Annotated in this window: 48 protein-coding genes, 1 pseudogene and 1 riboswitch (1 of these 50 running past the window's edge); of the genes and pseudogenes, 28 read left to right on the forward strand and 21 right to left on the reverse strand. The window is 72.9% G+C overall.

Features of this window, described 5'->3' with window-relative positions; genetic code table 11:
* Positions 1-420: 420 nt before the first annotated feature.
* Positions 421-915, reverse strand: coding sequence for a beta-class carbonic anhydrase (locus QSK26_RS13785; RefSeq protein WP_285775494.1), 495 nt, complete (start codon positions 913-915; stop codon positions 421-423).
* Between the two features lie 181 nt (positions 916-1,096).
* Here QSK26_RS13785 and QSK26_RS13790 point away from each other — a divergent pair, with 181 nt between their 5' ends.
* The 5 genes from QSK26_RS13790 to cydB all read left to right on the forward strand — a co-directional run bounded on the left by QSK26_RS13790 (position 1,097) and on the right by cydB (position 6,152).
* Positions 1,097-1,789 (forward strand): endonuclease, encoded by a 693-nt coding sequence (locus QSK26_RS13790; RefSeq protein WP_285775495.1) that lies wholly within the window; start codon positions 1,097-1,099, stop codon positions 1,787-1,789.
* Between the two features lie 68 nt (positions 1,790-1,857).
* A complete protein-coding gene (locus QSK26_RS13795; RefSeq protein ID WP_285775496.1) occupies positions 1,858-2,775 on the forward strand; it encodes a TIGR03619 family F420-dependent LLM class oxidoreductase in 918 nt (305 codons plus the stop codon).
* A 187-nt stretch (positions 2,776-2,962) separates the two neighbouring features.
* Entirely contained in the window at positions 2,963-3,658 is a 696-nt protein-coding gene (locus QSK26_RS13800; protein ID WP_285775497.1) for an HNH endonuclease family protein, read from the forward strand.
* A 171-nt stretch (positions 3,659-3,829) separates the two neighbouring features.
* Positions 3,830-5,218, forward strand: coding sequence for a cytochrome ubiquinol oxidase subunit I (locus tag QSK26_RS13805; protein ID WP_285775498.1), 1,389 nt, complete (start codon positions 3,830-3,832; stop codon positions 5,216-5,218).
* A gap of 13 nt (positions 5,219-5,231) precedes the next feature.
* A complete protein-coding gene (cydB, locus tag QSK26_RS13810) occupies positions 5,232-6,152 on the forward strand; it encodes a cytochrome d ubiquinol oxidase subunit II (protein ID WP_285775499.1) in 921 nt (306 codons plus the stop codon).
* On the opposite strand, the gene cutA is transcribed toward cydB, so the two are convergent.
* The 6 genes from cutA to QSK26_RS13840 all read right to left on the reverse strand — a co-directional run bounded on the left by cutA (position 6,127) and on the right by QSK26_RS13840 (position 13,519).
* Positions 6,127-8,517 carry an aerobic carbon-monoxide dehydrogenase large subunit gene (gene cutA / locus QSK26_RS13815; protein WP_285775500.1) on the reverse strand — a complete coding sequence of 797 codons (2,391 nt, stop codon included), beginning with the start codon at positions 8,515-8,517 and terminating at the stop codon, positions 6,127-6,129. The two genes, cydB and cutA, sit on opposite strands and share 26 nt — an antisense overlap.
* A complete protein-coding gene (locus tag QSK26_RS13820) occupies positions 8,514-8,993 on the reverse strand; it encodes a (2Fe-2S)-binding protein (protein WP_285775501.1) in 480 nt (159 codons plus the stop codon). The genes cutA and QSK26_RS13820 overlap by 4 nt, the downstream gene beginning before the upstream one ends.
* Complete coding sequence (locus tag QSK26_RS13825) at positions 8,974-9,831, reverse strand: FAD binding domain-containing protein (protein WP_285775502.1); 858 nt, start codon at positions 9,829-9,831, stop codon at positions 8,974-8,976. Before QSK26_RS13825 ends, QSK26_RS13820 begins: the two co-directional genes overlap by 20 nt.
* Positions 9,832-9,858: 27 nt before the next feature.
* Complete coding sequence (locus QSK26_RS13830) at positions 9,859-11,235, reverse strand: uracil-xanthine permease family protein (RefSeq protein ID WP_285775503.1); 1,377 nt, start codon at positions 11,233-11,235, stop codon at positions 9,859-9,861.
* 368 nt (positions 11,236-11,603) lie between these two features.
* Complete coding sequence (locus QSK26_RS13835) at positions 11,604-11,822, reverse strand: RNA-binding S4 domain-containing protein (protein ID WP_285775504.1); 219 nt, start codon at positions 11,820-11,822, stop codon at positions 11,604-11,606.
* 17 nt (positions 11,823-11,839) lie between these two features.
* Positions 11,840-13,519, reverse strand: coding sequence for a PucR family transcriptional regulator (locus QSK26_RS13840; RefSeq protein ID WP_285775505.1), 1,680 nt, complete (start codon positions 13,517-13,519; stop codon positions 11,840-11,842).
* 184 nt (positions 13,520-13,703) lie between these two features.
* Here QSK26_RS13840 and QSK26_RS13845 point away from each other — a divergent pair, with 184 nt between their 5' ends.
* The gene (locus QSK26_RS13845; protein WP_285775506.1) at positions 13,704-14,600 is read left to right on the forward strand and encodes an oxamate carbamoyltransferase subunit AllH family protein; all 897 of its coding nucleotides are present in this window, start codon (positions 13,704-13,706) and stop codon (positions 14,598-14,600) included.
* Between the two features lie 43 nt (positions 14,601-14,643).
* Here the strand turns inward: QSK26_RS13845 and QSK26_RS13850 are convergent, their stop codons facing one another.
* Complete coding sequence (locus QSK26_RS13850; protein ID WP_285775507.1) at positions 14,644-14,829, reverse strand: hypothetical protein; 186 nt, start codon at positions 14,827-14,829, stop codon at positions 14,644-14,646.
* A 273-nt stretch (positions 14,830-15,102) separates the two neighbouring features.
* Here QSK26_RS13850 and QSK26_RS13855 point away from each other — a divergent pair, with 273 nt between their 5' ends.
* The 3 genes from QSK26_RS13855 (at position 15,103) to QSK26_RS13865 (ending at position 20,772) form a co-directional block, all read left to right on the forward strand.
* Positions 15,103-16,623: an AllF/FdrA family protein gene (locus tag QSK26_RS13855; RefSeq protein WP_502888704.1), complete on the forward strand. Its 1,521-nt coding sequence runs from the start codon at positions 15,103-15,105 to the stop codon at positions 16,621-16,623.
* Positions 16,620-18,011: a YlbE family protein gene (locus tag QSK26_RS13860; RefSeq protein WP_285775509.1), complete on the forward strand. Its 1,392-nt coding sequence runs from the start codon at positions 16,620-16,622 to the stop codon at positions 18,009-18,011. Before QSK26_RS13855 ends, QSK26_RS13860 begins: the two co-directional genes overlap by 4 nt.
* A 253-nt stretch (positions 18,012-18,264) precedes the next feature.
* Positions 18,265-20,772: a serine/threonine-protein kinase gene (locus QSK26_RS13865; RefSeq protein WP_285775510.1), complete on the forward strand. Its 2,508-nt coding sequence runs from the start codon at positions 18,265-18,267 to the stop codon at positions 20,770-20,772.
* Between the two features lie 211 nt (positions 20,773-20,983).
* Here the strand turns inward: QSK26_RS13865 and QSK26_RS13870 are convergent, their stop codons facing one another.
* The 3 genes from QSK26_RS13870 to QSK26_RS13880 are packed head-to-tail and all read right to left on the reverse strand — an operon-like array spanning position 20,984 to position 25,711.
* The gene (locus tag QSK26_RS13870; protein ID WP_285775511.1) at positions 20,984-22,576 is read right to left on the reverse strand and encodes a bifunctional 3'-5' exonuclease/DNA polymerase; all 1,593 of its coding nucleotides are present in this window, start codon (positions 22,574-22,576) and stop codon (positions 20,984-20,986) included.
* A gap of 13 nt (positions 22,577-22,589) precedes the next feature.
* Positions 22,590-24,113, reverse strand: a complete 1,524-nt coding sequence (locus QSK26_RS13875) for a metallophosphoesterase family protein (RefSeq protein WP_285775512.1) — start codon at positions 24,111-24,113, stop codon at positions 22,590-22,592.
* Between the two features lie 44 nt (positions 24,114-24,157).
* The gene (locus QSK26_RS13880; RefSeq protein WP_285775820.1) at positions 24,158-25,711 is read right to left on the reverse strand and encodes an FAD-binding oxidoreductase; all 1,554 of its coding nucleotides are present in this window, start codon (positions 25,709-25,711) and stop codon (positions 24,158-24,160) included.
* A 46-nt stretch (positions 25,712-25,757) separates the two neighbouring features.
* On the opposite strand from QSK26_RS13880, the gene QSK26_RS13885 reads away from it, so the two are divergent.
* The 4 genes from QSK26_RS13885 (at position 25,758) to QSK26_RS13900 (ending at position 29,325) form a co-directional block, all read left to right on the forward strand.
* On the forward strand, positions 25,758-26,339 hold the full coding sequence (locus tag QSK26_RS13885) for a TetR/AcrR family transcriptional regulator (RefSeq protein WP_285775513.1): 582 nt from the start codon (positions 25,758-25,760) through the stop codon (positions 26,337-26,339).
* The gene (locus QSK26_RS13890; protein ID WP_285775514.1) at positions 26,336-27,883 is read left to right on the forward strand and encodes a glycerol-3-phosphate dehydrogenase/oxidase; all 1,548 of its coding nucleotides are present in this window, start codon (positions 26,336-26,338) and stop codon (positions 27,881-27,883) included. Before QSK26_RS13885 ends, QSK26_RS13890 begins: the two co-directional genes overlap by 4 nt.
* Positions 27,884-27,969: 86 nt before the next feature.
* Positions 27,970-28,908: a sucrase ferredoxin gene (locus QSK26_RS13895; RefSeq protein WP_285775515.1), complete on the forward strand. Its 939-nt coding sequence runs from the start codon at positions 27,970-27,972 to the stop codon at positions 28,906-28,908.
* Positions 28,909-29,010: 102 nt separating this feature from the next.
* A complete protein-coding gene (locus QSK26_RS13900) occupies positions 29,011-29,325 on the forward strand; it encodes a WhiB family transcriptional regulator (RefSeq protein ID WP_084780399.1) in 315 nt (104 codons plus the stop codon).
* 116 nt (positions 29,326-29,441) lie between these two features.
* Here QSK26_RS13900 and QSK26_RS13905 read toward each other — a convergent pair whose 3' ends face one another.
* The 4 genes from QSK26_RS13905 to QSK26_RS13920 form a co-directional block, all read right to left on the reverse strand.
* Entirely contained in the window at positions 29,442-30,095 is a 654-nt protein-coding gene (locus QSK26_RS13905) for a phosphoribosyltransferase (RefSeq protein ID WP_285775516.1), read from the reverse strand.
* 82 nt (positions 30,096-30,177) lie between these two features.
* Positions 30,178-31,308: a ribosome small subunit-dependent GTPase A gene (rsgA, locus tag QSK26_RS13910; protein ID WP_285775517.1), complete on the reverse strand. Its 1,131-nt coding sequence runs from the start codon at positions 31,306-31,308 to the stop codon at positions 30,178-30,180.
* A gap of 314 nt (positions 31,309-31,622) precedes the next feature.
* A complete protein-coding gene (gene glyA, locus QSK26_RS13915; RefSeq protein ID WP_285775518.1) occupies positions 31,623-32,873 on the reverse strand; it encodes a serine hydroxymethyltransferase in 1,251 nt (416 codons plus the stop codon).
* 24 nt (positions 32,874-32,897) lie between these two features.
* Positions 32,898-32,974: riboswitch (ZMP/ZTP riboswitch) on the reverse strand.
* Position 32,975: 1 nt separating this feature from the next.
* Positions 32,976-33,980, reverse strand: a complete 1,005-nt coding sequence (locus QSK26_RS13920) for a YihY/virulence factor BrkB family protein (protein WP_285775519.1) — start codon at positions 33,978-33,980, stop codon at positions 32,976-32,978.
* A 734-nt stretch (positions 33,981-34,714) separates the two neighbouring features.
* On the opposite strand from QSK26_RS13920, the gene QSK26_RS13925 reads away from it, so the two are divergent.
* From QSK26_RS13925 to QSK26_RS13940, 3 genes are all read left to right on the forward strand, one after another.
* Complete coding sequence (locus QSK26_RS13925) at positions 34,715-36,397, forward strand: nitrite/sulfite reductase (RefSeq protein ID WP_285775520.1); 1,683 nt, start codon at positions 34,715-34,717, stop codon at positions 36,395-36,397.
* A 147-nt stretch (positions 36,398-36,544) separates the two neighbouring features.
* Positions 36,545-37,273 (forward strand): phosphoadenylyl-sulfate reductase, encoded by a 729-nt coding sequence (locus QSK26_RS13935; RefSeq protein WP_285775522.1) that lies wholly within the window; start codon positions 36,545-36,547, stop codon positions 37,271-37,273.
* Between the two features lie 7 nt (positions 37,274-37,280).
* On the forward strand, positions 37,281-38,024 hold the full coding sequence (locus QSK26_RS13940; protein ID WP_285775523.1) for a sirohydrochlorin chelatase: 744 nt from the start codon (positions 37,281-37,283) through the stop codon (positions 38,022-38,024).
* Between the two features lie 4 nt (positions 38,025-38,028).
* Here the strand turns inward: QSK26_RS13940 and QSK26_RS13945 are convergent, their stop codons facing one another.
* Positions 38,029-38,862 (reverse strand): DUF1707 SHOCT-like domain-containing protein, encoded by an 834-nt coding sequence (locus QSK26_RS13945; protein ID WP_285775524.1) that lies wholly within the window; start codon positions 38,860-38,862, stop codon positions 38,029-38,031.
* A 118-nt stretch (positions 38,863-38,980) separates the two neighbouring features.
* On the opposite strand from QSK26_RS13945, the gene QSK26_RS13950 reads away from it, so the two are divergent.
* The 7 genes from QSK26_RS13950 to QSK26_RS13980 all read left to right on the forward strand — a co-directional run bounded on the left by QSK26_RS13950 (position 38,981) and on the right by QSK26_RS13980 (position 48,081).
* Complete coding sequence (locus QSK26_RS13950) at positions 38,981-40,474, forward strand: ankyrin repeat domain-containing protein (protein WP_285775525.1); 1,494 nt, start codon at positions 38,981-38,983, stop codon at positions 40,472-40,474.
* A gap of 61 nt (positions 40,475-40,535) precedes the next feature.
* The gene (locus QSK26_RS13955; protein WP_285775526.1) at positions 40,536-42,158 is read left to right on the forward strand and encodes an isovaleryl-CoA dehydrogenase; all 1,623 of its coding nucleotides are present in this window, start codon (positions 40,536-40,538) and stop codon (positions 42,156-42,158) included.
* A 58-nt stretch (positions 42,159-42,216) separates the two neighbouring features.
* A complete protein-coding gene (locus QSK26_RS13960) occupies positions 42,217-42,645 on the forward strand; it encodes an OsmC family protein (protein WP_285775527.1) in 429 nt (142 codons plus the stop codon).
* A 107-nt stretch (positions 42,646-42,752) separates the two neighbouring features.
* Positions 42,753-44,948, forward strand: coding sequence for a glycogen debranching protein GlgX (glgX, locus tag QSK26_RS13965; RefSeq protein WP_285775528.1), 2,196 nt, complete (start codon positions 42,753-42,755; stop codon positions 44,946-44,948).
* Between the two features lie 113 nt (positions 44,949-45,061).
* Entirely contained in the window at positions 45,062-45,784 is a 723-nt protein-coding gene (locus QSK26_RS13970; RefSeq protein WP_285775529.1) for a pyrimidine reductase family protein, read from the forward strand.
* On the forward strand, positions 45,781-46,851 hold the full coding sequence (locus QSK26_RS13975) for an ATP-dependent DNA ligase (protein ID WP_285775530.1): 1,071 nt from the start codon (positions 45,781-45,783) through the stop codon (positions 46,849-46,851). Before QSK26_RS13970 ends, QSK26_RS13975 begins: the two co-directional genes overlap by 4 nt.
* 102 nt (positions 46,852-46,953) lie before the next feature.
* Positions 46,954-48,081: an ADP-ribosylglycohydrolase family protein gene (locus QSK26_RS13980; protein WP_285775531.1), complete on the forward strand. Its 1,128-nt coding sequence runs from the start codon at positions 46,954-46,956 to the stop codon at positions 48,079-48,081.
* 55 nt (positions 48,082-48,136) lie between these two features.
* Here the strand turns inward: QSK26_RS13980 and QSK26_RS13985 are convergent, their stop codons facing one another.
* Entirely contained in the window at positions 48,137-48,682 is a 546-nt protein-coding gene (locus QSK26_RS13985; protein WP_285775532.1) for a CGNR zinc finger domain-containing protein, read from the reverse strand.
* 101 nt (positions 48,683-48,783) lie between these two features.
* On the opposite strand from QSK26_RS13985, the gene QSK26_RS13990 reads away from it, so the two are divergent.
* Positions 48,784-49,563, forward strand: a complete 780-nt coding sequence (locus tag QSK26_RS13990) for a class I SAM-dependent methyltransferase (protein ID WP_285775533.1) — start codon at positions 48,784-48,786, stop codon at positions 49,561-49,563.
* Positions 49,564-49,582: 19 nt separating this feature from the next.
* Here QSK26_RS13990 and ligD read toward each other — a convergent pair whose 3' ends face one another.
* A complete protein-coding gene (ligD, locus tag QSK26_RS13995; RefSeq protein ID WP_285775534.1) occupies positions 49,583-50,587 on the reverse strand; it encodes a non-homologous end-joining DNA ligase in 1,005 nt (334 codons plus the stop codon).
* Between the two features lie 507 nt (positions 50,588-51,094).
* On the opposite strand from ligD, the gene msrB reads away from it, so the two are divergent.
* Entirely contained in the window at positions 51,095-51,496 is a 402-nt protein-coding gene (msrB, locus tag QSK26_RS14000) for a peptide-methionine (R)-S-oxide reductase MsrB (protein WP_285775535.1), read from the forward strand.
* Positions 51,497-51,997: 501 nt separating this feature from the next.
* On the opposite strand, the gene QSK26_RS14005 is transcribed toward msrB, so the two are convergent.
* Complete coding sequence (locus tag QSK26_RS14005) at positions 51,998-53,113, reverse strand: hypothetical protein (RefSeq protein ID WP_285775536.1); 1,116 nt, start codon at positions 53,111-53,113, stop codon at positions 51,998-52,000.
* 221 nt (positions 53,114-53,334) lie between these two features.
* Between QSK26_RS14005 and QSK26_RS42105 the strand changes: the two are divergent.
* Both QSK26_RS42105 and vph read left to right on the forward strand, forming a co-directional pair.
* Positions 53,335-53,538 (forward strand): annotated as a pseudogene (locus tag QSK26_RS42105) (transposase); the annotation flags it as partial.
* A 48-nt stretch (positions 53,539-53,586) separates the two neighbouring features.
* A complete protein-coding gene (vph, locus tag QSK26_RS14010) occupies positions 53,587-54,450 on the forward strand; it encodes a viomycin phosphotransferase (protein ID WP_502888705.1) in 864 nt (287 codons plus the stop codon).
* A 276-nt stretch (positions 54,451-54,726) separates the two neighbouring features.
* On the opposite strand, the gene hemQ is transcribed toward vph, so the two are convergent.
* Entirely contained in the window at positions 54,727-55,428 is a 702-nt protein-coding gene (hemQ, locus tag QSK26_RS14015; protein WP_285775538.1) for a hydrogen peroxide-dependent heme synthase, read from the reverse strand.
* Between the two features lie 6 nt (positions 55,429-55,434).
* On the reverse strand, positions 55,435-56,886 hold the full coding sequence (gene hemG / locus QSK26_RS14020) for a protoporphyrinogen oxidase (RefSeq protein WP_285775539.1): 1,452 nt from the start codon (positions 56,884-56,886) through the stop codon (positions 55,435-55,437).
* Between the two features lie 269 nt (positions 56,887-57,155).
* Between hemG and QSK26_RS14025 the strand changes: the two genes are divergently transcribed.
* Positions 57,156-57,671, forward strand: partial view of a DUF4349 domain-containing protein gene (locus QSK26_RS14025; protein ID WP_285775540.1) — the start only. It continues 573 nt past the right edge of the window; only the first 516 of its 1,089 coding nucleotides appear in the window; its start codon is at positions 57,156-57,158; its stop codon lies beyond the right edge, outside the window.

Below are 57,671 nucleotides of genomic sequence, written 5' to 3' on the forward strand. Positions count from 1 at the left end.
CTCTGCACCTCCTCCACCCACCCCCCACCACCACGCCCCCACCCCCACCCCCGCCCCACGCCCCCCGCCTCCCGCCCTCCGCCCTCCGCCCTCCGCCACACCCTCCCCTCCCCCAAGGCGCCGCGTCGGCGAGAAGCTGAACGGCGGAACCCGGCGCCAATGACGGCGCCCAGCCAGCAGAACACCCCCCCCGCGAAGGCAGAAGCCCTACAAAAGAAAACCGGACGACAGACAGAAAAGCCCCGTAAAACACACACCCCACCCAGCGCGTCACCCGTGAACAGACCAAGCACCACGAATGCCCCCATACCCGCCCCGCGAACCACCACCCAAAAGCCCCCAGAAAGCCCCCAGAAAGCCACCTGAACCACACCCCGCCCCCTCGGGAAAACCACAAAAGCAGCCCCCCTCGAAAAAGCGTCAACCACCGACCTCGCGAAGGCAGGCGTTCTCTACTTCGTAGATGAAGGCGCGGATTCTGTCCTTGTGCGGAATGAAGGGATCGACCTCGATGCGCCCGACCGACTGGACGAGGTTCTCCTCCAGGTCGGTGAAGGCTTCGGTGGACCAGTCGGGCTTGAGTTTGGTGTCGTTCTGGATCTGGCGTTTGAGGCTGTCGTCGGTGAACGTGGTCATGCCGCAGTCGGTGTGCTGGATGACGATGATCTCCCTGGTGCCCAGCAGTCGCTGGCTGATGGCGATGCTGCGGCGGACGTCGGCGGTGACGACGCCGCCCGCGTTGCGCAGGATGTGGGCGTCGCCGGCCGCGAGGCCGAGCAGCCGGTACGGGTTCAGCCTGGCGTCCATGCAGGCCAGGACGACCAGGCGCCTGGCCGGGATCCCCGGGACCTGCCGGTGCTCACGGGGGGCCGCGAACCGCTCGGCGTTGACGAGAAGTCCATCGGTGACGCGCACTCATGCCTCCACGAAAACGATCGCCCGTTGTACTGTTTTCGCTACATACGGTTACCCAGTTTCCCTCACGAGTCAACAAGAAGAGTGAAGAGTCAGCAAAGATGCCGGTTAACCCCGTATTGCCACGCCGATGGGGCCGGTCGTGGTGCGTGAACCATCCGGGGCGGGGTAACCGGGTCCCATGGCTCGAACCGAGAAGGCCGTGGTGGACGCGCTGCTGGATCGCCACGGCCAGACGTACGCGGAGGAGGCCGGCATCCGGCTGGCGGACCGGCCGGGCCCTCTCTACCAGCTTCTGGTGCTCGCCACGCTGCTCAGCGCGCGCATCTCGGCGGACATCGCGGTGGCCGCGGCGCGCGAGCTGTTCGCCGCCGGGTACCGGACGCCGAAGGCGATGCGCGAGGCCGGCTGGCAGGACCGGGTGGACGCGCTCGGGCGCGGTCACTACCGGCGTTACGACGAGCGCACGGCGACGATGCTCGGCGACGGAGCGGGGCTGCTGGCCGACAGATGGCACGGCGACCTGCGCCGGCTGCGCGAGGAGGCGGGCGGCGACCCGAAGCGGCTGGCGGAACTGCTCGCCGAGTTCCCCGGGATCGGACCGGCCGGCGCGGACATCTTCCTGCGCGAGGTGCAGGCGGTGTGGCCGCAGGTGGCGCCGTACTTCGACAAGCGGGCGCTGGACGGCGCGGCCAAGGTCGGCCTGCCCCGCCGGCCCGCCGACCTGGGCCGGCTCGCGGGACGGTCGGGCGGCCGCGCGGCGGACCCGGCCCGGCTCTCCGCCGCGCTGATCCGGGTCGCCCGGGGCACGAAGGCCGCGGCGGAGGTCAAGGCCGCCGCGAGCTCCGGAAAGCCGCCCCATAACCACAAATAATGATCGGCCCCCTGAAACAGCCATAAACCCAATAAGAGCCGGAGGAGCATCCCGGAAGGACTTCGATCATGCGTATCGGGCTGGCCGTACCCCAGTACGGCGCGTTCGCCGATCCCGGCGACATCACCGAGGTGTGCCGGGCCGCCGAGGCGCTGGGCCTCGACAGCCTGTGGGCGGGCGATCGCACGCTCTCCCCGCTCGCGCCGAGCGACCCCTATCCCCGCGGCGACGGGAAGCTGCCGCCCGAGTACGCCACCGTCCTCGACCCGCTCGCCGTGCTCACCGTCGCGGCGGCGACCACGCGGCGGCCCCGGCTGGGGACCAGCACGCTCAACGCCCTGTGGTACCCGCCGGTGCTGCTGGCCAGGACGCTCACCACGGTGGACGTGCTCAGCGGCGGGCGACTGGAGGCCGGGTTCGGCCTGGGCTGGTCGCGGGACGAGTACGCGGCCGTGAACGTGCCGTGGCGGAACCGGGCCGCCCGGCTGGAGGAGACGCTCGACCTGCTGGAGACGATCTGGACCGCGGACGTGGTGGAACACGACGGCCCGCTGTTCCGGGTCCCCGCGACGACGATCCGGCCCAAGCCGGTGCAGCGCCCGCGCCCGCCGATCCTGCTCGGCGGCGTCAGCCCGGCGAGCCTGGCCAGGATCGGCCGCCGGGCCGACGGCTGGCTGCCCACCGGCATGCCGCTGCCGCGGCTCACCGCGCTGTGGGACGTCGCCGTGCGCGCCGCGGAGGCCGCCGGCCGCGACCCCGCCGCCCTGCGCCGGGTGCTGCGCGTCAACCCGCACCTGACCGGGGAGCAGGCCGCCGCCGACCGGGTGCCGGACACGGGCACGCTGGACCAGGTCGTCGGGTACGCGCTGGACGCCGCCGCCGCGGGCATCGACGAGATCTTCCTCGACCTCCAGCAGACCACCACGACCACGACCGAGATGCTGGACATCGCCGCCGCCTTCACCGAAGCCGTCCGCTCCGCATAAATCCGGAAAAATCCCCCATCGCCGTTTCGTAGAAATACACCCCAATAAACATCCATAAATGCTGCAATACGCCTGCGAAACCCGCCGCACACCCGATACCCGCACCCTGTGTTAATAGCGTTGATCAAGGGAATTTGCCTACCAAGAGCTACGGGGGCGGAAATATCAGGGGTGAACAATGCGAAGGATGGTAGCCGTGCTGGCGGGGGCCGCCGTGATCGTGACACTGACCGCGGCGGCGCCGCAGTCGGGCACGAGGACCCGGCCCATGCAGAACCCGGACGGCACGCGGCCGGGCCTGGCGCCGACGGTCGACCACGAGGACCGGAGCGCGGCCTTCGGGCTGATCTGGAACGTGCGCCTCGGCGAGCGCGCGACCAAGGAGGGTTACCTGCGCGGGCGGTACGGGCCGGAGTGGTCCGACCACGCCCCCGGCGTCCCGCTGTCGGGCAACGGGTGCAACACCCGGGACGACGTGCTGGCCAGGGACGGCGAGTCGGTCGAGTACGAGGACGAGTCGCGGTGCGCGGTCGCCTCGATGCGGCTGGTGGACGCCTACACCGGCGAGCTGATCGACTGGAGCAGGCAGCACGACGTGCTCCAGGTGGACCACGTCTTCCCGCTGTCGCTGGCCTGGCGGATGGGGGCGTCCCGGTGGCCGGACGAGGAGCGGCTGCGCTTCGCCAACGACCCGCTGAACCTCCTCCCGGTGCGCGGCGAGGTCAATGAGGCCAAGGGCGGCTCGGGGCCGGGCGGCTGGCTGCCCCCGTGGCAGCGGGTCCGCTGCTCCTACTCGGTCCGCTTCGCGCAGGTGGCCCTCAAGTACGACCTGCCGGTGACGAGGACCGCGAAGATCGCCATGCTCCGCCAGTGCTGGGGCTGACGCCCGGCCGCGCGCCGGGGCGGGGCCGGGTACGGCGCCGCCCCGGGGGCGCGGGCGCACGGATGTGACGAAGATCGCAGGCACCGGCGGCCCCCTCCGCACTCATTGCTCTACGGCTTGTAGTACTACTGAATGTAGGACTACATCCGGTAGAGAGTCCGCGAGGGGAAGATGGACGCACTTGACCTGGCGAGGTGGCAGTTCGGCGTCACCACCGTCTACCACTTTCTGTTCGTACCGCTGACCATCGGTCTGGGGATCTTCGTCGCGGGCCTGCAGACCGCGTGGCACCGCACCGGCAAGGAGCACTACCTGCGGCTGACGAAGTTCTTCGGCAAGCTCTTCCTGATCAACTTCGCCGTGGGCGTGGTGACCGGGCTGGTGCAGGAGTTCCAGTTCGGGATGAACTGGAGTGAGTACTCGACCTTCGTCGGGGACGTGTTCGGGGCGCCGCTGGCCATGGAGGCGCTGCTCGCGTTCTTCCTGGAGTCGACGTTCCTCGGACTGTGGATCTTCGGCTGGGACCGGCTGCCCAAGCGCCTCCACCTGGCGACCATCTGGGCGGCGGCCATCGGGTCCAACCTGTCGGCCTACTTCATCCTGGCCGCCAACGCCTGGATGAAGCACCCCGTCGGCTACGAGGTGGTGGACGGCCGGGCCCGGATGACCGACCTGTGGGCGGTGCTGACCAACTCGACCGCGCTCGCGCAGGTGCCGCACGTGCTGGGCGCGTCGTTCGTGGTGGCGGGCGGGTTCGTGATCGCGGTCAGCGGCTACCGGATCCTGCTTGAGCGCCGGAGGTCCGGGACGGACCCGGCCATGTGGCGGACGAGCCTGCGCGCGGCGCTGGTGATGACCGCGATCGCCGGGGCGGTCGTCGCGGGCAGCGGGGACATGTCGGCCAAGCTCACCTACGAGCAGCAGCCCATGAAGCTGGCCGCCGCCGAAGGACTGCGGCACGACCAGAACGGCGCGCCGTTCTCCATCGTCCCCGGCGTCGAGGTGCCCAACCTGCTCAGCTTCCTCTCCACCGGCGACCCGAACGCCACCGTGCACGGCATCGAGAACCTCCAGCGGCGTTTCACCGAGCAGTTCGGCCCCGGCGACTACCGGCCGAACCTGCCCGTCGTCTTCTGGTCCTTCCGGGTGATGATCGTGTTCGGCATGGCCACGGTGGGACTGTCCCTGCTCGGCCTGTGGCTGACCAGGAAGCGCAGGAGCGGCCGGCCGCTGCCCGCCTGGTTCGCCCGGATCTGCCTGCTCGCCCTGCCGCTGCCGACGATCGCGATGATCTCGGGCTGGCTGCTGAGCGAGATCGGCCGCCAGCCGTGGACCGTCACCGGCGAGCTGCTCACGGCCGCGAGCGTCTCACCGGGGGTGAGCCTCACGGAGGTGGCCGTCTCCCTGGCGATCTTCACGGCGTTGTACGGCGCGCTGGCCGTGGCCGAGGCCGTACTGCTCGTCCGCTACGTCAAGGCGGGCCCCGAGGCCGTGGAGCCTGCTCGCCCGGACGAGGACGAGCCGGCCACCCCCGCACTCCAGCCGACCCTCATGTACTGAGCGGAGCGATCCCATGGAACTCACCACGGTCTGGTTCGTCGTCATCGCCTTCCTGTGGACCGGCTATTTCGTGCTGGAGGGCTTCGACTTCGGCGTCGGCATGCTGGCGCCCGTGCTCGGCAGGGACGAGGAGGAGCACGGGCAGGTGCTGGAGACCATCGGCCCGGTCTGGGACGGCAACGAAGTGTGGCTGATCACCGCCGTCGGCTCGATGTTCGCCGCGTTCCCCGCGTGGTACGCGGGCATGTTCAGCGAGTTCTACCTGCCGGTCGTGCTGGTCCTGGTCGGCCTGATCATCCGCGGGGTCGGGCTGGAGTGGCGGAGCAAGGTGAGCCCCGCCCGCCGGGCGTGGTGCGACCTCGGCGTGATGGCGGGCAGCGGCCTGCCCGCGTTCCTGTGGGGCGCGATCTTCGCCGACCTGCTGCTCGGCAGCGGCCTCGCCGCCCTGCTCGGCGGCCTGTTCTCGTTCTCGCTCTGCCTGCTGCACGGCGCGGTCTTCGTCACCCTCAAGACCGAGGGCCCGGTACGGCGGCGCGCCAGGACCGCCGCGCTGGCCGCCTCCGTCGCGGTGGTCGCCACGGCGGCGCCCGCGCTGGCCGGCGTCGCCCAGGGCGCGGCGACGCCGGTCTGGGCGTGCGGGCTGGCGGCGATGGCCGCGCTGGCCGCCGGGGTCGCCCTGGTCTGGCGGCGCCGGGACGGCTGGGCGTTCACCGCCACCGCCTCGGCGATCGTGCTCACCACGGCCGCCCTCTTCGGCGCGCTGTGGCCCGAGCCGATGCCCGGCCTGACCGTCGCGCAGGCCGCCTCCGGGCCGTACACGCTGGGCGTGCTCACCTGGATCGGCGCGCTCGCCCTGCCGTTCGTGCTCGCCTACCAGGGGTGGACGTACTGGGTGTTCCGCAAGCGTGTCACCCGGGAGCCGGTGCACGCCTGAGGTCGAACAGCTCCGAGGGGGAGATGGGCATCCGGTCGATCACGATGCCCTCGGCGTCCTCGATCGCGGAGGCGATCACCGCCGAGACCGGGATCACCCCAGCCTCCCCCGCCCCCTTGATGCCGAGCGGGTTCAGCGGCGACGGGGTCTCCAGGTGGGCCGTCTCGATCAGCGGGATCTCGGTGGCGTAGGGCATGAGGAAGTCCATGAAGGACGCGTTGAGCAACTGGCCGTGGCCGTCGTAGACCATCCGCTCGTACAGCGCTCCGCCGACGCCCTGGGCGACGCCGCCGTGGATCTGCCCCTCGACGATCATCGGGTTGATCAGCTTGCCGCAGTCGTGCACCACGGCGTAGCGCAGGATCCGGATCTCGGCGGTGTCCGGGTCGGTCTCCACGATCGCGGCGTGCATGCCGGAGGCGTAGGTGGAGCGGATCGGCGAGTAGTAGTCGCGGCCTTCGAGCCCCGGCTCCTCGCCCTCGTCCACCGGCGGCCGGTCCATCCCGGCGCCGGCGGCGAACTGCGTGGCCCGGCCCGTCTCCTCGTCGAAGGCGTAGCGCAGCGGGTTGGCGAGCACGGCGACCGTGGCCAGCGGGATGGACGCGCCGGGGGAGCCCGCCACCCGGACCACGCCGTCGGCGACCTCCAGGTCGCCGGGGTCGGCCTCCAGCGCGTCCGCCGCGATGCGCAGCGCCTTCTCCCGCACCTTGCGGCAGGCCAGCGCGATCGCGTTGCCGCTCATCACGGCCGCGCGGGAGGCGAAGGTGCCCACCGCGTAGCCGAACCTGCGGGTGTCCCCGGTCACCACGGAGACCCGCTCCAGCGGCACGCCCAGTTCGGTGGCCGCGATCTGGGCGAACACCGTCTCGTGCCCCTGCCCCTGGGAGGTCAGCCCGGTCGAGACGTGCACCCGCCCGTCGGAGGTCACCTGCACGTGCCCGCCCTCGTACGGCCCGACGCCGGTGCCCTCGACGTAGCAGCCGATGCCGATGCCCAGCCGGCGGCCCTCCCGGGCGGCCTCGGCCCGCCGGGCGGGGAAGTCGTCCCAGCCGATGAGCTCCTTGAGCAGCCGCAGCGATTCGGGGTAGTTGCCGCTGTCGTAGATGAGCGGGCGGCCGTCCTGGAAGATCAGGCCCTGGTCGTAGGGGAACTCGCCGGGCTGGATGAAGTTGGCCGCGCGCACCGTCGTACGGTCCAGGCCGAGGTGGGCGGCGATGCGGTCCATGGTCCGCTCCATGCAGAACACGCCCTGCGGGCGGCCCGCGCCCCGGTAGGGCGTGACCTGCACGGTGTTGGTGTAGAGGGAGGAGAACTCCACCCGGTAGGCGCCGATCCTGTACGGGCCGAGGAGCTGGGTGGAGGTGATGATCGGGACGATGATGCCGTACGGGGTGTAGGCGCCGTGGTCGTGCAGGATCGTCACGTCCAGGCCGAGCACCCGGCCCTCGTCGTCGAAGCCGACCCGCACGGTCTGCTCCTGGGCGCGCTCGTGCGCCGAGGAGACGAAGTGCTCGCGCCGGTCCTCGGCCCACTTGACCTCGCGGCCCAGCAGCATGGCCGCCCACGGCACCAGGACCTCCTCCGGCCACGGGTGCACGATCTTGACGCCGAAGCCGCCGCCCACGTCCGGGGCGATCACCTCGACCGACGGCAGCGGCAGGCCGAACCGCGCGGCGAGCGCCATCCGCACGCTGGTCGAGGTCTGCGTGCTGGAGTACACCCGCAGCGAACGGTCGTCGGCGTCCCATCGGGCGTAGACGCCGCGGCCCTCCAGCGGCATCGACGCGCTGCGCTCGATGCCGAGGCGGAACGTCAGCCGGTGCGGGGCGTCCTCGACGGCCTGCGCCGCGGACCTGCCGTCCGCGGCCGGCACCTCCTGGACGAGGTGCGCGCCCACGTTGCCCGGCACGTCCTCGTGCACCAGGTGCGCCCCGGCCGCCGCCTCCGGCACGCCGACGACGGGCTTGCGCACCTCGTAGTCGACCCGGATCAGGGAGCAGACGTCCTCCGCCACGTAACGGTCCCGCGCCACCACCATCACCACCGGCTCGCCCACGTGCCGCACCACGTCGCGGGCGAGCGGGTAGGCGGTCCGGCCGTGGGTGAGCGCCGGGTGCGGGATCAGCAGCGGCAACGGCGCGCCGACCCGTTCGGGCAGGTCCTCCCACGTGTAGACGGCGACCAGGCCCTCCACGTCGATCGCGGCCGACAGGTCGATGTCCACGATCCCGGCGTGCGCGTGCGGGGAGCGCACGAAGGCCGCGGCCAGCGCTCCTTGGCCGAGGTCGTCGAGGTAGCGCCCCTGCCCGGTGAGCAGCCGCGGGTCCTCCCTGCGTGGGACCGGCTCGCCGAACAGCCTCGTCATCGGGACTCCTCCGCGATCAGCTCGGCCGCGCGGTGGACCGCCTTGACGATGTTCTGGTAGCCGGTGCACCGGCACAGGTTGCCGGACAGGCCCTCCAGCACGTCCTCCTCGCTGGGCGAGGGGTTGTCCCGCAGCAGCGCCGTCGCCGTGCACAGGAAGCCGGGGGTGCAGAAGCCGCACTGCAGGCCGTGGCACTCGGCGAAGGCCCGCTGCACCGGCGACAGCTCGCCGCCGGGCCCGGCGAGCCCTTCCACCGTGGTGATCTCCCTGCCGTCCACGGTCACCGCGAACGTCAGGCAGGACCGGACCGGCTCCCCGTCGAGCAGCACCGTGCAGCAGCCGCACACCCCGTGCTCGCAGCCCACGTGCGTGCCGGTCAGCCCGAGGTCGTGCCGCAGGCAGTCGGACAGCAGCCGCCGCCCCGGCACACTCGCCTGCCGCAGGACGCCGTTGACCCTAAGCGTGATGTCGAACACCGGTCGTCTCCGCCTCCCTCGCCGCGTCGCGCAGCGCCTGCCCGGCGAGGACCCCGGCCAGGTGCCGCCGGTAGTCCGCGCTCGCGTGGATGTCCTCCTCCGGTTCCACCCGCTCCCGTACGGCCTGCGCCGCCGCCGCCCAGTCGCCCGCGGCGGCCTGCTCGGTCACGTCCACCACGATCGGCACCGGGCCGACGCCGATGCACGCCACCCGCGCGGCGGCCGGCGTCACCAGGACGGCGACCCCGGCGAGCGCGTAGTCGCCGTGCCGTCTGGCCAGTTCCCTGAAGGACACGCCCGAACCCGGAGGGAGGGCCGGGAAGAACGCCGAGACGGCCAGCTCGCCCGGCCGTACCGCCGACTCCATCGGCCCGGTGAAGAACTCGGCGGCCGGCACGTCGCGCTCGGCGCCGCCGGCCGCGGCCAGCCGTACCGAGCCGCCGAGCAGGGCGAGCACGGCGGGCAGCTCGGCGGCGGGGTCGGCGTGCACGAGGCTGCCGACGACGGTGCCCCGGTTGCGGATCACGGGGTGGGCGACCAGGCGCAGCGCCCGGCGCAGCAGCGGCTGGACGGCCGCCGCCTCGGCGGAGCGCTCGACCCGCGCGTGCCGGGCCAGCGCACCGGCCCTGACTCCCTCGGGACCGGCCGACAGGGTGTCCAGTCCGGCGACCCGGTTGATGTCGATCAGCCGGGCGGGCGCGGCCAGCCGCATGTTCAGCAGCGGGATCAGGCTCTGCCCGCCCGCCAGCACCTTGCCGTCCGGCCCGGCCTCGGCGAGCGCCGCGAGCGCCTCGCCGAGGTCGCGCGGCGCGTGGTAGTCGAAGGGGGGTGGCTTCACCGCCGACTCACCGCCTTCCTGGCCGCCTCACCCGGATCCCTGCCGTTCCCGGCCCAGCTCTCCGCCCGGGACCTCGGCCACCGGGACGCCCCGGCCGCGGGAGAGAAGCCTGAGCAGGTGGTAGCCGAGGAGCACCACGATCGTGCCGAGCGCGATGCCCTCCAGGGCGAACTCTCCGGTGATCATATGCCGGACGGGGCCGATGGCCAGGATGATTCCGGCGCCGATCGGCAGCATGTTCACCGGGTCGGAGAAGTCGACCCGGTTCTCGATCCAGATCTTCGCGCCGAGCAGGCCGATCATGCCGTACAGGATGACGGTGACGCCGCCGAGCACGCCGCCGGGCGTGGCGGCGACCAGCGCGCCGAACTTCGGGCACAGGCCGAACAGGATCGCGATGACCGCGGCGATGTAGTAGGCGGCGGTCGAGTAGACCCGGGTGGCCGCCATGACGCCGATGTTCTCCGCGTAGGTGGTGGTGGGCGAGCCGCCGACGGCACTGGTGATCACCGTGCCGACGCCGTCGCCGATGATCGCGCGGCCGACGTAGGGGTCCACGTCGGTGCCGGTCATCTCGCCGACCGCCTTGACGTGGCCGACGTTCTCGGCGATCAGCGCGATCACCGCGGGCAGCACGAGCACGATCGCGGACACCTGGAAGCTCGGTGCGTGGAACTCGGGCAGCCCGATCCACGGCGCGTCGGCGACCCCCTGGAGGCTGACCCTGGGATGGGTGTCCACCTGGCCGGTGGCGGCGTTGAACGCCGTGATGTCACCGAAGATCCGGTCGGCCAGCCAGGACAGCGCGAACCCGGCGACCAGGCCGAGCAGGATGCCGATCCGCCCGACGAAGCCGCGGAACAGCCCGATCAGCACGAACGTCACCGACATCGTGATGAGCGCCATCCACGGGTCCTGCGGCCAGTAGGTGTCCGCCACCACGTAGGCCAGCCCGAAGCCGATCAGCATCACCACGGCGCCGGTGACGACCGGCGGGAAGACCCGGTGGATGATCCCCACGCCGAGGAAGTGGATCGCCACCCCGGCCAGCGCCAGCACCGCGCCGGCCACCAGGATCGCGCCGGTCACGGTCGCGTCGTCCCCCTGCGCCGCCCGGATGGCGATCACGCCGCCCACGAACGACGCGCTGGTGCCCAGATAGCTGGGAATCTTGCCCTGGACGATCAGCAGGAACAGGATCGTCGCGACGCCCGACATCATCACCGCGACGTTCGCGTCCAGCCCCATCAGGATGGGGAACACGAACGTCGCCCCGAACATCGCGATCACATGCTGGGCGCCGAAGCCCACCATCCGCGGCCACGACAGCCGCTCATCCGGCCTGACCACCTCGCCGGGGGCCAGATGGCGCCCGTCTCCGTGCTTGGTCCAACCCGCAACCATGCGAGCCCCTCTTCACCTTGGGCCGTCGGCTGGTGGCCACCCCCGCAGGCATCCCTCCGCGGCGGATATCTCCCTGTTCCCGGGGCACATTAGGCCCGCCGTAACCACTCTCTCACGGGCATGATCTGCCAAAGCTACCGCCATCACCAGCGTTCGCCTCGCGCACCGCTCCCCGGCGGGGACGGTGAGCGTCCCGCCGGCACCGGCGGTTCGGCTTCGACGATAAATATCGTAGGGAAAAAGCGTCCTGGCCCGACAAGGGGCGAAGACGAAAAGGTACGGCGGCGCCGCCGAAACCCCCGCGGCACCGCCGGAACTCCGTCCCCGGCGGCCGAATCGTCAGCGACCGGTCCTCGGCTGCCGGGTCCTCAGCGGCCGGCGACGACCCGGATCTCGAAGCCCTCGCCGGTGACGAGGGAGCCTGGGCGGATCTTGGCGCGCTTGCGGAGCTCCACCTCGCCGTCCACCAGGACCTCGCCGTCGGCGACGAGCAGCTTGGCGACGCCCCCGGTCTCGGTGACGCCGCAGACCTTCAGCAGGTCGCAGAGGGGGATGTACTCGGTGGTCAGTTCGAAGGTCTCCTTCACCCGCCCAGGATAGGGAGTCAGATGCCGCGCATGCGCAGCACGTGCAGCGCGAGGGTGAGATTGAGGCGCAGGTGGGCGTCCTCGGTGAAGTCGCCGAGCATCCGCTCCAGCTTGCCGATGCGGTAGCGCAGGGTGTTGTAGTGGAAGTGCAGCCGGCGTGCCGTCTCCGCCACGTTGAGGTTCGTCTCCAGCAGGACCTGGAGGGTGCGGCGCAGGTCGGCGTTCTCGGCCTCGTCGTCGGCGGCGAGCGGGCCGAGCGTCTCCCGGACGAAGGCGTGCAGCTCCGCCGTGTCGTTGACCAGCGAGAGCAGGCGGTAGACGCCGAGCTGGTCGAAGTGGGCGACCGCGCCGGGGCCGTGCAGCTGGCGGCCCACCCTGGCCGCCTTGAGCGCCTGGCCGTACGCCTCGGGCAGCGCGTCGGGGCCCGCGGCCGTGCGGCTGGTGCCGGTGGAGAAGGTGGCGGGCAGCGCCTCGGTGAAGGCCGCCGCGGCGTCCTTGGCGAGGCGGGCGGCGTCGGCCGAGGCGTCCACGACGGCGACGACCTCGTGCGAGAAGCCGGCCACCGCGCCGCGCCCGTCGTGCCGGCGGATCGCGGCGGTCCAGGAGGCGACCAGCCGGTCCTGCGCGGTCCGCTCGTCCCCTTCGGGGTCCAGCTCGGCGACCATGACGACGACGGACCGCTCCAGGTTCCAGCCGAACGCCCGCGCGCGGGCCGCGACCCGCTCCGCCGAGCCCGCCCGCCCGGTGAGCACGTCGCGCAGGAAGTCGGCGCGGTACTTGCTCTCCACCGCGTTGACCGCCTCCTGCCGGGTCACCACCAGCGCGGCGACCGTGGCGGCACGTTCCAGAATGCCGACGTCGCTGTCCCGGATGGCCCCTGCGGGGCTGTAGGCGACGATCCGGCCGTGGTGGTGGCCGCCCGCGATGACCGGTACGGCGGCGCACACCCGGCCGGCGCCCTGGGCCGCGTCGGCCGCCCGGCGCCGCACCGGGTCGCCCGTGACACGCCCGCCTCCCGCGCCCGGTCCCGCCGCGATGACCGGCTGGCCGCCGAGGTCGCCGCCGGCGGCCACCAGCTCGCGCAGCGCGGCGACGTGCTCGCCGGGCCCGGCGGCGGCCAGAAGCTGCCCGGCCCCGTCGAACGTGGCCACCGCCACGTCGAGCAGCCCGGCCACCTCGGCGCTCACCTCGCGCAACCCGCCCCCGGCCAGCACGACCTGCACCAGCGCCCGGTGCGCCTCCTCCGCGCGGGCCAGCGCGGCCGCCTGCCGGTTGAGGATGTCGGTGAGCACCTGGTTGAGGATGTCGTCGAAACCGACGTCGTTGGGCAGCTGAATCAGCGGGAAGCCCAGCCGGTCGGCCTGCTCCACCATGTCCCTGGGCAGCTCGTCGAGGTAGCGGCCGAGCTTGATGGCCAGCGCCGCGAGGCCGCGCTCGTCGAGGTCGGCCACCAGCCGGTCCAGCGACTGCGGGGTGTTGCGCAGCGGGTAGCCGGTGGTCAGCAGCAGCTCGTGCGGCTTCACCCAGGCGAGGACGTCGGGCACCTCCATGACGTTGAGGCGCTGGACGATCCTGCCGAGGCCGCTCTCCCCCGCGATCAGCTTCGCGCCTGCGAGGGTGGACACGCCGAGCACCTCGCCGACGGCCACACCGTGAATGATCGTGCCGGTGCTCGCCAGGCGTACGGGGGGTTCCATGAAGGAATTGTGACCGATCACCTCTCTGGCAGGAAGAGCCAACCTTTGGGCTGACTGTTGTCACCTTTCTCCGTACGGACGCCGGAGAACCCCGTTCTACCGTCGGTTCATGGTGCGCGGCGCCGGGGCAGAGAACCCCATGCGTGCTCGACGTGCGCGAACACGCGGAACGGCTGGAGGATCGGTGACCGTTGGAACGCGCCCGGGAGCGCGGCGCGGCCCCGCGCGGGCGGGCGCCCGCGCGGAGGCGTCCGGTGCCGCGAGCACCGCGCTGCGCGCGATGCTCGGCGCGCAGCGGCGGCCCGCCAGAGTGCTCGCCGCCTTCCCCGCCGGGCTGTACCTGGAGGTCAGGACCGAGCTGGAGCCGCACGTGGTCGCCGTGGTGAGCGCCGAGGCCACCCGGCTGCCGAACGCGATGGTGCTGACCGAGCCGCTGCCGCCGGTCGCCGTCGGGGACGAGGCCGCGGTCGGCGACGGCTCCATCGAGGTGGGCGGGCTCAGCCTGCGGGTGCGCCGCTGGTGGAACCCGGCGCCCCCGCTCGGCCCCGCCTACCCGCCCCGGCTGGAGAGCGCCGCCTCCGTGATGACCCGCCTGTGCCTGTCCGCCGCCCGGCGCCCCGGCCTGGAACGCGACGGCGCCGTGGCCCTGCTCGCCGAGGGCTGCGCGACGGGGTCCCTCGCCGACACGATCGTCGCCGCCGAGCGCCTAGTCGGGCTCGGCCCCGGGCTCACCCCCAGCGGGGACGACGTGCTGGCCGGGCTGCTGCTCGCGCTGCGCCATCTCGGGCAGGCCAGCGACACCGGGCGCGCGATCTGGCTGGCCGGCTGGCTCTCCGCCGCCGTCACCTTCGAGGCCCGCAGCCGTACGACGCCCATCTCCGCCACGTTGCTGCACTGCGCGTCCAGGGGCCAGGCCAGTTCGGAGGTCCTCGCCGTGCTCCGCGGGATCGCCGGCCACCAGGCGCTCGAACCGGCCCTGCTGCGCCTGCTGCAACTCGGCCACACCTCGGGCGCCGACCTCGCCTGGGGCCTGCGCATCGGCCTGGACGCCGTCCTCGGCCTCCGGGACCGCGCCGCGTGACCCCCACCGGCACGGGCACCACACCCGAAGCGCCACCCGGCCCCTACAGCGTGGCGCCCGACCTGTACAGCGCGGCACCCGGTCCGTACGGCGCGGCGACCGGCCCGTACGGCGTGGCGCGCCCGGCGAGGACGTCGCCCGGCTCGCATGTTCTCGCGGACGGCGGGCGCCGGGCGACCGGCTCGTACGGCGGCGTGGCCTGGCCGGACAGGGCGGCCTCGATCAGCACGTGCCCCGCCGGAGCCGTGCAGGAGGGGGCCGGTGGGGCGAGGCTCCGGAGCGGGATGCCGCGGACGTGCAGAAGGGGGCGGGTGACGTGAGTACTGCGGGCGGGGGCGCCGTGGGCATGGAGGAGGCGGGTGACTTGAACGCTGCGGGCGGGGGCGCCGTGGGCGTGGAGAAGGGGGCGGGTGACGTGAGCGCTGCGGGCGGGGGCGCCGTGGGGAAGGGCGCGGACCTGGTGTTCGTGCGGTCGGGGGTTTATCACGACTCGGTGGGGCTGATGCGGGTCAGCCGGGCGCTGGGAGCGCTGCCGGGGGTGGAGACGGCGATCGTGGCGATGGCGACCGAGCTGAACGCTGGCCTGGCCCGGGAGGCGGGCTTCACCCTGCCCGCCGCCGGCCCGGCCGACCTGCTGGTCGCGGTACGCGCCGCCGACGACACGGCCGCGCGGGCCGCCGCGGCCGAGCTCGACCGGCTGCTGGCCGACCTGGCGAGCCGTACGGCGGGGCCGGGGCGGGAGCAGGCGCCGCCGCGGACCGTCGGGAAGGGCGCGGCCGGTTCCGCGGCGACGCTGGCGCTGGTGTCGGTGCCGGGCGAGCACGCCTTCCCCGAGGCGCTGGACGCGATCGAGGCCGGGCTGTCGGTCATGGTCTTCAGCGACAACGTGCCGGTGGACCAGGAGGTGCTGCTCAAGGAGCGGGCCGAGGAGCGCGGCGTACTGGTCATGGGGCCCGACTGCGGCACGGCGGTGATCGGCGGGGTCGGTCTCGGCTTCGCCAACGTGCTGCGGCCCGGCCCGGTGGGCGTCGTGGCCGCCTCGGGGACCGGGGCCCAGCAGGTGACGTGCCTGCTCGACCTCGCCGGGGTGGGCGTGAGCCACGTGCTCGGCGTCGGCGGCCGTGACCTGTCCGAGCGGGTCGCCGGTCGTTCGACGCTGCGCGCCCTGGCCGCCCTGGACGCCGATCCGGCGACCGAGCTCATCGTGCTGATCTCCAAGCCGCCCGCCCCCGAGGTCGCGCGGGCGGTACTCAAGACGGCCGCGGGACTGGCCACCCCGGTGGTCACCGCCTTCCTCGGCCCGTCCGGCGACCTCACGACCGCCACCCTCCAGGTCCTCACCGCCCTCGGCGTCCCCACACCCCCCTGGCCCGCCTTCCCCGCAGCCCCCCTTACCGCCCCGACTCCCCCCTCCCCCACCGCGGAAGCCGCCCCGGGTCCTCCTCCACCCCCCACGGAGACCACGCCCGCCCAGCCCTCCCCCGGCACGGAAGCCCCGCCCACCCACCTCTCCCACAGCACGGAGAGCGCGCCCACCCAGCCCTCCTCCGGCGTGGAAGCCGCGCCCGCCCAGCCCACCCAGAGCGGGGAGGGGGCGGGTGGTTTGTGGGGGATTTACGCCGGGGGCACGTTGTGTGCTGAGGCGGCGGGGATCGCGGGGCGGGGGACGTTCGTGGACTACGGGGACGACGAGTACACGCGGGGCAGGCCGCATCCGATGATCGATCCGGTGTTGCGGATCGAGGCGCTGGCCGCCGTGCCGCCGGGCGGGGTGGCGTTGCTGGACGTGGTGCTCGGGCACGGCGCGGATCCCGATCCGGTGCGGCGGCTCGGGCCCGAGGTGGCGGCGGCGGTGGCCAGGGGGGTCGCCGTGGTGGTCGCGGTGGTCGGCAGTGAGGGCGACCCGCAGGGCCTGGACCGCCAGATCGCGGGGTTCCGGGCGGCGGGCGCCGGTGTCTTCGTCTCCAACGCGCAGGCCGCGCGGCACGCCGCCGCTCTGGCCGGATCGGATGTGACCCCGTGACGCTGCACCTCGACGGCGAGCCGGTGGTGGTCACCGCGGGCGCCGGGCTGTTCGGCGAGGCGCTCGACGCGCAGGCCGTGGCCCGGGTGCCGGTCGACTGGCGCCCGCCGCTGCCCGGCACGGCCGCCGCGCTGGCCAGGATCCTGGCCGACCCGCGCCGCGCCGCCGCGAACGCGACCGCCGTCGCCCGGCTGGTCTCGGCCCGGCCCCGGCTCGTCGGGGTGCGCCCGGCCGGCGAGGCGCTCGGCCTGGCCCCGGGCACCTTCCTGCACGCGGGCCCGCCGATCACCTGGGAGCGGGCCTCGGGGCCGCTGCGGGGCGCGCTCACCGGTGCGATGCTGCTCGAAGGGCTGGCCGCGGACGCGGGGGACGCGGAACGCCGCCTGGCCGCCGGCGAGGCCCGGCTGGAGCCGTGTCACCACCATCGCACGGTCGGCCCGATGGCCGGGGTGGTCTCGACGTCGATGTGGATGTTCGAGGTGCGCGACGCCGAGCACGGCGGGACGTCCTTCTGCTCGCTGAACGAGGGCCTGGGCAAGGTGCTGCGCTACGGCGCCTACGGCGAGGAGGTGCTGACCCGGCTGCGCTGGATGGGCGACGTGCTCGGCCCGGTGCTGGCGGCGGCGCTGCGCCTGGGCGGGCCGGTGGACCTGCGCGCGATCATGGCGCAGGCGCTCCAGATGGGCGACGAGCTGCACAACCGCAACCGGGCGGCCACCTCCCTGTTCATCCGGGAGCTCGCCCCGGCGATCGTGGAGGCAGCCCCGGAGCGGGCGGCCGAGGTGCTGCGTTTCATGCACGGCAACGACCACTTCTTCCTCAACCCGGTGATGGCCGCGTGCAAGGCGGGCGCGGACGCCGCCCGTGACGTACCCGGCTCTACGATGGTCGTGGCGATGGCGCGCAACGGCACCGACTTCGGCATCCAGGTGTCCGGGCTCGGCGACCGCTGGTTCACCGGCCCGGCGGGCGTGCCCGACGGCCTCTACCTCGGCGCGTACGGCCCGCAGGACGCCAATCCGGACATCGGCGACTCGACGATCACCGAGACGGCCGGGCTGGGCGGTTTCGCGATGGCCGCCGCCCCGGCGATCGTCCGCTTCGTCGGCGGCGACGTGTCCGACGCGACGGCCGCCACCCGGTCGATGTACGAGATCACGCTGGCCGAGCATCCCGCCTACCAGATCCCCGGTCTGGGCTTCCGGGGCACCCCGGTCGGTATCGATGTCACGCTGGTGGCGCGGACCGGCCTGCTGCCCGTGGTGAACACCGGGATCGCGGGCCGCGTGGCGGGCACCGGGCAGGTGGGCGCCGGTCTGGTGAGCCCGCCCGCCGCCGCCTTCACCGCCGCGCTCGACGCCCTCGCCGAAGCCGCCGCCCCCTGCTGAGGCACCCTTGCCACATTGGTAAATGGGGTAAGTGACCGGTTCGATTCACATGATCGACCAACCGGTGATCGGATCGGTGATCAATTTCGCGCCACTCCCGCCTGGGATAACTTTTGGCGATTTATCGGGCGTGTAGGTATGTTCCCCGATTACCATCCCGATAGCGTGTCCACCTTCGCGATCTGCAAGAATCGCGACTCATGTCGCCGATGACACGGATGTTTCGATTGGGACTGGTAATAGGGGCCTTGGTATGACCGATCGAGCGCTCGGCGAGGTTCCGTTCGCGCCGGAGGACAGCGAAGCGAGCCGCGGGGCCGCCGGCCAGGGCCGTCTGGTGGGCAGGCGTTACCGCCTGATGGCACCGGTCGGCCGGGGCGGCATGGGCATCGTGTGGCACGCGCACGACGTCCTGCTCGACCGCGACGTCGCGGTCAAGGAGCTCATCCTGCCCTTCGGCCTGGAGGAGGCCGACAAGCGGGCCGCGCACGGCCGCATGATCCGGGAGGCCCGCTCGGCCGCCCGGCTGAGCCACCCGGGCATCGTGACCGTGCACGACGTCGTCGAGGAGGACGGCCGCCCGTGGATCGTCATGGAGCTGGTCCGCGCCTGGTCGCTGGAGCAGGCCGTACGGCAGAGCGGGCCGCTCCCGGTGCTCCAGGTGGCCGAGATCGGCGTCAGGGTGCTCGACGCCCTGCGGCACGCGCACGCCGCCGGCATCCTGCACCGCGACGTCAAGCCGGGGAACGTGCTGCTCACCGCCGACCGGGTCGTGCTCACCGACTTCGGCCTGGCCGCCATCGAGGGCGACGCGACGATCACCCAGACCGGTCTGCTGATGGGCTCGCCGGCCTACATCCCGCCGGAGCGGATCCAGGGACATCCGATCACCTACGCGGCCGACCTGTGGTCCTTCGGCGCCACGATCTACGCCGCGGTCGAGGGGCGCCCGCCGTACGAGGGGCCCGACGCGGTGGCCGTGCTCGGCGCGGTGCTCACCCAGGAGCCGTCGCGGCCGGAGCGGGCCGGGGCGCTGCTGCCCGTCATCGACGGCCTGCTGCGCAAGGACCCGCTGGACCGGATGAACGCGGACCAGACCGCCGAACTCCTCGACCGCGTGCTGCGCAGCCACGGTTCCAGCATGGCCCGCCCCCAGGCGCCGAAGCCGCCCGCCGACCCGCTGCCGATCCACCTGATGCCCCCGCTCGACCCGCCGCCCGGCCCGATGCCGTCCAGGATCATCGAAACCCCCTCGGGCCCGGTCCGCGTCCCGTACGAGCCGCCGGCCGGCTCCCCGGACACCGGCTCCCCCGCCCCCCACGGCACCGGCGCCAAGGCCCGGCCCATCCAGCCCCTCTCCGCCCCCCACACCCCCGCCGCCCCACCCTTCGACGCCTTCGGCGGCCCCTCGGGCCCCCAGCCCGGCTTCGACGCCTTCGGCAGCCTCTCCGGATCCCAGCCCGGCTTCGACGCGTTCGGCGGCCCCTCCGGATCCCAGCCGGGCTTCGACTCCTTCGGCGGGCCTTCCGGGCCGCAGCCGGGCTTCGACGCGTTCGAGTCCTTCGGCGGACCGTCCGGGCCGCAGCCGGCCCGGCTTGAGGCTCTGGACAACGCCCCGGCACCGCCGCCGCCCGGTTTCGACGCCTTCGGCGGCCCCAGCGGCCCGCACCGCACCCGGGACACCGGGTACGGCGACGCAGGCGGCACCTCCGCGGCACCACCCGGTACGGCCGCCCGGCGCGGCACGGGCGCCGGCGTGACAAGGGATGATCGGACCGGCACCGCCGGGGACCGTCATCCCGAGGCCGGGGCAGGCTCCTTCGATCGGAGTCCGGGAAGCGGGCGCGGGGGCGCCGGGCGGAACCCCGGGGCCGGGCAGGGCGGCGGCAGGCGGAGGGCCGAGGCCGGGTTCGACGGGCCTGAGTGGCCCGGGGCCGACGGTCCCGGGTGGGCCGAGGACGGCTCCGGGCGGGCCGGGAGCGGCGCGGGCGAGCGGAGGCGCGGGCGCGGGGGCTCCGAGGCGCGGGACGGGGCGGAGGGGTCCGCACGGGCCGCGCGCACGAGCGAAGCGGTGAAATCAGCCCGGACTGTGCGCATGGGCCAGGCGGGGGATTCCGCCCGGGCCGTGCGCAAGAAGCGGCAGGGCGGGGGTGGGCGGATCGGGCTGCGGCTGCTGCTGGCGGCGGCGGGCACGATCGGGGCCGTGGTCGTCGGCCTGCTGCTGCTCCAGCAGGGCGGCTCGGACGAGCCGCCCGCCCCGGTGGCCTCCACGCTGACCGCCCCGCTGGCACAGGCGCCGAACCAGCCGGCGACCGGCCGGGCCGAAGTGCCGGCGGGCTACAAGACGCGCGCCGAGAGCGGGATCAGCGCGGCCGTCCCGGAGGACTGGGGGGTGTCCACCGTCGACTCCCGGGTCACGTTCGCCGGACCGGAGGACTCCGGCGAGGCGGTCACCGTGGACAAGGCCGCCCCGGCCGCCGACGGCGGGCTCGCCGCGCTCGGCAAGGAGCGCGAGGCGTCCGAGCTGGACGAGTACATCCAGGTGCAGTTGCAGAAGGTCGGGTACGGCCCGTGGAAGGCGGCCGACTGGGAGTACACCCACACCCTGACCAACGGGGTGCCCATGCACACGCTGACCCGCTACGTGACGGTGGACGACAAGCGCGCCTACAAGATCACCTTCACCGTTCCCGCCCTGAAGTGGGACGAGAGCACCGACATCCGCACCACCTTCTTCGGCACCTTCCAACCCCAGGACTGACCCCACCCGCCGAAGCGACGGCACCCGGCGGCGAACCCGCCCCCGCCCGCACCGCGATCGCCCCACACCGCAACCGCCCCACACCGCAACTGCGCCGCACCGCGACTGCGGCTGCGACCCGCCTGCCGAGCGATCGCCATCGCGGCCCTGACCGGTGGTTCGGCCCGGACCGTGCTGATGACCACCACCGCGGCTCAGGCCGCCGGTGGGGTCACTTGGCGTCGGCGTAGCACTCGACGGGGACGGCCTGCATGGGGAAGCGGACCGGCGTGGTGCCGAAGACGAGGCGGGTGGCCTCCTCGGCGGCGGCGGCGACCGCCTCGGCCACCTCGGGGGCCAGGTCGCGCGGGCAGTGCACCATCACCTCGTCGTGCTGGAAGAAGACCAGCCGGGCCGGGTCGGGCAGCCGGCCGCGCAGTACGGCGAGCAGCGCGAGCGCCCACTCCGCCGCGGTCGCCTGGACCACGAAGTTGCGGGTGAACCTGCCCCGGTCGCGGGCCGCCCGGCTGCCCTCGGGTCCCGCCACCAGCTCCCGCCAGCGGGCGGACGGCGGCGGGCAGGTGCGGCCCAGCCAGGAGCGGACCAGCCGGCCGTCCTCGCCGGACCGCGCGGCTTCCTCGACGAACGCGTAGGCCCTGGGGAAGCGCTGGCGCATGACGGCGAGCAGTTTGGGGGCGTCGCCGCTGGTCCCGCCGTACATGGCGGAGAGCATGGCGATCTTGGCGTTCTGCCGCTCGCCGCCGAACGCCTGGGCCAGGGCGGCGTAGAGGTCGATCTCGCCGGCCGCCCGGGCCAGGCCGCGGTCGCCGGACATCGCGGCCAGCACCCTGGGCTCCAGCTGGGCGGCGTCGGCGACGACGAGGACCCAGCCCTCGTCGGCGACCACGACCCGGCGCATGACCTTGGGGATCTGCAGCGCGCCTCCCCCGCTGGTCGCCCAGCGCCCCGAGACGACGCCGCCCACCACGTATTCCGGGCGGAACCGTCCCTCACGCACCCACTGGTCGGCCCATGCCCAGCCGTGGAAGCTGTACAGCCGGGCCAGCTCCTTGTAGGCGAGCAGCGGGGCGACGGCGGGATGCTCGACCTCCTGGAGCACCTGGGACCGGGTCGAGGCGATCGAGATGCCCGCCGACTTGAACGCCTTGACGATCTGCTGCGGGGAGTCGGGATTGACCAGGTGGCCGAACGCCGCGCCCACCTCGTCGGCGAGCGCCTGGAGCTTCGCGGGCCGCATGCCGTGCACGGGACGGGGGCCGAGCAGCCCGGTGAGCAGCTCGTCGTGCACGTCGGAGCGCCAAGGCATGCCGTCGCGGCCCATCTCGGCGGCGATCAGCGCGCCCGCCGACTCCGCGGCCACGAGCAGCCGGAACCGGTGCGGGTCGGCCGTCTGGTCGATGCGCCGCCGCTGGTCGTCGTAGACCTCGGAGACGAGGTCGATCTCCTCGACCTGCGGCCCCTCGGCGACCGGCTCGAACAGCGTCGCCTGGGCCGGGCCGGGGCCGGTGTGCTCCTCGGGGACCGGCAGGCCGTGCAGCCGGGCGTAGGCCGCCTGCGCCGAGCGGGGCTCGCCGTACCGGCCCTCGTGGCCGAGGAGCAGCGTCTCGGTGAGGGCGAGGTCGTGGCAGCGGGAGAGCCGCACGCCGGCCTGGAGCAGCGGCGGGTAGAGCGTGCGCGCATCGGCCCACACCCAGCGCGGGCGCGCCCGCTCGGCCTCCCGCACGGCGGCCGCGAGGTCGGCGACCCGGCCGCCGGGACGCAGCACTCCCCCGCCACCGGGATCGGCCGCCACCGCTACTTGCACGCCTCCCAGGGTGTCACGCCGCGCCGACATTTCCCGGGAGCGGGATGACGACCTCGTCCTCCACCGGCGGCTCGATCTCCTGGGCCCGGCAGCCGGTGGCGGCGTAGCAGCGGATCGTCAGGGCCTCCGGGGTGACCGTGACGTGCAGGAAGTTCTTGAAGAAGGGCGGGGTGTCCCAGTCGGACAGCTCCGACAGCCAGCGGTGGAACACCGACCCGACCGGCAGCCGCATGGGCATCGGCCAGGCTCCGAGCAGCCGGGCGGCCCAGCGCATCCTGCGGGTGATCGTGACCGGCCCGGCGACCGGGCGCACCGGGTCGTTGCCGATCCGCTCGCGCATGATGCAGGCCGCCTCCTCCGGCCGCAGGTAGAGCCACTTCTGGCGCAGCCTGCGGCTGTAGAGGAGGCTGTAGAAGGACAGGGAGTCGCCGCGCAGCGGGTAGCAGCGGAAGTCGTCCTCCTCGACGCCGCCCACGTCGACCCTGCGGATGGTGTGGGTGGCGTGCATGAAGGCCCCGGCGCCGCCGGAGACGACGTACTGGATCAGCCGCCCGCCCACCTCGACCGGGTAGCGCTGGTAGTTGTGCACATCGCCGCCGATGACCGCGACGTAGTTGTTCGCCGGGTCGCGCACGATGTCGTCCACGGTGCCGCCGCCTTCGATGGGGCAGGGCTTGTACTCGTTGCGGACGTAGATCGGCTTGCCGGTGATGAGCACCTTGGGGCGGGGGTCGGCGGAGACACGGCGAAGCCAGGCGGCCTGGTCGCTGTCGACGCCTCCGGTGATGCCGGTGTCGATGCCCACGATGACCAGGCCCTCGGCCTCGATCATCCAGTAGGGCGCGGGCTGGACCGCCCGCTGGCCGGGCTGGTCGCGCCATTTGCGCGCGCTCGCGAGCAGCGACTCGTCGATCTTCTCCGGTTTGCGCCAGAGCAGGCCCCTGATCCCCTTCGGGCCGAGGCGGGGCGGGTCCGCGGTCTCCGCCAGCGCCGGGGCTTCGCAGAACACCCGCATGAAGCCGCCGAGCCCGTCGTACCAGTCGTGGTTGCCGGGCAGCGCGTAGATCGGCGCCGGGTAGTCCTTGTAGGGGCGGAAGAACTTGTTCTCGTACTCGTTGCCGGAGCCGGTCGGGTAGACGACGTCGCTGGCGACGACGGCGAAACGGGTGCCCTCGCCCACCTTGAGCATGCCGGGCACCACCGCGTACTGCGAGGCGTCGCCCTCACCGGGGTCGCCGAGGACCAGGAAGGAGAACGCGCGCCCGAGGCCGGGGGCGATCCGGCAGTCGGGGTCGGCGCCGCGCGCCCGCTGCTGCGCCATCCAGCGTTTGCGCACCTCGCCCGAGGGGTCGCCGAACAGCCCCGCGAGGATCTCGTTGCGCGAGCGCCACAGGGTGCGCGGGTGCAGCCAGGAGAAGCTCTCGTTGCTCGGCTGCAGCTCACGGAAGGAGCCGACCTCGCCGCACGACCATCCGGCGCCCTCCTCCGACACACGTGAGGAGAGCTCTTTAGCGCGTTCCGCCGCGACTTCCGCCATGGATCTTATCTTGACCGAATCGGGGGCCGGATTCCCCGTGGAATTCAGGGAATCAGCACTCCCGGGTTGAGAATCCCGGCGGGATCGAGCCGTTCCTTGACCCCGCGGAGGATGTCCACGCCGAGGTCGCCGATCTCGGCCGCGTATCCGGCAAGGTGGTCGCGGCCCACCCCGTGGTGGTGGGAGATGGTGCCGCCGGCGGCCACGATGGCCTCGCTCGCCGCGCGCTTGGCCCCGGCCCACTGGTCCAGCGGGTCGGCCGTCTGGGCGGTGACCACGGTGAAGTAGAGCGAGGCGCCGGTCTCGTAGACGTGCGAGATGTGGCACAGCACCAGCGCCTGGCCGAGGGCGCCGTGCAGCGCGGACCGTACGGCGTCGTAGAGGCGGGGCAGGTTCGACCAGAAGGCCGCGGTCTCCAGCGTCTCCACGGTCGCGCCGGCCGTGAGCAGCGCGTCGCGCAGGTACGGCGCGGTGAACCGGCCGCGCGCCCACGCCTCGCCCGGCTCCGCGCCGAGCGGCACGCCGCCGAGCCCGGCGAGCACGGACGCGGCGCGCTCCCGGCTCGCGGCGGCGTCGCCGACCTCGTGACCGGCGACGGCGAGGCATCCGCCGTCCGCCGCCGGGCCGCCCGGCAGGGCGCCGCCGACCAGGGTCTCCGTCTCGTCCGACAGCCGGATCACCGCGGGCGCGGCGCCGAGCTGGGCGAGCCTCCGCAGGGCCGCGGCGCCCTCGGCGAAGGTGGCGAACCGCCAGCCTTCGTAGACCGTCTCGGCCGGGGCCTCGCGTACCCGCAGGCGCAGTGAGGTGATCACGCCGAAGGCGCCCTCCGAGCCGAGGACGAGCTGGCGCAGGTCGGGGCCGGCCGCGGACTTCGGCGCGCGGCCGAGCCGCAGCGTGCCGCGCGGGGTGGCGAGGGTCAGCCCGGCCACCATGTCGTCGAACCGGCCGTAGCCCGCCGACGCCTGGCCGCTGGACCGGGTGGCGGCGAACCCGCCGAGGGTGGCGTACTCGTAGGACTGCGGGAAGTGGCCGAGGGTGAGGCCGTGGCCGGCGAGGAGCTCCTCGGCGCGCGGGGCGCGCAGACCGGCCTCCAGTTCGGCCACCTTCGACTCGGCGTCCACGGAGACGAGCCGGTCCAGCCGGGCGAGGTCGAGGGCGAGGACCCCGGCGAAGCCGTCGCGCCGCGCGGTCAGCCCGCCCACGACGGAGGTGCCGCCGCCGAAGGGCACCACCGCGATCCGGTGCGCCGAGCAGTAGCGCAGCGCCTCCTCGACCTCGTCGTGCGACCCGGGGAGCAGGACCGCGTCGGGGGCGTCGGCGGCGTCGCCCGCGCGCATCCGCAGCAGGTCGGGGGTGGACCTGCCGCGGGTGTGCCCGATCCGGGCCTCGTCGTCGGTGCGCAGCCCGCCCGCCCCGGCCAGCGCGCCGAGCCCGGCCAGCAGTCCGGCGGGCAGGGCGACCGGCGGGAGCCGCACGTCGCCGAGGGCCGCGGGGGGCCGCCCGGGGGCGCGTACGCCGAGGGTCTCGGCGAGCAGGTCGCGGACCGGGCCGGGCAGATCGGCGGCCTTGGCGGGGTCGCCCCAGCCGCACCAGAGCATGGGGCCCGCGGATGTGGAGGGCGAGTGCACGTCTACACTGTTACATATGACGTCCAATCGTCACAACACAGACAGCGTCGGCGACATCCTGCTCGACGCGACACGCGAGTGCGTGCTGGCCGTCGGGGTCCGCCGCACCACGCTGACCGACGTGGCGCGGCGCGCGGGGCTGTCCCGGATGACGATCTACCGGCACTGGCCCGACGTGCGCGGGCTGGTCGCCGCCCTGATGACCCGCGAGTGGGTCGAGGTGGCCGGGCGGGTCAGGGCCGACGACCCGGTGGACGCGGTGGTGTCCGGGGTGCGGGCGCTGCGGGCCCATCCGCTCTGGCGCAAGATCGTCGAGGTGGATCCCGAGCTGCTGCTGCCGTACCTGTTGCAGCGGCGGGGCGGGAGCCACGACGCGATGCTGGCGCTGATCGAGCACCACCTCGCCGAGGGCCGCGCCCGGGGCGTCGTGCGCGGCGGTCCGCCCCTCGCCGCCATGGCCCGCACGGTCCTCCTCACCGCCCAGTCCTTCCTGCTGTCCGCCCCCACCATGACCGACCCGCCGGGCGGCGGAGGGGTCGCGATCGAGGACCTGGACGCGGAGCTGGCCGCCGTGCTCGACAGATACCTGCGGCCGTGAGGCCGGCGCGGCGCGGCCGGCGCGCGACCGGCGACACCTCGCTCAACGCGGCGCGCAGGGCCCGGGAGCTGGCGCAGGCGCGGGAGACCGTGCTGGACGTGCTGGTGGTGGGGCTCGGGGCGACCGGCGCCGGCGCCGCGCTGGACGCCGCGGCGCGCGGCCTGTCGGTCGCCGCCGTCGACGCCTGCGACCTGGCCGCGGGCACCTCGCGGTGGAGCTCGAAGCTGATCCACGGCGGGCTGCGCTACCTCGCGAGCGGCCGGCTCGGGCTCGCCGCGGAGAGCGCCGTGGAACGCGGCATCCTGCTCACCAGGACCGCTCCGCACCTGGTCAGGGCGCACCCCTACCTGCTGCCGCTCACCCGGGGCGTCTCGCTCGGCCAGGAGGCGCTGGCGATGGCGGGCTACCGGCTCGGCGACGCGCTCAGGGCCGCCGCGCGCACCCCCAGGCACCTGCTGCCCGGCCCGGTCCGGCTCACGGCCGAGCAGGCGATCGAGCACCTGCCCGCGGTGGAGCCCGGCGGGCTGCGCGGCGCGCTGCTGTCCTGGGACGGCCGGCTGGCCGACGACGCCCGGCTGGTGGTGGCGATCGCGCGGACCGCCGCCGGGCACGGCGCCCGGGTGCTCACCCGCTGCCGCGCGCTGGAGCTGTACCCGGACGGCGCGCTGGCGCGGGACGAGCTGACCGGCGAGACGTTCCGGCTGCGCGCCCGCGCGACGCTGAACGCGGCCGGGGTGTGGGCCGGCGGCCTGGTCCCCTCGGTCGCGCTGCGGCCCTCGCGCGGCACCCATCTCGTGCTGCGTCCCGGCGCGCTGCACGGCCCGCCCGCCGGCATGCACCTGCCCCTCCCCGGGGAACGCGCCCGTTTCGCCCTGGTGCTCCCCCAGCGGGACGGCCGGGTGCACGTCGGCCTCACCGACGAGCCGGTGGACGGCCCGGTGCCCGACGTGCTGGACGGGGTGGACGTGCCGGAGCGGGACGTGACGTTCCTGCTCGGGGCGCTCAACTCGGTCCTTTCCACGCCGCTGGGCCGGGCCGACGTCGCGGGCGCGTACGCCGGGCTGCGGCCGCTCCTCGCCGGGGCCGGGACCGGGCGGACCGCCGACCTGTCGCGGCGGCACGCGGTACTCGTCTCCCCCGAGGGCGTGGTGACCGTGGTCGGCGGGAAGCTGACGACGTACCGGCGGATGGCCGAGGACGCGGTGGACCGGCTCGTGGCCCTGAGAGGGCTCCAGGCGGGCGCGTGCCGTACCCGGCGCCTGCCACTCGTCGGCGCCGCCACCGAGCCCGTACGCGCCCCCTGGAGGCTCGTGGAGCGTTACGGGGCGGAGGCCCCGGCCGTGCGCGCGCTCGTCCAGGCGGATCCGGCGCTCGCCGAGCGGGTGGGGCCCGGGGTGACCGCGGCCGACCTGGTGTGGGCCGTACGCCACGAGGGCGCCCTGGACGCCGGTGACCTGCTCGACCGGCGCACCAGGATCGGCCTGGTCCCGCGGGACCGGGAGGCCGCCCTCCCCGCCGCGGAGGCCGCGCTGAACACGGCGTGAGCCCGCTTGTGGACCCGGACCTCCCGCTTGCCGGGCGTCCGACATACAGTTAGGTTAGGATTGCCTAAGTTGAATGAGAGGTGCGCGTGAGCCAAGACGCTTCCGAGACGCCACCGAACGGTTGCGCCCATCCGCCCCAGTTGCACACGGGCGAGGCGCCGATCCTGGCGAGCGCGTCCTCCAAGGCTCGCACCTGGCTCCTGATCGAGCACAACGGCCCCTGGGCGTCGCACCTGCCCGACAGCCTGCTTCCCGAGAAGGTGCACGCGCTCGTCGAACGGGCGACCGGGCTGGGCGTGCGCCCGCAGCTCATCCGCCGCACCGGCAGGCGCCCCCGCGCCGAGGACCAGGGGACCCATGTGCTAGTGGCCTACGCGGCCGGCGACGCCCCATGGCTGGCCGAGGGCGTTTTCGCTGATCCAGACGATCTTGACCTGGACGCGCTCGTGCACGGAGTGGTCCCGGAGTCCTGCATACTGGTGAGCGAGCCGGTATTTCTGGTCTGCACGCACGCCAAGCGCAACGCGTGCTGTGCCCGCATTGGACTACCCCTGGCCCGACTTCTCAGCCGCGAGCTGCCGGGAAAGGTGTGGGAAACGTCACACGTTGGCGGCGATCGATACGCCGCCAACCTGGTGTGCTTGCCACACGGGCTTTACTACGGCAGCATGTCTGGGGCCGCCGCGCTCGCGGCGGCTGACGCGTACCGGCACGGCGAGGTGGTTCTCGACCGTTTCCGGGGGCGCGCGGGCATCCCTGAGCCACTGCAGGCCGCCGAGCATTTCGTCCGGGAACACACGGGCGAGCTCTCGGTCGGCGGAGTGGCCGTGGAATCCTCAAGGTCGGACGGCGACGTCACCGAAGCGATCATGCGCTGCGGCGGCGTCCGGTTCCGGGTCGTGGTCGAACCGGCGGTGTTCTCTGCGCCGTGCGGCATGGCATGTGCCGAATCGATCAAGACCTACCGGCTGGTATCGCTGGACAGGTTAACGCCTGTGCGCTATGCCTCGCACGCACTGACTTGACATTGGGAACACCACGGCCGCTCCAAACGTTGGAATCAGGGACGTCACAAGCGTCCAATGCGGCATAAACACGAAATACCTCTCACCAAAGGTGGTTGTCTCATGTCTCAGGTACGTCGGCAGATCGCCCGCCCGCGGCCCAGCTGGGGCTGGCAGGATGACGCCGCGTGCCGGGGTGAGGACCTCGTACTCTTCTTCGGGCCCGACGGCGAGCGTCAGCCGGAGCGAGACATCCGCGAGCGGAAGGCCAAGGCCATCTGCGCCCAGTGCCCTGTTCGCGCGGAATGCCTTGACTACGCGCTGTCCAGGCCGGAGAAGTACGGCACCTGGGGCGGACTCAATGAGGACGAGCGCGCGTCCGAGCGCCGTCGTCGCATGCGCCGCGCCGCCAGTGCCGGCATCAGCGCCGTCGCCTGATCTCCCCCTCCTCCCGGCATTTTCTTTTTTCCGGGCGCGTGATCTCGTTGACCAGCGAGATCACGCGTTGCCGTATGTTCGTCACGCAACGCGACACCACCCGGCCCCGCGCGACCTCAGCGGGGCTTGGAAAGAACGTCGAGAACGTCGTCGTCGGAGAGCTGTCCGAAGTGGAGATACCACTGACCGACCGCTCTGAAACCCACAGGTTCGGCCAGGACGACGACGTCGTCGGCCTCCTCGCGCAACGCCGCCACCGTCTCGGCCGCGCCGACCGGGACGGCGAGCACCAGACGCCCCGGCCCCCTGCGGCGCACGGCCCGCAGCGCGGCCCGCGCGGTGCCGCCCGTGGCCAGGCCGTCGTCCACCACGACCACCTCGGCGCCCCGCAGCTCCGGTAGCGGCCGGCCCCGCCGGTAGACCGCGACCCTGCGGTCCAGCTCGGCCCGCTCTGCCTCGACCACCTCGGCGAGTTCCCCGCCGGTCATGCCCAGCCGCTCGATGAGCCCGAGGTCGAACACCGGTTCCCCGCCCTCGGCCACCGCGCCCACGCCCAGCTCCGGCTGCGGCGGATACCCGATCTTCCTGGTGACCAGCACGTCCAGCGCGCCGTCCAGCAGGTCCGCGACCGGCGCGGCCACCTGGACCCCGCCGCGCGGCAGGGCCAGCACCACCGGCCGGGTCAGGCCCAGGGCGCGCAACCGCACGCCGAGCAGCACGCCCGCCTCCGTCCGGTCGGCGAAGGGCAGCCTCAACCGCTCAGCGTCCATAGCACTCCGGGCCCTACCCCGCCACCGTCACCTCAGTCTCCCGCCGCCCGTTTCCGGGAGGCGGGAGACCGCGGGCGTGGCGTCACGGCCGGTTGCGGCCGCTGCGGCGCATCTCCTTGTGGATGATCTTCCACTTACGGGTCTGCTCGTTGCGCAGCCTGGCATCCGTCCGACCGGCCATCCAGGCGGCCTCGCGCTGGAGCTTGTACCAGCTCTCCAGCCGCCGCTCGGGCAGTCCGCCCTCGTCCACGGCCGCGAGCACGGCACAGCCGGGCTCGCCGTGGTGGGCGCAGTCGTCGAACCTGCACCGCTCCGCGAGTTCCTCGATGTCGGCGAAGACCCGGTCCACGCCGTCGCTGATCGAGTAGAGGCCGACCCGGCGGATGCCGGGCGTGTCGATGATCAGGCCGCCGCTGGGCAGCGGGATGAGCTCGCGGTGCACGGTGGTGTGCCTGCCCCGCCCGTCCCCCGCCCTGACCTGCTGGGTCACCATCACCCTGGCCCCCGCGACCGCGTTGACCATGGTGGACTTGCCGGCGCCCGACGCGCCCAGCACGACCGCCGTCCGCGCGCCGTCCAGGTAGGCCCTGATCTGCTCGACGCCCTCGCCGGCGTGCGAGGAGACGGCGTGCACGTCCACCCCCGGCACGGCCGCGGCGATGTCGGCCAACAGGTCGGCCAGCAGGTCGGGCAGCCCCTGGTCCAGCAGGTCGGTCTTGGTGACCAGCACGACGGGCCGGCCGCCGCTCTCCCAGGCCAGGGCGACCAGCCGCTCGATCCTGCCGAGGTCGGCGAAGTCGGTGGCGTGCATCGCCGGCTCGGCGACGAAGACGACGTCCACGTTGGCCGCGAGGACCTGCCCCTGGCCGTCTCCGGACAGGCCGCCCCGCGAGTCGCGGCTGACCCCGCCGCGGACGAACGCGGTACGGCGGGGCAGCACCGCGTCGAGCTCCAGGCGCCCTTCGGCGAGCGTGCGCAGCGCGACCCAGTCGCCCACGCAGGGCAGCGCCACCGGGTCGGCCGCGGCGGCCCTGCGCACCCGCGCGCCGTACTGCACGTGGTGCGGCCCGTCGGCGGCGAGGACCTCGGCCGCGCCGCGGTCCACCCTCGCCACCCGGGCGGGCAGGGTGCCGCCGGGGAGGGCGTCCGCGAAGGAGTCGTCCCAGCCCAGCGAGGAAAGATCGGAGAAACCGGCGTTCGCCAGTGAAGACATGTGAGCATCCTTGGATTGCGGATGCCGCGAAGGTGCCTAACGAGACACGGGCATCCGAGAGGAAAGGGACCTGGGGCATGTCAGAAAGACCCGCATAGTCCTCACCTCCTCAGACGCCGGGGCCACCTCGGAACGGGGCCGCTCGAACGCGACTCTAGCAGCCGCCCCTCCCCCGCTTCACCTGATTTACCCCCGTGTCGCCCGCCACCCGCACCGCATGCCTCACCCGGGATGCGCGGCCCGGTGGCGGCCACCGGAGAACGGCGGCGCCCGCCGTACGGATCGCTCCGTACGGCGGGCGCGGGCGGTGCGGGTCAGCTCAGGCCGGGGGCCGGGAAGGCCGCGGTGAGGGCGCTGACCTCCCGGTGGACCCGGGTGACGATCTCCTCGGCGTCGTCCTTGGCGACGGCCGTGACCACTTCGTCCATCCACGCGGCGATCTGCCGCATCTCGGCCTCGCCCATGCCCCGCGAGGTCACCGAAGGGGTGCCGATGCGGATGCCGGAGGGGTCGAACGGCTTGCGCGGGTCGAACGGGACCGTGTTGTAGTTGGTCTCCAGGCCGGCCCGGTCCAGGGCCTTCGCGGCGGGCTTGCCTGCCACGCCCTTGGAGGTCAGGTCGATGAGGATCAGGTGGTTGTCGGTGCCGCCGGAGACCAGGTCGAAGCCGCGGGCGAGCAGCTCGTCGGCGAGGGCCTTGGCGTTGGCGACCACCTGGTTCGCGTAGGCGGCGAACTCGGGGGCGGCCGCCTCCTTCAGCGCCACCGCGATGGCGGCGGTCGTGTGGTTGTGCGGGCCGCCCTGCAGGCCGGGGAAGACGGCCTTGTTGAGCGCGGTCGCGTGCTCGTCGGAGGTGGCCATCAGCATGGCGCCGCGCGGGCCGCGCAGCGTCTTGTGCGTGGTGGTGGAGATGACGTCGGCGTGCCCGACCGGCGAGGGGTGGGCGCCGCCCGCGACCAGGCCGGCGATGTGCGCGATGTCGGCGGCGAGGACCGCGCCGACCTCCTGGGCGATGGAGGCGAACGCGGCGAAGTCGATCCGGCGCGGGATGGCGGTGCCGCCGCAGAAGATCAGCTTGGGCCGGTGCTCCAGCGCGAGTTCGCGGACCTCGTCCATGTCGATCCGGCCGGTGTCCCTGCGCACGCCGTACCGGACCGGGTTGAACCACTTGCCGGTGGCCGAGACCGACCAGCCGTGCGTGAGGTGGCCGCCGAAGGGCAGGCCCATGCCCATCACGGTGTCGCCGGGGGAGGCGAAGGCGAGGTAGACGGCGAGGTTGGCGGGCGAGCCCGAGTAGGGCTGCACGTTGGCGTGGTTCACGCCGAACAGTGACTTGGCCCGCTCGATGGCCAGCGTCTCGATCTGGTCGATGACCTGCTGGCCCTCGTAGTAGCGCTTGCCCGCATAGCCTTCGGAGTACTTGTTCGTCAGGACCGTGCCGGTCGCTTCCAGGACGGCCTTGGAGACGTAGTTCTCCGACGGGATCAGCTTCACGGTGTCGGCCTGGCGGCGCTCCTCCGCCTTGATGAGATCGGCGATCTCCGGATCCACGTGGGCGAGACTCATCGCTGCTCCTTGAGTTGAACGTCTCGCGAAGACCCAGGCGCTCGGCCTCCGCCTCTCTGCTCCCCGGTGGTTGCCCCACCTCGATGCGCCAGTCGCGACCTTCTAGACGATAGCGGACTGGGCCTGTGTGGAGCGTCTCCGCGCGCCGTCCACCGGCCACAGCCGGTCCACCTCAGCGTTCAGCGTGGCGCCGATGAGGACGGCCAGTGCGGTGATGTAGAGCCAGAGCAGGACGGCGATGGGCGCGGCCAGCGAGCCGTAGACGGACAGCGGGGTGAACCAGGCCGCGAGCACCGCGCGCAGCACGGCGGCGCAGCCGATCCAGATGACCAGCGCGAGGAGCGCCCCGGGCAGCTCCCGCCACCAGCGGGTCCGCACCGGCACGCTCACGTGGTAGAGCAGGCTCAGGAACAGCACGGAGCCGGCGACCAGCACCGGCCAGTAGAGGACGTCGGCCAGCATCGCGTACGCCGGGGGCAGCACGCCGGACAGCAGCGTCGGGCCGACCACCAGCACCGGCATCACGATGAGCGCGATGAGCAGCGCCACGATGTACAGGCCGAAGGACATGACGCGGGTGCGGATGATGCCGCGCTCCTCGCCCAGGCCGTAGGCCACCGAGATCAGGTCCACGTAGACGTAGAGCGCCCGCGACCCCGACCAGAGCGACAGCAGGAAGCCCAGCGAGATCAGCGGGATCTTGCCGCCGCCGTTCAGCACGTCGTCGATGAGCGGCGTGACCACCCGGTCCACCGCGTTGTCGGTGAAGAGCAGGTGGGCCTGGCGCTCCACCCACTGGCGGATCTCCATGATCGTGCCGGGCCCGAGCGCGGTGCTCAGGTGGGCCAGGATGCCCACCAGGCCGAGCACGAACGGCGGCAGCGAGAGCAGGGCGAAGAAGGCCGCCTCGCCGGCCAGCCCGGTGACCCGGTAGGTGACGCCGGCCAGGGTGGTCCCCCGGACCAGGGCCCAGCCGTCCGTGGCCCTGGTCCAGGTCAGCGCGGACCGCGTCCGGTTCAGCACCCGGGCGCCCGCCCGCGCAGCGCTCAGCCGGACGGCACGCCGTTTGGGGCGCTGCCGCCTCGACGGAGCATCGGTCGACGTCATGGGATCCAACGGTAGGCGCAGGAGGGGTCCCGCGTGGGGCCGCTCCCGCAACGATCGGATTTCGCGTGGGCTACCCCCCGCGGGAACCGGGAAACCCCGGTCACGGCGACGGGCCGGTTCGGTTGGCTCGCATCCCCTGAGCATTCCCCGCACAGGCGTCCCGCGACCCCTCCGGGAATACGACCTGCCTGGTCAGGGGCATGGCGGGCGTTCCCGCCCGGGGAGATAATGGAAAGGTGATCTGCGCGAAGTGCAAAGAAGGCGATCACGAGGAGTGCCGCGGCGGCTCCTGGTGCGACTGCCAGCACCAGCGTCCCGCGCCGGCCGAGCCTCCCGTGACGTGGCGCCTCCAGGGCTGAGCCGGGCGCGTGCCACGTACGGGTGCGGTCATACACACAGACGGCACCCGAGTGCAACCGGAATGCCGCATGAGGGCAGGTTGATGTCCAAAGTGTGGACCCCCACATTGGACATCCGTGTCTATCGGGGTATCGTTCTGGACATGCCAGCGGATCCGCTTCTCGTCGTGCGACGCCACGTCGACCTCCTGCGTGTCCGTAGCGCCATCTGTCTTGACGCCTGCTGACCATCGCCCTGTTCTTTCCAGATCGGGCGCGTGGCCATCTCAGGCGTTTTTCGCTGTGCTCCGACCGCGCTCGACGACGAGCGGGTGTCCGGGAGCCGCCTGAGCCGCGCGCCGCCAGCCGCCTACGTTGACGCAAAGGACGCGCGCCATGACTGTTCCGGCCAGGCCGGCGAACCGCCACCACAAGCGCCCTCGTGGTGAGGGCCAGTGGGCCCTGGGCTACCGAGAGCCGCTCAACAAGAACGAGGAGAACAAGAAGAACGACGACGGGCTCAACGTCCGTCAGCGGATCATCGACATCTACTCCAAGCGGGGCTTCGACTCGATCGACCCGGCCGACCTGCGCGGCAGGTTCCGCTGGTTCGGGCTCTACACCCAGCGCAAGCCGGGCATCGACGGCGGCAAGACCGCGATCCTGGAGCCGGAGGAGCTCGACGACCGCTACTTCATGCTGCGGGTCCGCATCGACGGCGGCCAGCTCAGCCTGGAGCAGCTGCGGGTGATCGCCGACATCTCCAACGAGTACGGCCGGGGCACCGCCGACGTCACCGACCGGCAGAACATCCAGTTGCACTGGATCGAGGTCGAGGCGGTCCCGGACATCTGGGAGCGGCTGGAGGCGGTGGGCCTGTCCACCACCGAGGCGTGCGGCGACACCCCGCGCGTGGTCCTCGGCTGCCCGCTCGCCGGGATCGACGCCGACGAGGTGCTCGACGGCACCCCGCAGATCCAGGACGTCCTCGACCGCTATATCGGCGACAAGGAGTTCTCCAACCTGCCGCGCAAGTTCAAGTCGGCGGTGAGCGGCTGCCCGGCGCACTGCACGGTGCACGAGATCAACGACGTGGCGTTCGTGGGCGTCGAGAAGGCCGACGGCAGCAAGGGCTTCGACGTGTGGGTGGGCGGCGGCCTGTCCACCAACCCGATGCTGGCCAAGCGGCTGGGCGCGTTCGTCCGGCCGGAGCAGGTGCACGAGGTGTGGGCCGGGATCTGCGGGATCTTCCGCGACTACGGCTACCGCAGGCTGCGGCACCGCGCCCGGATCAAGTTCCTGGTCAACGACTGGGGCGCGGAGAAGTTCCGGGAGGTCCTGGAGAAGGACTACCTGGGTTACCAGCTCGCCGACGGCCCGGCCCCCGAGCTGCCGCGCGGCGGCCGGCGCGACCACGTGGGCGTCTTCCCGCAGAAGGACGGCAACTTCTACGTCGGCTTCGCCCCCAAGGTCGGCCGGCTGAGCGGCGACCAGTTGCACCTCATCGCGGACATCGCCGAGCGGCACGGGTCGGGCCGGGTGCGCACGACGGTCGAGCAGAAGATGGTCGTCCTCGACGTCGCGCCCGACCGGGTGGACTCGATCGTGGCCGAGCTGGAGGCCAACGACCTGCAGGTCAACCCCTCCACGTTCCGCCGCCAGACGATGGCCTGCACCGGCATCGAGTACTGCAAGCTGGCCATCGTCGAGACCAAGGCCACCGCGAGCGACCTGATCGACGAGCTGGAGCGCCGGCTGCCCGACTTCGCCGACCCGCTGACCATCAACGTCAACGGCTGCCCCAACTCCTGCGCCCGGATCCAGGTCGCCGACATCGGCCTCAAGGGCCAGCTGGTGATCGACGGCGAGGGCAACCAGGTCGAGGGCTTCCAGATCCACCTGGGCGGCTCCGTGGGGGTCAACCCGGGGTTCGGCCGCAAGGTCCGCGGCCTCAAGGCCACCGCCGCCGAGCTGCCCGACTACGTCGAGCGGGTCGTCACGAACTTCTCGGCCCAGAAGAAGGAGGGCGAGACCTTCGCCGAGTGGGTCCAGCGCGCCGACGAAGCAGATCTGAAGTGAGGCCGCTATGAGCGAACGAGCGGTTCCCTTCCACTGCCCCTACTGCGGTGAAGAGGATCTCGAACCGCACGAGGGCGACGGCGGCTGGTACTGCCGCTCCTGCGCCCGCGCCTTCAAGCTCAAATTCCTGGGTATCGGAGTACGATCATGACACTGGTGGACATAGAAATCGGGTTGAGAGAACAACGCGGAGCCCTCGACCTTCAGGACATCGTGGAGTCCGCGGCCGAGTTCCTGGAGGACGCCTCCGCGCGGGAGATCATCCGCTGGGCTGCCGCGACCTTCGGCGACCGGCTCTGCCTGACCTCGTCGATGAGCGACGCGCTGCTGATCGACCTGGTCAGCCGGGTCAAGCCGGGGGTGGACGTGCTGTTCATCGACACCGGTTACCACTTCGCCGAGACGATCGGCACCCGTGACGCCGTCCAGCAGGTGTACGACGTCAATCTGATCAACATCGAGCCGTCCAGGACGGTGGCCGAGCAGGACCGCGACCTCGGTCCGCGGCTCTTCGGGCGCAACCCCGACCTGTGCTGCTTCCTGCGCAAGGTGGAGCCGCTGAACCGGGCGCTGGAGCCGTACCTCGCCTGGATCTCCGGCATCCGCAGGGACGAGGCGTCCACCCGGTCCGGGATCAAGGTCGTCGAGTGGGACGCCAAGCGGCAGATGGTCAAGGTCAACCCGATCGCCAGGTGGACGCAGGAGGACGTCGACAACTACATCGCCGACAACGGCGTCCTGATCAACCCCCTGCACTACGACAACTACCCGTCGATCGGCTGTGCCCCGTGCACCCGCCAGGTGCTCGAAGGCGAGGACCCGCGCAGCGGGCGGTGGGCCGGCATGGGCAAGACGGAGTGCGGAATCCACGTCTAGAGTCCTCATGAACCCCGACGACGTCCCGCTGATCGCGGTGGCGCACGGGTCACGCGACCCGCGCGCCGCGGCGACGGTGGAATCCCTGCTCGACGCGGTACGGCTCCGCCGTACCGGTCTCGACGTGCGCACGGCGTATCTCGACCACGCCGCGCCCTCCCTGCCGCAGGCCCTGCACGGCGTGTCCGAGGCGGTCGTGCTGCCGCTGCTGCTCACCGAGGCGTACCACAGCCGGGTGGACATCCCCGGCGTGCTGGCCGAGGTGACGGCGCGGCGCCCGCTGTTGCGGGTGCACCGCGGCGCGACGCTCGGGCCGGACCCGCTGCTCGTCGCCGCGCTCGAACGCCGGCTGGCCGAGGCCGGGGTGGAGATCGGCGACCCCGGTACGGCCGTGGTCCTGGTGTCCGCGGGCTCCAGCGACCCGCGCGCCAACGCGGTGATCGCCCGGCTGGCCCGCGACTGGGCGCGGACCCGCCCCTGGTGGTCGGTCACCGCCGCCTACGCCTCTGCCGCCTCCCCCGCCCCGGAGCAGGCGGTCATGCGGCTGACCAGGGCGGGCGCGCGCCGGGTCGTCGTCGCGCCCTATCTGCTCGCGCCCGGTTTCTTCGCGGACAAGGTGCGCGAGGCCGCTCTCACCGCCGGTGCGGCCGCGGTCGCCGACGTGCTCGGCCCCGCTCCCGAGATCGCCACGCTCATCCTGGACCGGCACGCCCAGGCCGTCCGCGCCGAGAAGACCTTCGCGACCGCCTGAGCGCTCAGCGCCCCCGGTCGTCGTCGTACGGCCCCGCCGGGCGCTGGTAGCCGTGGCCGTGCCAGTGGCCCCGGCCGTGCGGATCCTGCCCGTGGAGGCCCTGCGGCTGCGCGGGCCCGCCGTACGGCGCCTGGGGGTGCGGCTGGGCGTGGCCGTAGGGGCCGGGGGGCTGGACGGGGTAGGGCTGCGGGGGGAGCGGCATGCCGAGGTCGCGGCGGACCTCGTGCCACTGCTGCCGCCAGGCCGCCCAGGCGCGCTTGAGCGGCTCGGCGCGGGAGTGGCCGATCACCTTGACGTCGCCCATCACCGCGTAGGCGTGCACCCGGATCACCGGCACGTTCATCCCCAGGGGCGCCGGGTCCACCTCGACCCGCTTGCCGCCCATGATCGCCATGCCCTGGAGGTCGACCTCCACCCCGTCGGGCACGATGATCTTCACGTCGCCCATCACGGCGGTCGCCACGATGTCCACCTCGCCGGTGCGCACCTCGGCCTCGCGCAGGTCGAGCACCACGTCGCCCATCACGGCCACCGCGCCGAGCTGCCGGTCGACCCGCCACTTGCCGCGCCGCTTGGAGTCGCCGAGCACCCCGACGAACCAGCGCCGCCCGGCGCCCTGCGGCCGCGGCCCGGGGACCGGGGCGGGCGCCTCGCCGGAGCGCGGGATGTCGGAGGTGATCACGTCGAGCTCGGCCCGGGTGACGGCGGTGTAGGCCGCCTCGGTGCGCTCGGTCAGCTCGCCCAGGGTCAGCCGCCCCTCGACCGAGGCGATCTTCAAACGCTCGACGACGGCTTCCCGCTCAGCGTCGGAGGCCCGTATTCCACCCGGCTCAGTCACCCTTCCCAATCTAGCCCGCCGCCCCCGGAACGCCGTCCTCCGTGAGGAGGAAACCGGAAGGAGTACTCCCTCCCCCGGGGCCGCGCCCACCGCGTCCCGGCGGCCCTATGCTCGGCTCATGGATCGAGGACTGCTGGACGCGGTGACCCGGAACGACGTGGATCAGGTGCGCGAGCTGCTGGAGGGCGGGACGGCCGATCCGGCCGGCGAGGGCGAGCCGACCGCGCTCTACCGGGCGGCGGTGGACGGGCGGGCGGAGATCGTGGACCTGCTGCTCGCCCGCGGCGCGGACGCCAACCGGTTCAGCGGCGACGCCGACGACGACGAGGGCCTCCCGCTGTGCGGTGCGGCCGCGCGGGGGCTCACGTCCATCGTGGAGGCCCTGCTCGCCGCGGGCGCCGATCCGCTGGGCAAGGAGGCCGGCGGGTGGAGCGCGCTGCTCTGGGCCGCCGCCAAGGGCCACCGGGAGGCGGCCGAGACGCTGCTGGCCGCGGGCGCCGACGCCGACGACTCCAACGACGACGGCGACACCGCGCTGACGCTGGCCGCCAGGCGTGGCGCCCCGGGCGTCGTCCAGGCGCTCCTGGCCCACGGCGTCGACCCCGAGCGGCCCGACGGCGACGGCGACACGGCGCTGGCGATCGCCGAGGAGTGGCTGGGCGTCCACCTGGAGAGCGCCCTGCTGGAGCAGTTCGAGGGGGACGACGAGTCCCCCGAGGACCACCGGATCGCGGTGACCCGGACGATGACCCGCGACGGCACCGAGCTCGTCACGCTGACCGAGTACGACGGGGACGGCGAGCCGGTGCGCGAGGTCGAGAGCCAGCGCGGGCACACCGCCGTGGTGACGCTCCTGGAGCGGGCGGCCGACGTGTACGTCGCGGTGCCCGATCTGGTCAGGCGCGCGGTCACGCACCGCGACGCGGACGACGACCACGAGACCTGGTGGATCGTCGTCGAGGCGCTGGCCGCCAGGGAGGACGACGAGGTGTTCGAGACGGCCACCGCGCTGTGCCTGAGCGACGAGCCGCGCGAGCGCGAGTTCGCGGCCGACCTGCTGGGCAGGCTGGCGAAGGGCGGGGACGAGCCCGCGGCGGACGACGAGCGGACCGGGCGGAGCCTCGCGGCGCTGCGCCGGCTGGCCCGGATCGAGGGCGACGAGCCCGTCCTCGACTCGGTGCTCAACGCGCTCGGCAAGCACGGCGACCAGCGGGCGCTGCCCGAGGTGCTGGGCATCCTCGGCCGCCCCGGCCGCACGCCGACGCCGGCCGACCCCGGCGCGCTGGCCGCCGTCCTGCCGCCGGGCCACGAGGAGGGCCTGGCCCTGCTGATCGCCATGACGGCCGACCCCGACGCCGACGTGCGGGACTGGGCGACGCTCGGGCTGGCCGGGCTGGAGGCCGACGACGCGCGGATCCGCGACGCGCTGGCCGCCCGGCTCGACGACACCAGCCTCACGGCGGTGGCCGAGGCCGTGCGCGGGCTGGCCGCGCGGGGCGACGAGCGGGCGGCGGCCGGGGTGCGCCGGGTGCTCGCCGAGAGCGACGACGACTACGCCCGCGACCTCGTCAGGGAAGCCGCCCAGAAGATCGGTATACCGGAAATCGGATAAAACAGCGAAAGTGAGATAAAGGAGGAGACCACCAGGCCGCCCGCACAACCGGAGGGCATCCGTGACGCATGACGTCTTCAACCAGGCTCCCCCGCTGACCGGCCACGACGTGTCCGCCGACGCCGCGCTCCTCGACGGCGTGCGGCGCGAGGACGCCGACTGGGCGGCGGGCGAGCTGCACCGGCTCGGCGTCCTCGCCGGGACGGAGCGGGCCCAGGAGTGGGGACGGCTCGCCAACGACCATCCGCCCGTCCTGCGCACGCACGACAGGTACGGCGGGCGGATCGACGAGGTCGAGTTCCACCCGGCCTGGCACGAGCTGATGACCGTCGCGGTCCAGAACGGGCTGCACGCCTCGCCGTGGACCGCCGCCCGGCCGGGAGCCCACGTCGCCCGGGCCGCGAAGTTCTACATCTGGTCCCAGGTGGAGGCGGGCCACGGCTGCCCGATCTCCATGACGTACGCGTCGGTGGCCGCGCTGCGGCACTCCCCCGCGCTGGCCGCCGAGTGGGAGCCGCTGCTCGCCGCGCGCACCTACGACTTCGGGCTGCGCCCGCCCGCGGGCAAGCGCGGGCTGCTCGCCGGGATGGCGATGACCGAGAAGCAGGGCGGCTCCGACGTCCGGGCGAACACCACCCGGGCCGAGCCGCGCGGCGACGGCTCCTACGCCCTGACCGGCCACAAGTGGTTCAACTCCGCGCCGATGTGCGACCTGTTCCTGGTGCTCGCGCAGACCGGCCGGGGCCTGTCCTGCTTCCTGCTGCCCAGGGTGCTGCCCGACGGCACGCGCAACGCGATGCGCCTGATGCGGCTGAAGGACAAACTGGGCAACCGGTCCAACGCCTCGGCCGAGGTGGAGTACGACGGCGCGGTGGCCTGGCTGGTCGGCGAGGAGGGCCGGGGGCTGCGCACCATCCTGGAGATGGTGAACATGACCCGGCTGGACTGCGTCATCGGCTCGGCGGCCGGGATGCGGCAGGGCCTGGTCCAGGCGTTGCACCACACCGGGCACCGGGCCGCCTTCGGCAGGCCGCTGGCCGAGCATCCGCTGATGCGCAACGTGCTGGCCGACCTCGCCGTGGAGTCGGAGGCGGCCACCACGCTGATGACCCGGCTGGCCGGCGCCACCGACCGGGCGCTGCACGGCGACCGGGCGGAGAGCGCGCTGCGCCGCACGGCCCTGGCGGTGGCGAAGTTCTGGGTGTGCAAGCGGGCGCCCGGGCACGCGGCCGAGGCGCTGGAGTGCCTGGGCGGCAACGGCTACGTGGAGGAGTCTCAGATGCCGCGGCTGTTCCGCGAGTCGCCGCTCAACGGCATCTGGGAGGGGTCGGGCAACGTCGCCGCCCTCGACGTGCTGCGCGCGCTGTCCCGCGAGCCCGAGGGGCTGGAGGCGTTCTTCGGCGAGGTCGCGCTGGCGGCCGGCGCCGACCGGCGGCTCGACGACGCGGCCGACCGGGTGCGCAAGTCGCTCGGCGACCTGCACGAGATCGAGCTGCGCACCCGCCGGATCGCCGAGGACATGGCGCTGGTGCTGCAGGGGTCGCTGCTGGTGCGGTTCGCGCCGCCCGCGGTCGCCGACGCCTTCTGCGCCTCGCGGCTGTCCGGCGACTGGGGCCGCTCCTACGGCACCCTGCCGCCCGGACTCGACCTCGAAGCGATCATCGCCCGCGCCATGCCCGGGTGAGTCCGCAAGATCCACCCCCGACCCCCTAGGCTCGTCTCCGACGAAAGGAGAGAGAACAATGGCGACGACTCGCACGGCGACGACCCAGTGGAAGGGCGCGCTGATCGACGGTCACGGTACCGTTTCCCTGGACTCGTCCGGGGTGGGCAACTACGACGTCTCCTGGGCTTCGCGCTCCCAGGAGGCCAACGGCAAGACCTCGCCTGAGGAGCTCATCGCGGCGGCACACTCCTCGTGCTTCTCGATGGCCCTCTCGCACGGTCTCGCCCAGGCGGGCACCCCGCCGCAGTCGGTGGAGACCACGGCCGACGTGACCTTCCAGCCCGGTGAGGGCATCACCGGCATCGTGCTCAAGGTCAAGGCCCAGGTGCCCGGCATCACGGCCGAGGACTTCCAGGCCGCCGCCGAGAACGCGAAGGCCAACTGCCCGGTCAGCAAGGCGCTGTCCGGCACCACCATCACGCTCGACGCGGAACTGCTCGGCTGAACCGCGCCCGGCTCGCCCGCCCCGCGACGCGGGCGGGCGGGCCCGGTAGGTAAAGCCCGCCGCGATGAGCTGCGCCGACCTGCGGAAGCGGAGGAGAATGGGGCCACATGCGTGAGGTCTGGCCGGGAGAGTCCTATCCGCTCGGCGCAACCTGGGACGGCGTGGGCACCAACTTCTCCGTGTTCTCCGAGGTCGCCGAGCAGGTCGAGCTGTGCCTGTTCGACGCGGGCGGGCACGAGGAGCGGGTGCCGCTGCCCGAGGTGGACGGGTTCGTCTGGCACGGTTACCTGCCCGGCGTGATGCCGGGCCAGCGTTACGGGCTGCGCGTGCACGGTCCGCACGACCCGGTGCGCGGCCACCGGTGCAACCCCGCCAAGCTGCTGCTCGACCCGTACGCCAAGGCGATCGAGGGCGACCTGACCTGGCACGAGTCGCTGTTCTCCTACCGTTTCACCGATCCGACGGCGCTCAACGAGGACGACAGCGCCCCCTACATGCCGAAGAACATCGTGGTGAACCCGTTCTTCGACTGGGGCGACGACCGCCCGCCGCGCACGCCGTACCACCAGACGGTGATCTACGAGGCGCACGTGCGCGGGCTGACCATGCGCCATCCGGCGGTGCCGCAGGAGCAGCGGGGCACGTACGCGGGGCTCGCGCATCCGGCGGTGATCGAGCATCTGCGCGGCCTCGGGGTCACGGCGGTGGAGCTGATGCCGGTGCACCAGTTCGTGCCCGAGCACGCCCTGGTGGCGCGCGGCCTGACCAACTACTGGGGCTACAACACCATCGCCTATCTCGCGCCGCACAACGGCTACGCGGCGGCCGGGCGGCAGGGCGCGCAGGTGACGGAGTTCAAGTCCATGGTCAAGGCGCTGCACGAGGCGGGCATCGAGGTCATCCTCGACGTGGTCTACAACCACACGGCCGAGGGCGACCACATGGGCCCGACGCTGGGCTTCCGTGGCATCGACAACGCCGCGTACTACCGGCTGCACGACGGCGACCGGCGCTACTACCTCGACTACACCGGGTGCGGCAACTCGCTCAACGTGCGCTCCCCGCACGCGCTCCAGCTCATCATGGACTCGCTGCGCTACTGGGTGCTGGAGATGCACGTGGACGGGTTCCGGTTCGACCTGGCCGCGGCGCTCGCCCGCGAACTGCACGACGTCGACCGGCTGAGCGCCTTCTTCGACCTGATCCAGCAGGACCCGGTGATCTCCCAGGTGAAGCTGATCGCCGAGCCGTGGGACGTCGGGCCGGGCGGTTACCAGGTGGGCAACTTCCCGCCGTTGTGGACCGAGTGGAACGGCAAGTACCGCGACACGGTGCGCGACTTCTGGCGCGGCCACGGGTCGGCGCTGCCGGAGTTCGCCACCCGGCTGACCGGGTCGCAGGACCTCTACGCGGGTTCCGGCCGCCGCCCGGTCGCCTCGATCAACTTCGTGACCTGCCACGACGGTTTCACCCTGACCGACCTGGTGTCCTACAACCGCAAGCACAACGAGGCCAACGGCGAGGGCAACCGGGACGGCACCGACGACAACCGCTCGTGGAACTGCGGCGCCGAGGGCCCGGTCGAGGACCCGGCCGTCGTACGGCTGCGCCACCGGCAGCGGCGCAACTTCCTGGCCACGCTCTTCCTGTCCCAGGGCGTGCCGATGCTGACCGCGGGCGACGAGTTCGGGCGCACCCAGCACGGCAACAACAACGCCTACTGCCAGGACGACGAGACCTCCTGGTGCGACTGGTCGCTGCTCGCCGTGCAGCCGGACCTGTCCCCGGCCGGTCCGCACGTGGCGGAGGCGCGTTCCTCCCGGCAGCCGGCCGGGGGTCACGGCCCGGAGTCGGAGCTGCTGGGCTTCGTCCGCATGCTCTCCCGGCTGCGCCGGGCGCACCCGGTCTTCCAGCGGCGGCGTTTCTTCCACGGCGGCAGGAACGGCGACGCGCTGCGGGACATCGTGTGGTTCACCCCGGCCGGGCAGGAGATGTCCGCCGCCGACTGGCACACCGGTTACGCCAAGTCGCTGGGCGTCTACCTCAACGGCGACGCGATCACCGAGCTGGGACCGCGCGGGGAGCGGATCTGGGACGACTCGTTCCTGATCCTGATCAACGCCCATCACGAAGATCTCACCTTCACCGCCCCCGGCCGGGATTTCGGCGAGGGCTGGCTGCCGGTCTTCGACACGGCGGGCGAGGGATTCGACGAGCCCGCCGCCGAGGAGGGATTCCCGGCGGGCGCGCTGATCCCGGTCACGTCCAGGTCGCTGCGACTGCTGCGACGCTCCCGGCACTGAGCGAACCCGGCGCGTCCGGGGCCGAGGGGGTGAACGCCGCGTTCTGCTTCATCTTCGCGGCGTTCAGGGGCCCACCACGCCGGCCCGGCGCCCCGGCATGACAGGGTGGGGACGTGCGGAGCATCTACCCCTGTGACGAGACCGAACCGGACCTGGAGCGGGTCTACGCCTACCCCGAGGGCCCCTGGCTGCGGATCAACATGGTGGCCAGCGTGGACGGCGGCACCTGGCTCAAGGGGCTGTCCCAGGGCCTGTCCGGCGCGGGCGACCGCAGGATCTTCCACGTGCTGCGCGGCATGGCCGACGTGATCATGGCGGGCGCGTCCACCGTGCGGCTGGAGGGGTACGGCCCGGCCAAGGCCAAGGAGTCCTGGCGCGACCTGCGGGCCGGTCGTACGGCTGTGCCGCCGGTCGCCGTGGTCACCCGCACGCTCGACCTCGACCTGGACGGCGCGCTGTTCACCGCCGCCGATCCCGCGGCCCGCACCATCGTCCTCACCTGCGAGGCCGCGCCCGCCGAGCGGCGCAGGCTGGCCGCGCGGGCCGCCGACGTGCTCGTCGCCGGGGACGACCGGGTCGACATGGCGCTCGCCGTGCGGCTGCTGCGCGAGCGGGGGCTCGCGCACGTGCTGTGCGAGGGCGGGGCGAAGCTCAACGGATCGCTGGTCACCGCCGGAGTGGTGGACGAACTGTGCCTCACGGTCAGCCCGCTGCTGCTCGGCGGCGAGGCGTCCCGGCTGCTGAACGGCCCCGACCATCCCGTGGGCCTCCGGCTCGCGGGCGTTCTCGAAGAGGAGGGGTTCCTCTTCGCCCGATACACCAGGGGGTTGCCGTGAAGTTGCCCGTCGAGCCGCCGGTCGCGCCGATGCTCGCCAAGGCGGTCAAGGGGATGCCGGCGCAGGACGGCACGCTGTTCTACGAGCCGAAGTGGGACGGCTTCCGCTGCATCGTCTTCCGCGACGGCGACGAGGTCTACCTGGGCAGCCGCAACGAGCGGCCGTTCACCCGCTACTTCCCCGAGCTGGTCGAGGCCGTGCGGGCCGAGCTGCCCGAGCGGGTGGTGGTGGACGGCGAGATCGTGCTGCTGCGCGGCCAGGGGCTCGACTTCGACGCGCTCCAGCAGCGCATCCATCCCGCGGCGTCCCGGGTGCGGCTGCTGGCCGAGCAGACGCCGGCGTCGTTCATCGCCTTCGACCTGCTCGCCCTCGGCGACGACAACCTCATGGAGCAGCCGTTCTCCGGGCGGCGCACCCGGCTGGAGCAGATCTTCGGGCGGGCCGGCGGCAGCGTGCGGCTGACCCCGATCACCGCCGACGACGGCCGGGCCGCCGAGTGGTTCGAGATGTTCGAGGGGGCCGGGCTGGACGGGATCATCGTCAAGCCCGGCGGCCTGCCGTACGAGCCGGACCGGCGAACGATGTTCAAGGTCAAGCACGAGCGCACGGCCGACGTGGTGGTGGCGGGCTACCGGGAGCACAAGTCGGGGCCGGTGGTGGGGTCGCTGCTGCTCGGCCTCTACGACGACGCCGGGCGGCTGCACCACGTGGGCGTGGCGGCGTCCTTCCCGATGGCGCGGCGGGCCGAGCTGGTGGGCGAGCTGGCGCCCTATCTGACCGACCTGTCCTCGCACCCGTGGGGCGCCTGGATGGCGGACGCGGGCGGCGAGCAGGCGCAGCGCCGCCCGGGCAACGTGTCCCGGTGGAACGCCGGCAAGGACCTGTCGTTCATCCCGCTGCGGCCGGAGCTGGTCATCGAGGTGGCCTACGACCACATGGAGGGCGACCGCTTCCGGCACACCGCGCAGTTCCGCCGGGCCCGCCCGGACCGCACGCCCGAGTCGTGCACCTACGCCCAGCTTGAGCGCCCGCTGTCCTACAACTTCGACGACATCCTGGCCCGCTGACCACGCACGACCGGACAGGCCGATGGTGAACGTGCTGGATGGCAGGACTTTTCCTGGCATGCACCGGTACGGTCGGATCGGTCAGCCGAAAGGATCGTGCCCATGCCCCTCACGACGCAGGAGTCCCATCGTGGCAGGGTCAGGGGATCCCTGCTGGCCGGGGCCGTCGGCGACGCGCTCGGCGCGCCGATCGAGTTCGATTCGATCGCGGCCGTCCGCCGCCTGTACGGCGAGGCGGGGCTGACCACGCTGGTGCACGGCTGGCGGAGCACCGTCGGCCTGATCACCGACGACACGCAGATGACCCTCTTCACCGCGGAGGGCCTGATCCGGGCCCGGGTACGGCGGGCGGTCAAGGGCGACGGCGACGAGGTGTCCGCCGTCCGCGACGCCTACCTGCGCTGGCTGGACACCCAGTCGCACCGATCGCCCCCGGCGGGCGGTCGCCGGGGCGGCGGCTGGCTGCGCGAGGAGGGCTGGCTCTACTCCCGGCGCGCGCCCGGCAACGCCTGCCTGTCCGGGCTGCGGCACCCCGCCGCGTCCGGTGCGTCCGGTGCTTTCGGTGCGCTGGGTGTGGCGGGGCCGGTGAACCCGGGTTCCAAGGGGTGCGGCACGGTCATGCGGTCGGCGCCGTTCGGCTTCACCGCGAGCGACCCGGGGCACGCCTTCGAACTGTCGGCGCGGTGCGCCCAGATCACGCACGGCCATCCGACGGGCTACCTGGCGGCCGGCGCCTTCGCCGCGATGATCTGGCACCTGGCCGAAGGGCTCGCCGTGGAGCCCGCCGTACGGGAGGCGATGGGGCTGCTGCGGGCCTACCCCCGGCACGAGGAGACCACGGCGGCGCTGGAGGCCGCCCTCGCGCTCACCGCCCGGGGCACGCCGACGCCGGAGCGGGTGGAGTCGCTGGGCGGGGCCTGGGTGGCCGAGGAGGCGCTCGCCATCGCGGTCTACTGCGCGCTGGCCGGGCGGCCGGAGGAGGACGGGCCCGCGGGAATGCGGCGGGCGCTGCTGCTCTCGGTCAACCACTCGGGGGACAGCGACTCGACCGGCGCCGTCTGCGGGAACCTGCTCGGCGCCCGCCTCGGCGAAGCCGCCCTGCCCGCCGACTGGCTGGCGCCGCTGGAGGGCCGCGTCCCCATCACCGCCCTCGCCGACGACCTCGCCGCCCTGCGCACCGTGGCCGACGAGACCCTGACGACCTGGCAGGACAGGTACCCGGCCGCCTGATCCCCGCCCACAGCCGTCAACGGCGGCCCCGTCCCCTCCAGGATCATCCGCGGTGTCACCGGGCGGCGGTGCGGGCGCGGAAGGCGGCGCTCTTGACGCGGTTCTGGCAGGCGGTGGAGCAGAAGCGGCGGGTGCCGTTGCGGGAGACGTCGACGTAGACGCGGTCGCAGGCGGGGGCGGTGCACACGCCGAGCCGGTCGTACAGGTCGCTGCCGAGCACGATGGCGAGCGCGGTGGCGCCGCTCGCCACCCAGTTCCGCACGCGGTCGCCGTGCGCCCCGTGGAAGTGCAGGTGCCAGTGCTCGCCGTCGTGCCGGTCCAGGTGCGGGCGGGCCGCGTTCTCCTCCATCAGGCGGTTCACCTGGCGGGCGGCCGCGTCGATGTCGCCGGCGTCCACGGCGGTGAAGACGGCCCGCAGCTCGACCGCCGCCTCGGCGAAGGCGGCCAGCTCCGGCTCGGACACCTCCCAGGCGTCCTTTGCGGCGAGCCGGAGCGTCCCGGTGACCTCTGCGCCTCCTTCCGCGCCGACGGGCGGCAGATAGGGCCGGCCCCGCCGCTCGCCGGGCGTGAGCACGTTCACCAGGCCCACGGCGACGGCCACCACGGCATCTGAGTGACTGTTGAAGTTCACTTGACCAGTTACGCCCTTTCGACTTAACCTCGTAACCGTCCAAAGCATAGACGACAGTAACGGAGGGTCTCGTGCCGGTTCTTTCCCAGGACATCGCCCAGAGCTGGATCACCAGGTGGGACCAGCAGCAGGAGGGCTATCTGCCCGGCCGCGAGGAGCGTTTCACCGCCCTGGTCGACGCGGTCGAGGCGGGCGCGGGGCGGGGCGACCCGCTGGTGATAGACCTGGGCTGCGGGCCGGGCTCGCTCGCCGTACGGCTGCTGGAGCGGCTGCCCGAGGCCACCGTCGTGGCCGTGGACACCGACCCGGTGCTGCTGGCGCTCGGGCGGGCGGGATACGGCGCCCGGCACGGTCTCGTCTTCGCCGACCTCGACCTGCGGGTGCCGGGCTGGACGGAACGGCTCGGCCTGCCCCGGCCCGCCGACGTGGCGGTGAGCACCACCGCGCTGCACTGGCTGCCCGAGGAGCACCTGCGCCGCGTCTACGCCGAACTGGGCGGCGTGCTCCGGCCCGGCGGGCTGTTCCTCAACGGCGACCACCTCGACGTCGACGACGCCACCCCCGTACTCGCCGGGCTCGAACGCGCGGTGCACGACGCGGCCACCCGGCGGCGCTTCTCCGCCGGGAAGCCCGAGGACTGGCGTCAGTGGTGGGACGGCATCGCCGCCGACCCCGCCCTGGCCGACCTCGGCGCCGAGCGCGATCGCAGGACCGCCGCCGCCGACCACCACGGGTCGGAGTCCGCCGGGCTCTCCACCCACGTCACCGCGCTGCGCGACGCCGGCTTCGCCGAGATCGGCACCCTCTGGCAGCAGGGCAACAACCGGCTGCTCTGCGCCGTGCGCCCGTGACGCCCGCCCGGGGAGCCGATCACGGCGTGTCGGGGCGGGCCTTGCTCGGCTGGACCCGCTTCGGCTCCCCCGGCATCTTGGGATAGTTGGGCGGGTAGGGCATGTCGCCGCGATCGTCCCGGTGGAACCACTCAAGCAGCCGGTCGAGGGCGAACGCCTGGTCGTCGATGGCCGCGTGCACGTCGCCCAGCTTGGCGAAGCGCGGCGGCACGGTGCGGATGTCGAAGTCGGCGGGCTCGGCATCCGCCAGCTCCTCCCAGGTCAGAGGGGTGGAGACCGGGGCGTGCGGCTTGGCCCTGACCGAGTAGGCGGAGGCCATCGTGCGGTCGCGGGCGTTCTGATTGAAGTCGATGAAGACCCGCTCGCCGCGCTCCTCCTTCCACCAGGCGGTGGTGGCGAGCCGCGGCGCCCGGCGCTCCACCTCGCGGGCGAACGCGATCGCCGCGTAGCGGACCTCGGTGAAATCCCAGCGGGGCTCGATCCGCACGGCGATGTGCACGCCGCGGCTGCCCGACGTCTTGGCGAACCCGGTCATGCCGAGCTCGGCGAGGACCTCGCGGGCGACGAAGGCGACCTCGCGGGCCTGCTCGAACCCGGTCCCCGGCTGCGGATCGATGTCGATGCGCAGCTCGTCGGGATGCTCGACGTCGGCGGCCCGCACGTGCCAGGGGTGGAAGTCGACGGTGCCCAGGTTGGCGCAGTAAGCGAGGTCGGCCACCTGGGTCACCCGCAGCGTGTCGGCGCTGCGCCCGCTGGGGAAGCGGACGGTGACCGTGTGCATCCAGTCGGGGTGCCGCGGCGGCAGGCGCTTCTGGTAGATCGCGTCGGACAGCACGCCGTCCGGATGCCGCTTCAGGTGGGTGGGCCGGTCGCGCAAGGCCCGCAGCGCGCCCTCCCCCACGCTCACGTAGTACTCGACGAGCTCGCGCTTCGTCGCTCCGATGCCAGGAAAGTAGACCTTGTCGGGGTTGGTCACCTTCACGGTGTGTCCCCCGACCTCCAGCTCTATATACGGCGACGCCATGCTCCGAACGCTACCCCCACCCACCGACATCCAGCGGGACCCACGCACGCCCGGACAGCCCGCCCCGAAGACCCACCCCCGGGCGACCCGGGACGGCAGTTCGGCTGAAGACACGGAGTATGACGTAAAAAGTCGGGCGGGTCCGTCCCGGAGCGGTTCCCGGCGGCGGGACCGGTCGCTCAGACGGGACGGACCTCCAGACCGCCCGCCACGCCTGCCGGCCCGGGTGCTGGCGCGCCACCCGGCCGACGGCGACCACCTGGCCTCCTCGGACGCGCCCAGCACGGGCGTGGGCCAACGCTTTCCGAGGCGGCCTGACGGACGGTCTCACCCATCATCAGGAAGGTGATGCACCCCCCACATCTACATAGACGCCAAATTCGCCCCGAAAGGATGCTTCCACCTCGAAATTTCCTGCCGATTTCCTGTCAAGGGGGACAGGTGACCTGGAGCAGACCAATCGGTGGGCGTGTGCCCGGCTGATCCGGCGGACCGTAGTCTGAAGGTATGGAAAAAGTGGTCAAGAGCGATGCCGAGTGGCGAGTGCAGCTCTCGCCCGAGGAGTTCCGCGTCCTTCGCCAGGCCGGCACGGAGCGCCCCTTCACCGGGGAGTATGTGGACACCAAAACCGAGGGCGTCTACTCCTGCCGCGCCTGCGGGGCCGAGCTGTTCAGGTCGGACACGAAGTTCGACTCGCACTGCGGCTGGCCGTCCTTCTACCAGCCCTCCGATTCCGACGCCGTCGTCCTGATCGAGGACCGGTCGCTCGGCATGGTCCGGACCGAGGTCCGCTGCGCGCGGTGCGACTCGCACCTCGGGCACGTCTTCCACGGTGAGGGGTACGCGACCCCGACCGACGACCGCTACTGCATCAACTCCGTCTCGCTGAGCCTGGCTCCCAAGGAGTAACGATCACGACCGGCCGGGGCGGGGGCGGACCACCTCGCCCCGGTACCTTCTCCCGCCGCCCGCGGGCTTTTTCCGAGCGGACCGGAGCTGTTCCAAGCCTTTCCAGGCGGGTAGAGTCTCACCGATCGTGCCCGTGAATGAGCGATCAGTGAACACGTTCGTCTGGAGCCCCGTGCACCTGCGCCACAGATGGGAGACCATCGAGGTCATCGGCCGGGTGGTAACCCAAAGATGCAAACGCTGCGGGAAAACCCGCGTCCGCGTGAAGTGACCGTCCCCATGAGGCTGCCCACCCTCCCCGCACCCCCACCTCCAAGATCACCCCCACTACAGGCGCTCCAAGCCATCGAGTCCCCAGCGCCCGATTCCTCCCCTGGCCCCGCTCTTCGCCCCCCGGGACGCGAAGCTTCCTCCCAGGGCCGCAGTGTCCATCCGGCGTTCGACTCCCCAGGCCCGACGTCCTCCCCGGGCCGCGGTGTTGGAGCACGCAGGAAGCGGCGTTCAGTTTCCCGGGCGCGGGTGGGTGAGACGGCAGTCGCGGTCGCCGCGGCCCAGGGCGTTGGCCAGGACCGGGTTGCCGTTGCCGCCGTACTCGGCCTGGACGAAGACGACCGGGTCTTCGACGCCTCGCTCCTCGCTCAGGTAACGGACCCCTCGCTCGCACAGCTCCACGGCCTGCTTGGAGTTGTCCGCGGACGGCGGAAGATCGGTGTAGACCCGCAGATAGCCGCCGACGAGCCGCACATCCCTGACCCGGTTCGACGTCTTGCCCTTGGGCCGCTTCAGGTAGGCCATGGCCTCGGTGTCGGTGTGCTTGGACGGACCCGATGCGCGGTTCTCGGCCTCCTTGCGCTTCTTCGCGTCCTTCTTGGCCTTCTCCTTCGACTCCTTGGACTTCTCCTTCGACGAGTCCTCGGACTTCTCCGCGTCCTTCGATGACCCCTTGCCGGCTTTCGCCGTCTCCCGGGACTCCTCGGCCGCCTTCCCGCCACCCGTGGCGTCCGCACCGGAGGCGCCCCCGCCGGTCCCCCAGGTCACCAGATCGGAGCCGCCGGAACCCAGTAGGTCCCGCCCGGCGATCTCCTGCGCGTTGAGCTCACGCCCACCGGCGTCCGTCCCACCGGCCCCCTGACCGCCGTCCGATCCACCGGCCCCTTCCCCGGAAGCCACCACACCGCCACCCGTCCCGCCGCCACCCGCCCCGGGCTCGGCGGACACGGCCGCACCGGACACGGCGGCGGACGCCTCAGGCGCCGCGCTCCCGGTCCCCCGCGGCACAGCGGCCCCAGGCACGGCGGCCCCGGTCGCCCCCGGCGCGCTTCCGGCACCGCCGGCCGGACCGCCGGGGCTCATCTCGTCCGCGGCCGCCCGCGCGGCGTCCATCGGGGTGGGAGCGACCGCCACCGCGCTCGCGTCCCGCCGCCCGTCCGGCTCGCCGGTCGCGGACCCGCCTCCCAGGCGGGACACCGCTCCGGCCACCACGAGCCCCAGTACGGCGGCCGCCGCCGAACCGACGGCGACCTCCCTGGCCCACGAGGACCGCCCCGCCCGCCTCCTGCCCCGGGACGCGCCGCGTCCGGGGGTGCCGCGCCGCGTGGGATTCCCGCCCGACTTCACCCTCTGAACCTCACTATGGTGGGGATTTCCCCGAGTATGACACGACGCAAAGCCCACCTTGACCCGCGAAGGCCCCCCATGGCCACGAGCAGGAGGCGGCCAGGGGGATGTATCGAAGTCTGCGGCGGCGTCACGAGCGCCCCCGATGTGCCGGGAGCATCGTATGAGTGAGGTCTCCGGTAGGCGGTTGGTCCAAGGCGAATCTGAACACCGCAGACCACATGGCCGCCTTGGCGGTGGCGAGACGATTCGATCGCACCGATGAGCAGCGGGCGGTGCCGGAGCCGTTGCCGCCGGCGCCTGAGCGGCCAGGACGGCCGTCGTCGTTCGGCAAGCGGCGGTTGATCGACCGGATCCGCCGGCGGGTACGGGTCGGTGCGCCCTGGCGTGACGTACCCGCCTGTTACGGATCATGGCCGACAGTGTGGGGATATACCGTCTCCATGCCATCGAAAGATCCGGAGGCCACTCTCGTGAACATCCGGACAACGCATCACGCGCTGCTGAGTCGCCTGCTGCCCGACGACAGACCTGACGATCTTGCCGTACGCCAGGGTCAGTTCCACGACGTCGTGATCGGCTCAGAGCGCGTCGTGTGCCTGCCCCGTACCCAGGCAGCGGCCGACCGGCTGCCCGAGCGGGTGGCCGCATTACGCGCGCTTGCCGGGCTCGACCTTGGCATCCGCACACCTGAGCCGCTGGTGCAGGGTGGAGGCGACGACACCGACGAGGCGCCGTTCCTGGTGCTCAGCCGCATTCCCGGGGAACCGCTGGACGCCGACGCGCTCAACGACGCCCATGTGGCCGGCACCGTAGCGGCGCAGTGCGCGACCCTGCTGGACGGGCTGGCCCGTGCCGGCACGGATGACTCGGTACGAGCGGCTGTGCCTCACGCGTCACAAGGCCGGTGGCAGCGGTTCGCGCAAGAGGTGCGTGCGGAGTTGTTCGCGCTGATGTCCGGCACCGGGCGCCTACGAGCCGAACGGGAGCTGACCGCGCTCGACCGCCTTCCCCACCTCACACGAGCAGTGGTCCATGGTGACCTCGGTGGCGCGAACGTCCTGTGGGAGTGGGATCACGGGCTGCCACGCCTCGCCGGAGTGCTCGACTGGGACGATGTCAGCCTCGGCGACCCCGCCGAGGACCTTGCAGCCATCGGCGCCGGCTACGGTCACGACCTCCTGGAGCGGGTGCTCGCCCTGGGCAGTCGGTCAGACGACGGACTCGCCACCCGCATTGCCGCGATCCGCGGCACCTTCGCCCTGCAGCAAGCCCTCTACGCCCTCCGCGACGGCGACGAAGAAGAACTGGCCGACGGCCTCACCGGCTACCGCTGAAGCGCACCGGCACATCATCGTTGATCGTGCGATGAGGACGGTGGCTCCGGATCGAAGGCCGGTGGCCGACCGCCCTTCGATCCCTTCGCCCCGTCGGTTGACGTCCTGGTCGGCCTGTTGGCGTCCTGGCCGGCCCTGCCGGGAATGGCCGCCTTGATACCGCGCCGCCGCCCGCGCCGCCCGGCAGTGAGCACGATCGACAACACTCATGTGCCGATCCACAACCTCCGATGCCCGGTCAGCCCTGGCCGCTGGCAACGGAATTCGACACAGGCGCTAGGGCAGGGCGGCGACCAGCTCGCTGACCGGCTTGCGGACCCCGGTGTAGAACGGGATCTCCTCGCGGGTGTGCCTGCGGGCCTTGGCGCCGCGCAGGTGGCGCATCAGGTCGACGATGCGGTGAAGCTCGTCGGCCTCGAAGGCGAGCATCCACTCGTAGTCGTTGAGCGCGAAGCAGGCCACCGTGTTGGCCCGCACGTCGGGATAGTCACGCGCCATGAGACCGTGCTCGGCGAGCATCGCCCGGCGCTCCGCGTCGTCCAGCAGATACCACTCCAGGGAACGGACGAACGGGTAGACGCTCACGTAACCGCGCGGCTCCTCCTCGGCCAGGAACGCGGGCACGTGCGACTTGTTGAACTCGGCGGGGCGGTGCAACGCCATCACCGACCACACCGGCTCGCTGCGGCGGCCGAGCTCGGTCCGGCGGAAGCGGGAGTAGACCTCCTGAAGATCCTCCGCCGTGGGCGCGTGCCACCAGAACATGTAGTCGGCGTCGGCGCGGAACCCCGCCACGTCGTACGTGCCCCTGGTCACGATGTCCTTCTCGGCCGCCTGCGCGAGCAGGTCCTCGACCTCGTGCGCGATGGCCTCCCGGTCGGCGTCGCACCGCTCGCGCACCCGGAAGACCGACCACATGGTGTAGCGGATCACCTGGTTCAGATCGCGTGCCTTCGGCCGCCCGCCATCCTGCGTCATCGTTTCTCAGAGCCCCTCAGTCACCTTCGTCGGCGAGATCGCCTGCTGCCATTGTCTCGCGGGATCCAGATGGTCGAGAATCCGGGCGGCGGCCTCGCGGGCGGTGGCGACGCAGGCCGGCACGCCGACCCCGTCGTAGGCGGCGCCGCAGACGGCCAGGCCGGGTGCGCCGGCCACGGCGGCGCGGATGCGGGCCACCCGGTCGAGGTGACCGACGTCGTACTGCGGCAGCGCGCCGCCCCAGCGGGTGACCCTGGTGTCCCTGGGCAGGCCGCGCACGCCCATGACCTCGGACATCTCCTTCATCGCCAGCGCGACCAGCTCGGTGTCGTCGCGGTGGAGCTCGTGCTCGTCGCCCAGCCTGCCGATCGAGCAGCGGACCAGGATCAGGTTGGGGTCGGCCTCGGTCAGGTGCGGCCACTTCACGGTGCTGAACGTGGCGGCCTTGATCGACCGGCCCTCCACCGGGGGGACGAGATAACCGCTCCCGGCCGGCGGCTCGGGGAAGGCGCCGCGCGGATAGGCCAGAGTGACGATCGCCATGCTGGCGTAAGCGATCCTGGACAGCTCGGCGGAGGCTCCCGGCACGTCGGCCGCGAGCAGCCTGGTGGCCGAGGGCGCGGGGGTCGCCACGACCACCGCGTCGGCCTCGATCACCGAGGGGTCGGGCACCGGTCCGGTGACCAGCCGCCAGCCGCCCTCGACGCGGCGCAGCTCGCGGACGGTCACCCCGGTCCTGACGTCGGCGCCGGAGGCGGCGGCGATCGCCGGAGGCAGAGCCCCGAGGCCGCCGCGGAGCGTGGTGAAGACCGGGCCCGTCTGCTTGGGCGCCCCGGCGATCGCGCGCGCGGCGTTGAGCAGCGAGCGCTCGGTCCTGGCGGGCGTGGCGAGCATCGGCATGGTGGCGTGCAGCGACAGCGTCTCGGCGCGGCCGGCGTAGACGCCGCCGAGCATCGGCTCGATCAGCCGGTCCACGACCTCTGAGCCCATCCGGGCCCTGATGTAGGCGGCGACGGAGACGTCGGTGCTGACCCGGGTGGCCGGCAGGATCTGGTCCAGCGGGACTCGGGCGAGGCCGGCCGGGCTGAGGACACCGGACCTGGCGAGCGCCATCAGGTCCGACGGCACACCCATCACGTGCCCCTTGGGCATCGGCCGCAGCGCGCCCCTGCTCAGGATCGACGCCTGGGTGCTGCCGGGGTAGACCAGCTCGTCGGACAGGCCGAGCATCCGGACGAGGTCCTTGCCCTCGGGACGCCGGGCCAGCATCGCCTCGGCGCCCTCGTCGAGGGACACCCCGGCCACCTCGGTGGCGTGCAGCTTGCCGCCGACGCGGGGCGAGCCTTCGAGGACGGTGACGCGGAGCGCGTCGCCGCCGCCCTGCCGTAGAAACCACGCGGCGGCCAGGCCCGCGATCCCACCGCCGACGACCACCACATGCAGCCGATTCCCTTCCATGACCATTGACGCTATCGCCACCGGGCGCCGCCCGCGTCACAGGGCGGGTGTGCTGTGGACCACGGCCCCGAGCCTGTGGACAAGCCGCCGGAACGACCCGTGACCGCATCACACGCCGACCACGACCGCGCCACACGCCTAACGTGACCGCATCACACACCGACCGCGACCGCAGCACACGCCGACCGTGACCGCGCCGCACGCCGACCGTGACGGCATCGTGACGCCGCGCGCCAAACACCCGCGCCCCGCATTACGTCTACGAAGACATGGACAACACCCCTCGGCACGGCTTACGCCTGGCGGCCGCCCTCTCGGCCGCCGTCCTCTTCCTGACCGGCTGCGGAGGCGGCTCGGGCGAATCGGCGGACGCGCCCGCGGCGGCCTCCGACAACGTGGCCCCGGTCCCGCAGGCGACGACCGGCGGCGGCATCGGAGGCGCCCCTGACAGATCCCGTGAATCCGACGAATCCGGGGGATCCGGGGGATCCGGCGCATCCGGGGAGTCCGGCGGGCCGGGGGAATCGGTGGAGATCACCCGCCAGGACCAGGCGATCATCTACGTCGCCGAGCTCACCGTGCGGGCGAAGGACGTCTCCGCCGCCTCCGACCGGGCCAAGCAGATCGTCACCGGCGGCGGCGGCCACCTCGCCAGGGAGAACTCCGCAGCCGGCGGCGGCGAGAGCTCGGCCCTTCTCGTCTTCAGGATCCCGCCGGCGTCCTACCCCGCCGTGCTCGGCCGTCTCGCCAAGGAGCTCGGCGTCAGGGAGTCCCTGAACCAGGGC

The organism is Microtetraspora sp. NBRC 13810 (assembly GCF_030268685.1).
Taxonomy (GTDB): domain Bacteria; phylum Actinomycetota; class Actinomycetes; order Streptosporangiales; family Streptosporangiaceae; genus BSRQ01.

Coding starts and splice junctions, on each gene's coding strand:
- hemQ (WP_285775538.1), bottom strand. CDS start 55,428: ATGACGCAGGATGGCGGGCGGCCGAAGGCACGCGATCTGAACCAGGTG.
- QSK26_RS13920 (WP_285775519.1), bottom strand. CDS start 33,980: ATGACGTCGACCGATGCTCCGTCGAGGCGGCAGCGCCCCAAACGGCGT.
- QSK26_RS13935 (WP_285775522.1), top strand. CDS start 36,545: ATGACACTGGTGGACATAGAAATCGGGTTGAGAGAACAACGCGGAGCC.
- QSK26_RS13800 (WP_285775497.1), top strand. CDS start 2,963: ATGGTAGCCGTGCTGGCGGGGGCCGCCGTGATCGTGACACTGACCGCG.
- QSK26_RS13865 (WP_285775510.1), top strand. CDS start 18,265: ATGACCGATCGAGCGCTCGGCGAGGTTCCGTTCGCGCCGGAGGACAGC.
- QSK26_RS13925 (WP_285775520.1), top strand. CDS start 34,715: ATGACTGTTCCGGCCAGGCCGGCGAACCGCCACCACAAGCGCCCTCGT.
- msrB (WP_285775535.1), top strand. CDS start 51,095: ATGGAAAAAGTGGTCAAGAGCGATGCCGAGTGGCGAGTGCAGCTCTCG.
- glgX (WP_285775528.1), top strand. CDS start 42,753: ATGCGTGAGGTCTGGCCGGGAGAGTCCTATCCGCTCGGCGCAACCTGG.
- QSK26_RS13940 (WP_285775523.1), top strand. CDS start 37,281: ATGAACCCCGACGACGTCCCGCTGATCGCGGTGGCGCACGGGTCACGC.
- QSK26_RS13840 (WP_285775505.1), bottom strand. CDS start 13,519: ATGGAACCCCCCGTACGCCTGGCGAGCACCGGCACGATCATTCACGGT.
- cutA (WP_285775500.1), bottom strand. CDS start 8,517: ATGACGAGGCTGTTCGGCGAGCCGGTCCCACGCAGGGAGGACCCGCGG.
- QSK26_RS13905 (WP_285775516.1), bottom strand. CDS start 30,095: ATGGACGCTGAGCGGTTGAGGCTGCCCTTCGCCGACCGGACGGAGGCG.
- glyA (WP_285775518.1), bottom strand. CDS start 32,873: ATGAGTCTCGCCCACGTGGATCCGGAGATCGCCGATCTCATCAAGGCG.
- QSK26_RS13900 (WP_084780399.1), top strand. CDS start 29,011: ATGTCTCAGGTACGTCGGCAGATCGCCCGCCCGCGGCCCAGCTGGGGC.
- QSK26_RS13875 (WP_285775512.1), bottom strand. CDS start 24,113: ATGGCGGAAGTCGCGGCGGAACGCGCTAAAGAGCTCTCCTCACGTGTG.
- QSK26_RS13790 (WP_285775495.1), top strand. CDS start 1,097: ATGGCTCGAACCGAGAAGGCCGTGGTGGACGCGCTGCTGGATCGCCAC.
- hemG (WP_285775539.1), bottom strand. CDS start 56,886: ATGGAAGGGAATCGGCTGCATGTGGTGGTCGTCGGCGGTGGGATCGCG.
- QSK26_RS13805 (WP_285775498.1), top strand. CDS start 3,830: ATGGACGCACTTGACCTGGCGAGGTGGCAGTTCGGCGTCACCACCGTC.
- QSK26_RS13855 (WP_502888704.1), top strand. CDS start 15,103: ATGCGGGTCAGCCGGGCGCTGGGAGCGCTGCCGGGGGTGGAGACGGCG.
- QSK26_RS13880 (WP_285775820.1), bottom strand. CDS start 25,711: ATGCTCTGGTGCGGCTGGGGCGACCCCGCCAAGGCCGCCGATCTGCCC.
- QSK26_RS13950 (WP_285775525.1), top strand. CDS start 38,981: ATGGATCGAGGACTGCTGGACGCGGTGACCCGGAACGACGTGGATCAG.
- QSK26_RS13830 (WP_285775503.1), bottom strand. CDS start 11,235: ATGGTTGCGGGTTGGACCAAGCACGGAGACGGGCGCCATCTGGCCCCC.
- rsgA (WP_285775517.1), bottom strand. CDS start 31,308: ATGTCTTCACTGGCGAACGCCGGTTTCTCCGATCTTTCCTCGCTGGGC.
- QSK26_RS13960 (WP_285775527.1), top strand. CDS start 42,217: ATGGCGACGACTCGCACGGCGACGACCCAGTGGAAGGGCGCGCTGATC.
- cydB (WP_285775499.1), top strand. CDS start 5,232: ATGGAACTCACCACGGTCTGGTTCGTCGTCATCGCCTTCCTGTGGACC.
- ligD (WP_285775534.1), bottom strand. CDS start 50,587: ATGGCGTCGCCGTATATAGAGCTGGAGGTCGGGGGACACACCGTGAAG.
- QSK26_RS13980 (WP_285775531.1), top strand. CDS start 46,954: ATGCCCCTCACGACGCAGGAGTCCCATCGTGGCAGGGTCAGGGGATCC.
- QSK26_RS13795 (WP_285775496.1), top strand. CDS start 1,858: ATGCGTATCGGGCTGGCCGTACCCCAGTACGGCGCGTTCGCCGATCCC.
- QSK26_RS13885 (WP_285775513.1), top strand. CDS start 25,758: ATGACGTCCAATCGTCACAACACAGACAGCGTCGGCGACATCCTGCTC.